Below are 51,597 nucleotides of genomic sequence, written 5' to 3' on the forward strand. Positions count from 1 at the left end.
GGTGTTTTCCCCACCTTTTTTTGGGGCAGTTTCCCTGGTCGCCCCCCCGAGGTACCTTCCCCCGCGGTGGTTTATCACTTGCCGGCAGTCTTGCGCCGGCGCGGGGTTGTGGCCTTGGCCACCCCTGGCTCCGTCTTGCGCTTGCCGCCACCCCCACGTTTCTTCTTCCACGGTGCACCCTTGCCACCCGGCGCCAGGGGCGGGCCGCTGATGTTCAGGCGCATTCCCGCGCAGCGCTGCACCAGCTTGCCCATCCAGGCCGACTGCCGGGCGACGAACTCCTCAAGGCTCATCTCACCGCTTTGCACCATGTCCAGCGCCTGCTCCCAGATGGCCGTGGTGCCGGGGTCGGCGATGGCGCGGGGCACGGCATCGATCAGGCTGAACGCCGCGGGTGTCGCCGACAGCGCCTTGCCATGCTTGACCAGATAACCCCGATCGAGCAGGCCCTGGATGATGCTGGCGCGGGTGGCCTCGGTGCCGATGCCGGTGGTTTCCTTGAGCTTCTGCTTGAGCAGCGGGTCATCCACCAGTTTGGCGACGTTCTTCATCGCCTTGATCAGGTCGCCCTCGGTGAAGGGCTTGGGCGGTTGGGTCCACAGGTCTTTCAGTTGCAGATCATGCAGCGCGCAGTCCTGCCCTTCGCGCAGCGCGGGCAGCACCTGGGCCGGTGGTGCTTCGCGGCCTTTGGCCGGGGTGAGTGCCTCGGGCAGGGCGCGGCGCCAGCCCGGCTCGACGATCTGCTTGCCCACCGCGCGCAGCGTTTGCCCGGCGCAGTCGAACTCGGCCTGGGTGCGGTCGTATTCGTGGTTGGGCAGGAACTGCGCCAGGTAGCGGGCGCGGATCAGCGTGTAGACCGCCTTGTACTTGGGCGGCAGGCGCGCCGGGTCGCTGGCGGCGGCGGTGGGGATGATGCCGTGGTGGGCGCTGACCTTCTGGTCGTTCCACGCCCGTGAGCGGCGCTGGGGCTCAAGATGCGCCTGCAGCGTTGCGAGGCTGGCGTCGGCACGCTGCAGCGCGGCGAGGATTGCCGGCGCCTCGCCGTGCTGGCTGAGCGGCAGGTAGCTGCTGTCGCTGCGCGGATAGGTGATCAGCTTGTGGGTTTCGTACAGGGCCTGGGCGATGTCCAGCGTCTCCTGGGCGCCCAGGCCGAACTTTTTCGAGCACAGCTCCTGCAGCGTGCCCAGGTCGAAGGGCAGCGGCGCCGCTTCGCGCACGCGCTCGGTGGCAACCTTGAGCACCCGCGCCGTGCCCGCGGCCTGCATGGTGGCGGCGGCCTGCTGCGCCAACGCCTGTTGCAGGCAGCGGCCCTGGTCGTCGCAGGCGTCTTGCGGCGCGCGCCACTGGGCATTGAACACCTGGCCTGCGCTTTCCAGCTGCACGTCGATGGCCCAGAACGGCACAGGCACGAAATCGGCGATGCTGCGGTCGCGGTCCACCACCAGGCGCAATGTCGGGGTTTGCACCCGGCCCACCGGCAGCACGCCCTGATAGCCGGACTGGCGGCCGAGCAGGGTGAACAGGCGGCTCATGTTCATGCCGATCAGCCAGTCGGCACGCGAGCGGCCCAGGGCCGAGTGGTACAGGCTGAAGGTTTCCTGGCCGGGCAGCAGGCGCCCCAGGGCCTTGCGGATCGAGGCATCGTCCAGTGCCGACAACCACAGGCGCTGGATGGGGCCACGGTAGCGGCAGTGCTCGACCAGTTCGCGGGCGATCATCTCGCCCTCGCGGTCGGCGTCGGTGGCGATCACCAGCTCGCGGGCCTCGCCCAGCAGGCGCTTGACCGCCTTGAACTGGCTGGCGGTCTTGGGCTTGACCGTCATCTTCCACTTGTCGGGGATGATCGGCAGGTCATCGAGGGACCAGCGTTTGTAGCGTTCGTCGTAGCTGTCTGGTGGCGCGGTTTCCAGCAGGTGGCCAATGCACCAGGTGACGCACACGTCGGTGCCTTGCCAGCAGCCATCGCCCCGGCGTTGGGCGCCGAGCACCTTGGCGATGTCTTTTGCCTGGGAGGGTTTTTCGCAGAGAAAGAGGCGCATGGCCGGCAACGCTTCATCGTTGGAGATGGGGCACTAGGATGCGCAAGGCAGGGCGGGCAGGCAAGTTTTATCTGTATGCATGTACAGGTTTTATGCCCGCACCTTTGGCAGGGTAGCCCCAGGCACGGTGTTGGACCTGAGGTCGAGCCCCGTGCGAACTTGGCCCTTCGCCCGTCAGTCGTGTCAGTGGACGATGTCGCTGGGGCGCTTTTCCTACCTGCAACAAGGACGTCAAACAATGCCCGTATTCGATTACAAGCAGCTCGACAGCGCCGCCTCCGGCGCGCTTTACCAGGACGCCATGGCCCTGGCCATGTACGCCTACCATGGCATCGACGACGGCTTTGCCGCCGGCTACCAGCAACATGGCTTCGGCCTGGGCCTGCCGGCCACGCTGGTCAAGGCGTTGATCGGCGGCAGCGACAGCCAGGGGGTGATCCCCGGCATCCCGTGGAACCCCGATTCCGAAGCCAAGGCGCTGGCCCAGGTGAAGGCCGCCGGCTGGACGCCGATCAGCGCCGCGCAGTTGGGCTACAACGGCCACACCGATGCCCGCGGCACCTTTCACGGGGAAACGCCGGGCTACACCAGTGCCCAGGTGGAAATCCTCGGGCGCTACGATGCCAATGGCCAGCTGAGCGGGATCGGCATCGCCTTCCGTGGCACCAGTGGGCCCCGCGAGAACCTGCTGGGGGACACCCTGGGCGATGCGGTGAACGACCTGTTGGCGGCGCTGGGGCCGGCCGGCTATGCCCGCGACTACGCGGCCAAGGCCTTCGATGGCCTGCTCGGTGACGTCGCGGCCTTCGCCAAGGCCAACGGTCTGAGCGGCGCCGACATTACCGTCAGCGGCCACAGCCTGGGCGGCCTGGCGGTTAACAGCCTGGCCGACCTGAGCGGTGCGCGCTGGGGTGGCTTCTTTGAGGACGCGCGCTATGTTGCCTTCGCCTCGCCCACCCAGGCGGCAAACCCCGACAAGGTGCTCAACATTGGCTACGAAAACGACCCGGTGTTCCGTGCGCTCGACGGCACGTCGGTCACCTGGGGCACCCTGGGCGTGCATGACGGTGCCAAGGCTTCGGCCACCGACAACATCGTCAACTTCAACGATCACTACGCCTCGGACGCCTGGAACTTGCTGCCGTACTCTATCGGCAACATCGCCACCTGGCTGTCGCACCTGCCGGCGGCCTATACCGACGGCCTGGGCCGGGTGCTGGACTCCGGCTTTTATCAGTGGACCAGCCGCGACTCGACCATCGTGGTCAGCAACCTGTCCGACGTCACCCGGGGCTCGACCTGGGTGCAGGACCTCAACCGCAACGCCGAGGCGCACAAGGGCAGCACCTTCATCATCGGCAGCGAGCAGGCCGACCTTATCCAGGGCGGGCGTGGCAACGACTACCTGGAAGGGCGCGGCGGCAATGACACGTTCCGTGACCAAGGCGGTTTCAACCTGATCGACGGTGGCAGCGGCCACGACACCTTGAAGCTCGGCGATGCGCTGGCCAACCTGAGCATTGCCCGTGACGGGCAAGGGACGCTTTACGTGCGCGACGCCGAGGGCGGTATCAGCCTGGTTCGCAACGTCGAGAGCCTGGTGAGCCAGGAGACGAGCCTGGTGTTCTTCAGCAAGGAGGTCAGCCACACGGTTGGCGCCGATGGCTTGCTCTCCAGCGGCAAGCTCAACCTCTACGCCGCCTCGCAAAGCGGCAGCCAGGCGGGCGACACGCTGGTGGCCGGCAAGCAGGGCCAGTGGTTGTTCGGCCTGGACGGCGACGACCGCCTGGTGGGCGGTGCGGGCAATGATGTGCTGGTGGGCGGGGCCGGCAACGACCTGCTCAGCGGCGGGGCAGGGCGCGACACCTTCCTGTTCGACGGCCATTTCGGCCAGGACCGGGTGCTGGACTTCAGCAGCCAGGACCGCCTGGTGTTCATGGGGGTGGACGGTGGCACGGCGTCGCGGGACTTCCGTGATCACCTGAGCCAGGTGGGTGATGACCTGGTGCTGACCTTCGGCAAGGACAGCGTGACACTGGTGGGCATTGCCGGGCAGGGCCTGGCGGACGGCCAGATCGTCATCGCTTGATGGTGCGAACCCGTCGCGGCCGGGCGCCGCGGCGGGTTCAGGCCGGGATCAGTATTCCCAGAAGATGCGTTGCAGTTCCTTGCTGTCCCGGGTCTTGGTCATGGCGACCATGGCCAGGATGCGGGCTTTCTGCGGGTTCAGGTCGTGGGCCACGACCCAGTCGTTCTTGTCGTCAGGCTGTTCGGCGTTGCGCAGAACGAAACCACCCTGGTTGACGTGGGACGAACGAATGATCTGTACGCCGTTCTTGCGCAGTTCCTGCAGGGCAGGGACGACGCGCGACGATACCGAGCCGTTGCCGGTACCGGCGTGGATGATCGCCTTCGCGCCACCCTGGGCCAGGGCCTTGTAGGCGGTGTCGGTGACGTTGCCGTAGCCGTAGGCGATGTCCACGGCAGGCAGGCTGCTGATGGTCTTGATGTCGAACTCGGAGTTGACCGTGTGGCGCTTGGCCGGCAGGCGGAACCAGTAGGACTTGCCTTCCACGACCATGCCCATCGGGCCCCAGGCGCTCTTGAAGGCTTCGGTCTTGATGTTGACCGACTTGCTCACATCGCGGCCGGACTGGATTTCGTCGTTCATGGTCACCAGCACGCCCTTGCCACGGTTCTGCTTGTCGCTGGCCACGGCCACGGCGTTGTACAGGTTGAGCATGCCGTCGGCGGACATGGCGGTGCCCGGGCGCATGGAACCAACCACCACGATCGGCTTGTCGGTCTTCTCCACCAGGTTGAGGAAGTAGGCGGTCTCTTCCAGGGTGTCGGTGCCGTGGGTGATGACGATGCCGTCGACGTCCTTGCTGTCGGCCAGCTCGGCGACACGCTTGCCCAGCTTGAGCAGGTCGTCGTTGCTGATGCTTTCGGAGGCGATCTGCATCACCTGCTCGCCGCGTACGTTGGCGATATCAGCCAGTTCCGGCACGCCGGCGATCAGCTTGTCGATGCCGAGCTTGGCGGCCTGGTAGGTAGCGCTGTTGGCGGCGCTGGCACCGGCACCGGCGATGGTGCCGCCAGTGGCGAGGATCACCACGTTGGCGAGCTTCTGTTGTTGCTCGGCTTCCTTGGCCGAAACGGTGGTTGGCAGGGCCAGCAGCAGGGCCAGGGTGGCCGGGGTGAAGGCCTTGAGTGCGATGTTGATCATAGTTCTTCTTCTCTCTTCCTAATGAGATGTTCGCTGTGTCGCACCACAGTCAGGCAGATTTCGTACCAGACCTTACCGTTCGTCGTTTTTCATCTGTAAGCCGTTGATATTCATCATGTGTAACCTGAATGCGTGAGACTGCGCGGGTTGCCGTCGTTCGGCATCCCGAACAAGCGTAGGAAAAGTGTTCGGTTTTTCGGATAAATTGCGGATAATCTGGCGCACGTGCTGGCGCTTTGCCTACGTACTGGATTTGACAAACGCGGGACCTGTTTCCATAGTGAGTCACCGCAAACGTTTGCATCCGATAAAAAACACAAAATTCGGAGTCATTTCCATGAAACTGCCGTTCTCCGGTCGTCCGCTGGCCGTCGCTGTGCTCTCTTCGCTGATGTTCGCCCTGCCACTGTCTGCAGCCCATGCCGAGGACGCGCCCAAGGTCGCCCTGGTGATGAAGTCTTTGGCCAACGAGTTCTTCCGCACCATGGAAGACGGCGCCAAGGACTACCAGAAGGCCCATCCCCAGGATTTCGAGCTGATCGCCAACGGCATCAAGAATGAAACCGATACCGGCGAGCAGATCCGCATTGTCGAGCAGATGGTCAACTCAGGCGCCAAGGCCCTGGTGATCGCGCCGGCCGACTCCAAGGCGCTGGTCGCGGCGGTGAAGAAGGCCATGGACAAAGGCGTGATCGTGATCAACATCGACAACCGCCTTGACCCCGAACTGCTCAAGAGCAAGGGTATCAGCGTGCCCTTCGTCGGCCCCGACAACCGCAAGGGCGCGCGCCTCGTCGGCGATTACCTGGCTAAAGAGAAGCTCAAGGCCGGCGATCAGGTCGGCATCATCGAAGGCGTGCCGACCACCACCAACGCCCAGCAGCGCACCGCCGGCTTCAAGGACGCCATGGAAGCCGCGCAGATGAAGATCGTCTCGGTGCAGTCCGGCAATTGGGAGATCGACAAAGGCAACGCCGTGGCCGCCTCGATGCTCAACGAATACCCCGACCTCAAGGCGCTGCTGGCCGGCAACGACAGCATGGCGCTGGGTGCGGTTTCGGCCGTGCGCGCTGCGGGCAAGGCCGGCCAGGTGCAGGTGGTCGGCTACGACAACATCAAGGCCATCAAGCCGATGCTCAAGGATGGCCGCGTGCTTGCGACCCTCGACCAGGCCGCCAGCCAGCAGGCGGTGTTTGGCATCCAGGCGGCGTTGACCATGCTCAAGGGCGAGAAGCCTGCCGTGGATGCCGACAATGTGATCCAGACGCCGGTGGAACTGATTACCCAGTGATTGACTTGTGGGAGCTGGCTTGCCAGCGATCACCGGCGAAGCCGGTGCCATGCACCGAGTTGCCGTCATCGCTGGCAAGCCAGCTCCCACAGGGGGGTGTGCTATTTGAACATGTTGGGAGAGGTGGCCATGTCAGTAACGGCCAATGAAACCATGCTGGCCGTCAGCGGCCTGGGCAAGACCTACGCCCAGCCGGTGCTCGGCGACGTCACCCTCGAGCTGCGCGGCGGCGAGGTGTTGGCGCTGACCGGCGAAAACGGTGCGGGCAAGTCGACCTTGTCCAAGCTGATCAGCGGCCTGGAAACCCCCACCGCCGGGCAGATGCACTACCGCGGCCAGCCCTACAACCCCGGCAGCCGCGCCGAGGCCGAGCGCCTTGGGGTGCGCATGGTGATGCAGGAGCTCAACCTGCTGCCGACCCTGACCGTGGCCGAGAACCTGTTCCTCGACAACCTGCCCAGCCGCTTCGGCTGGATCAGCCAGAAGCGCCTGCGCCAGCTGGCCACGGCGGCCATGGCCCAGGTGGGCCTCGAGGCCATTGACCCGGACACCCCGGTCGGCGAGCTGGGGATCGGCCATCAGCAGATGGTCGAGATCGCCCGCAACCTGATTGGCGATTGCCATGTACTGATCTTCGATGAGCCCACGGCCATGCTCACCAGCCGTGAGGTGGAACTGCTGTTCACCCAGATCGAGCGCCTGCGCCAGCGTGGCGTGGCCATCGTCTATATCTCGCACCGCCTCGAAGAGCTGCAGCGCGTAGCCCAGCGCATCGCCGTGCTGCGCGACGGCAAGCTGGTATGCGCCGAGCCGATCCAGCGCTACAGCAGCAACGAGCTGGTCAACCTGATGGTCGGCCGCGAGCTGGGTGAACACATCGACCTTGGCCGCCGCCAGATCGGCGCGCCGTTGCTCAAGGTCGACAAGCTCAGCCGTGGCGACAAGGTGCGCGAGGTGTCGTTCGAGGTGAGAGCAGGGGAGATCTTCGGCATCTCTGGGCTGATCGGTGCCGGGCGCACCGAACTGCTGCGCCTGATCTACGGCGCCGACCGCGCCGACAGCGGGCAGATTGCCCTTGGCCTGCCGCCGCAGCCGGTGAGCATCGACTCGCCCAAGGCCGCCGTGGCCGCCGGCATCGCCCTGATCACCGAGGACCGCAAGGGCGAAGGCCTGCTGCTGACCCAGTCGATCAGCGCCAACATCGCCCTGGGCAACCTGGGCGCCGTATCCCGTGCCGGTGTGCTCGATCGCGACGCCGAACGCAGCCTGGCCGAACGGCAGATCAGCGCCATGCGCATTCGCAGCGCCGGCCCGGCGCAGGCGGTGGGCGAACTGTCCGGCGGCAATCAGCAGAAGGTGGTGATCGGCCGTTGGCTCGAGCGCGACTGCCAGGTGCTGCTGTTCGACGAGCCCACCCGCGGGATCGACGTGGGTGCCAAGTTCGACATCTATGGCCTGCTCGCCGAGCTCGCTCGCCAGGGCAAGGCCCTGGTGGTGGTGTCCAGCGACTTGCGCGAGCTGATGCTGATTTGCGACCGCATCGCCGTGCTGTCCGCCGGGCGGCTGATCGACACCTTCGACCGTGACCGCTGGAGCCAGGACCAGTTGCTTGCCGCCGCCTTTGCCGGCTACCAGAAACGTGATGCCCTGCTGCACGACGCAGCTCCCAGGATGGACGCATGAAAACCACCCCTCTCGACACCTCGGGCGCCGTGCCCGCCCGCCGCAGCGGCAACTATTATGGCCTGGGCACCTACCTGGGCCTGGCTGGCGCCTTGCTGGCGATGATCGTGCTGTTCTCGTTGCTCAGCAGCCACTTTCTCTCCTATGCCACCTTCAGCACCCTGGCCAACCAGATCCCCGACCTGATGGTGTTGGCGGTGGGCATGACCTTCGTGCTGATCATCGGCGGCATCGACCTGTCGGTGGGCTCGGTGCTGGCGCTGGCCGCCTCCACGGTCAGCGTGGCGATCCTCGGCTGGGGCTGGGGCGTGCTGCCCGCCGCCTTGCTCGGCATGGCCGTGGCGGCGCTGGCCGGCAGCATCACCGGCAGCATTACCGTGGCCTGGCGCATCCCGTCGTTCATCGTCTCGCTGGGCGTGCTGGAAATGGCCCGGGGCCTGGCCTACCAGTTCACCGACTCGCGCACCGCCTACATCGGCGATGCCTTCGCCTGGTTCTCCAACCCCATCGCCTTCGGTATTTCGCCGGCCTTCATCATTGGCCTGCTGGTGATCGTGCTGGCCCAGCTGGTGCTGACCCGCACGGTGTTCGGCCGCTACCTGATCGGCATCGGCACCAACGAAGAGGCCGTGCGCCTGGCCGGTATCGACCCGCGCCCGTACAAGATCCTGGTGTTCGCCCTGATGGGCGTGCTCGCAGGCCTGGCCGCGCTGTTCCAGATTTCCCGCCTGGAGGCCGCCGACCCCAACGCCGGGGCCGGCCTGGAGCTGCAGGTGATCGCCGCCGTGGTGATCGGCGGCACCAGCCTGATGGGTGGGCGCGGCTCGGTCATCAGTACGTTCTTCGGGGTGCTGATCATCTCGGTGCTGGCCGCAGGCCTTGCGCAGATTGGTGCTTCAGAGCCCACCAAACGCATCATCACCGGGGCGGTCATCGTCATCGCCGTGGTGCTCGACACTTACCGTAGCCGGCGTGCAAACCGGCGGAACTGATAAAACATGGCCACCATCAAAGATGTCGCGGCACTGGCGGGTATTTCCTACACCACCGTGTCCCATGTACTGAACAAGACCCGTCCGGTCAGCGAACACGTGCGCCTGAAGGTCGAGGCGGCGATCGCCGAGCTCGACTACGTGCCCAGCGCTGTGGCCCGCTCGCTGAAGGCCCGCAGCACTGCCACCATCGGCTTGCTGGTGCCCAACAGCGTCAACCCGTACTTCGCCGAGCTGGCCCGGGGCATCGAGGATGCCTGCGAGCGCAACGGCTACTGCGTGATCCTGTGCAACTCCGACGACGATCCGCAGAAGCAGCGCAGCTACCTGCGCGTGCTGCTGGAAAAACGCATCGACGGCCTGGTTGTCGCCTCGGTGGGCGAGGAGCGTGACCTGCTCGACAGCCTGGCCTGCGTGCGCACGCCCATGGTCATCGTCGACCGCGCGCTGGACGGCGTCGAGGCAGACCTTGTGCGGATCGATCACGAGCACGGCGCTTACCTGGCCACCCGCCACTTGCTGGAGCTGGGCCATCGCGACATTGCCACCATCGCAGGCCCCGTGGACACCGGCGTCAGCCAACTGCGCCTGGCCGGTTTCCGTCGGGCCATGGCCGAGGCCGGGCTGCGCATTGCCGCCGGCCATGTGTTGCACAGCGACTTCACCAGCCCTGGGGGCCATGCCGCCGCGGCGCGGCTGCTCGATGGCCAGCGGCCGACGGCGATTTTCGCCGGCAACGACATGATCGGCTTTGGCGTGCTGCGCGCCGCCGCCGAACGCAATATCAACGTGCCGGGCGAGCTGTCGGTGATCGGTTTCGACGACATCGAGCTGAGCCGCTATGTGTACCCGGCGCTGACCACCGTCGGCCAGTCGATCCGCGAGCTGGGCGAGAGCGCGGCGGCGTTGCTGTTGTCGCGCATTGGCGCACCGAGCTGTGGGGCGGTGGAGCAGCGCATCGTCGCGCCGCGCATCGTCCTGCGCGAATCCACCGGGCCGCGCCCGGACCTGTTCAACGATTACCGTTAAGGAATGCCCATGGATGCCAAGGTGGTAGTGGTCGGCAGCCTCAACATGGACCTGGTGGCCCGCGCCCAGCGCCTGCCGCGGGGCGGTGAGACCCTGGCCGGTGACAGCTTCTTCACCGTGCCCGGCGGCAAGGGTGCCAACCAGGCCGTGGCCGTGGCCCGGCTGGGCGCCAGCGTGGCGATGGTCGGCAATGTGGGTGACGATGCCTACGGCCAGCAGCTGCGCAAGGCGCTGGAAGTGGAAGGTGTCGACTGCCAGGGTGTCGGCGTCTGCCCGGGGGTTTCCAGTGGCGTGGCGCTGATCGTGGTGGATGCCGCCAGCCAGAACGCCATCGTCATCATTGCGGGTGGCAATGGCTTGCTCAGCCCTGAGTCGGTGCAGCGCTTCGACGCGTTGCTGCAGCAGGCCGAGGTGATCATCTGCCAGCTTGAAGTGCCTGCCCAGACTGTGGCCTGGACCCTGGCGCGCGGGCGCGAGCTGGGCAAGACCGTGATCCTCAACCCGGCGCCGGCCACCGGCCCGCTGCCGGCGGGCTGGTACGCCCAGGTCGACTACCTGATCCCTAACGAGAGCGAGGCCGAGGCGCTGACCGGGGTGGCGGTGACCGACCTCGACAGTGCTCGCCGTGCCGGCGAGCAGTTGATAAAGCTGGGGGCAGGGAAGGTGATCGTCACCCTGGGTGCCCAGGGTGCATTGTTTGTCGACGGGCAGGGCGACAGGCATTTCCCCGTCGCGCCGGTCAACGCGGTGGACACCACGGCGGCCGGTGACACCTTTGTCGGTGGCTTTGCCGCCGGCTTGGCCCGTGGCCTTTCGCTCGATGACGCAATCGTTTTCGGGCAGCGTGCTGCGGCCATTTCCGTCACTCGCGCCGGCGCCCAGCCGTCGATTCCGTACCTGAAGGAACTGGTGCCATGAAAAAGACCCCGTTGCTGAACGTTGCCCTGTCGCGGACCATCGCCGGGCTGGGCCATGGCGACATCCTGGTGATCGGCGATGCCGGCCTGCCGGTGCCGCCGGGGGTGGAGCTAATCGACCTGGCACTCACCCCGGGCATTCCGGATTTCGCCAGCGTGCTGCGGGTGGTGCTGAGCGAGATGCAAGTGGAGCGGCATGTGCTGGGCGAAGAAATGTTCCGCGCCTTGCCGCCGTGCCTGGCCGAGGTGGACCGATTGCAGGGGCTGGGCGAGCTGGGCCGGCGCGAGTTGTTGAGCCATGAAGCGTTCAAGGCGCTGACCCGCAAGGCCCGGGCCGTGGTGCGCACCGGTGAGTGCCAGCCCTACAGCAATATTGCCCTGGTGGCGGGCGTTACTTTCTGACGCCTTGGTGGTAATGCCGCTGTCGAGCTATCCACGACCCCTGTGGGAGCGGGTTTACCCGCGAATCAGGCGCCGCCGATGCATGGCACCGGCTTCGCCGGTGTTCGCGGGTAAACCCGCTCCCACAAGGCGCGATAAGGTCAACCAATTGGAGAAAGGAAAACCCAATGTTCAAACGCCTGCTGCAAGGAGCCGTACTCATGTCCGCGCTAGCCACCACCACCGTCATCGCTGCCCCACGCGACCTGATCATCGACACCGACCCCGGCGCCGACGACGTGGTCGCGCTGCTGCTGGCCATGGCTTCGCCTGATGAGCTGAAAATCCGCGCCATCACCACGGTCGCCGGCAACGTGCGCCTGGACAAGACCTCGCGCAACGCCCGCCTGGCCCGTGAATGGGGTGGTCGTGAAGATATCCCAGTCTATGCCGGGGCAGGGCGGCCGTTGGTACGCGCGCCGATCTACGCTGCCAATGTGCACGGTGAAGAAGGGCTGACCGGCATCCAGGTGCATGAACCGAAACAGCCCTTGGCCAAAGGCAATGCCGTGCAATACCTGGTCGATACCCTGGGCGCCGCCGAGCCCCACAGCATCACCGTCGCCATGCTCGGCCCGCAGACCAACCTGGCCCTGGCGCTGATCCAGCAGCCGGACATCGCCAAGGGCATCAAGGAAGTGGTGGTCATGGGCGGCGCTCATTTCAACGGCGGCAATATCACCCCGGCGGCCGAGTTCAACCTGTATGCCGATCCGCACGCCGCCGAGGTGGTGCTGGCCAGTGGCGTCAAACTCACTTACCTGCCGCTGGACGTCACCCACAAGCTGCTCACCAGCGACGCACGCCTCAAGCAACTGGCGGCGGTGAACAACAAGGCCAGCAAACTGGTGGTGGATATCCTCAACGCCTACATCAAGTTCGACATGGACACCTACGGCATGCCTGGCGGCCCGGTGCACGATGCCAGCGTGATCGCCTATCTGCTCAAGCCCGAGCTGTTCAAGGGGCGGGACATCCACATGGTGGTCGACAGCCGTGAGGGCCCGACCTTTGGCCAGACCGTCGCCGACTGGTACGGCGTGCTCAAGCAGCCCGCCAATGTCACCTGGGTGGAGGAGGGCGACGCACAAGGCTTCTTCGATCTGCTCAGCGCGCGTCTGGCTCGATTGCAATAGCAGCCTGAGGTGCGTGGCGTTCGAGTATCTGCTCGATGAAGCTGCGCGCCGCTTCACCACCGCGGTCGCGCACCAGCAGATCGATGGCGATCAGTACCAGCTCTTCGGGCGAACCCGGGCTATAGGCGCTTTGGCCTTCGTCCCATTTGACCTTGATGTCGGCATCGATGCTGTGGTTGCTCATGAAGCGCTCTCGCTGGGGCCTGGGCTGAGGAGTCGAATACCGGGTCCTGGCGTTCGAGGTGGAGGCGTTGCGCACTCCACTGTTTGCAGTAAATCATGCCTTGGTCACCTTGGCCCTGCGACTTAGGCATAAGGGCGGCGCCTGGGTGAACCAGTGGTTCGGTGCAAAATCCCGTCACGATTGCCCTTCGCGTCTACGGCCGGGTTCAGGCAGAATCTTGCAGTTTTGCAACAATCAGTTTTAGGGGCTGTCGTATTGGACAGCTCTCACGATCGATTAGGAGGATTCATGTTCCGTACCCGCGCTTCCCTGGCAACCCTGTTGCTGGCTACCGTTCTCGCAGGCTGCAGCACCGGCGGCACCTCGGGTGGCTCCGCCGCCCCTGCCGCCCCGGCCGGCAACGATGGCCGCTGCGAAGCCAGTGGCGCCGATTTCACCGTCGGCAAGCCGGCTACCGCGGAGTTGCTCGAGCAAGCGCGCAAGGCCACTGGCTCGCAGATGGCGCGCATCCTCAAGCCCCACGACATGATCACCCTGGAGTATCGCTCCGAGCGCCTGAACCTGAATGTCGATGACAAAGGTGTGGTTACCCGCGTCAACTGCGGCTGATGCAATCGCGGGGCAAGCACCCTCCCGTGTTAGCGTGGGAGCGGGCTTGCCCCGCGATGAGGGCCTGCAAGGGCCATGGCGCCTTTTCTCGCGCCCAATAAAAAACCCGCCACAAGTGGCGGGTTTTTTACAGCTATCCGAATTACTCCGGACGAACCTGTGCAGCCTGCATGCCCTTCTGGCCGCGCTCGGCGACGAAGGAAACAGTCTGACCTTCTTTCAGGCTCTTGAAACCGTCGGTTTCGATGGCCTTGAAGTGTACGAACAGGTCGTCGCCGCCGCCTTGTGGGGTGATGAAGCCGAAGCCTTTCTCATCATTGAACCATTTGACGGTGCCGGTTTGGCGATTGGACATGGGATGAATCTCCAGAAACATGATTTTTTTTCGAGGTGCGATGCGGCCAAGGCTACAGGGGCACGGGCTACATCATAGTCTAATTCTGCGGATCAGGCGCCTATTACCTTCGCACTATGTCGATAAAGCGCAAATTAAGGGGGTAGGGTCGCATAAAACGCGGCTATTTCGGCTTGCAGGCGGCCTGCACGGCGGCCTGAGCACGGTGCATCAGCTTGGCGTCGACACCGTCCGAGCTGTCGAGGTCCTTGATCTCCTCGTCGGTAAAGTTCTTTTTGATGGCCTGGGCGCCGCAGGTGCAGTGCTTGGTCGCCGTCGCGGCGTCGACGCCTTGCGCCTTGGCCGTTTCCTGGCACTGGGCCATGTAGTTTTTCTCCTTGCCCGCCGGGAAGTCGCCCGCAGTGGCAGCCAAGGGCAGCAGCAGGGCGCTAACGGCGCAGGCGGCCAGAAGGGAGGGAAGTCGCATAACCGGATACTCCTTGGGTTAAGGTCTCATCAAGAGTAGGTTGCTTCAGAAGGTCTGATAGGAAATTTTCCGTACAAGTTCACCTGGCAGGCACACTTGCCAAAATTTTCTGCCGACCCCTCTAGCCCCGTGCTAGCATGCCTCCCTTGCGGTATGCCTGTGGCAGCCGCATTTCTTTTTATACCTCCAGTCACTCTGGTTCGCCCCTGACCGGCCGAAAGGTCTCTGCCACTGTGAGGCAGGCTTTCCCGCGGGAAAGGCAGGGCGGATCTTGTACTGGCTCATCCCAACCCACGTGACCTTTGGTAGGGGTCACCACTAGGAGAGGAGGCGCCATGCCCGTTATTACTCTTCCCGATGGCAGTCAACGCACGTTCGACCAGCCGGTATCCGTAGCCGAAGTCGCCGCCTCGATCGGCGCCGGCCTGGCCAAGGCCACCCTGGCCGGCAAGGTCGACGGCAAGCTCGTCGATGCCTGCGACAAGATCGCTCACGACGCCACCCTGCAGATCATCACCCCCAAAGATGCAGAGGGACTGGAGATCATCCGTCACTCGTGCGCCCACCTGATCGGCCACGCAGTGAAGCAGCTGTACCCGACCGCCAAGATGGTGATCGGCCCGGTGATCGACGAAGGCTTCTATTACGACATCGCCTACGAGCGTCCCTTCACCCCGGACGACCTCGCTGCGATCGAAAAGCGCATGCAGCAGCTGATCGACACCGACTACGACGTGGTCAAGAAGATGACCCCGCGTGCCGAAGTCATCGACGTGTTCACCAGCCGTGGCGAAGACTACAAGCTGCGCCTGGTCGAAGACATGCCGGATGAACAGGCCATGGGCCTGTACTACCACGAAGAATACGTCGACATGTGCCGCGGCCCGCACGTGCCGAACACCCGCTTCCTCAAAGCCTTCAAGCTGACCAAGCTGAGCGGCGCCTACTGGCGCGGCGATGCCAAGAACGAGCAGCTGCAGCGCGTGTACGGCACCGCCTGGGCTGACAAGAAGCAGCTGGCGGCCTACATCCAGCGCATCGAAGAAGCCGAAAAACGCGACCACCGCAAGATCGGCAAGCAGCTCGACCTGTTCCACCTCCAGGAAGAAGCGCCGGGCATGGTGTTCTGGCACGCCAACGGTTGGACCATCTACCAGGTACTCGAGCAGTACATGCGTAAAGTCCAGCGCGAAAACGGCTACTCGGAAATCAAGACCCCGCAGGTCGTCGATCGCATCCTCTGGGAGCGTTCCGGCCACTGGACCAACTACGCCGAGAACATGTTCACCACTTCGTCGGAAAGCCGCGACTACGCGGTAAAACCGATGAACTGCCCGTGCCACGTGCAGGTGTTCAACCAGGGCCTGAAGTCCTACCGCGACCTGCCGCTGCGCCTGGCTGAGTTCGGTGCCTGCCACCGCAACGAGCCGTCCGGCGCGCTGCACGGCATCATGCGCGTGCGTGGCTTCGTGCAGGACGACGCGCACATCTTCTGCACCGAAGAACAGGTGAAGAAAGAAGCCGCCGACTTCATCAAGCTGACCCTCGATGTGTACAAGGACTTCGGTTTCACCGACGTCGCCATGAAGCTCTCGACTCGCCCGGCCAAGCGCGTGGGTTCCGAAGAGCTGTGGGACCGCGCTGAAGGCGCGCTGGCCGAAGCGCTGAACGACTCCGGCCTTGAGTGGGAATACCAGCCGGGCGAGGGCGCGTTCTACGGCCCGAAGATCGAGTTCACCCTGCGCGACTGCCTGGGCCGTAACTGGCAGTGCGGCACCCTGCAGTACGACCCGAACCTGCCTGAGCGCCTCGACGCCAGCTACATTGCCGAAGACAACAGCCGCGTGCGCCCGGTGATGCTGCACCGCGCCATCCTCGGTTCGTTCGAGCGCTTCATCGGTATGCTCATCGAGCACTATGCCGGCGTGTTCCCAGCATGGCTGGCGCCGACGCAGGCAGTGGTCATGAATATCACCGACAAGCAGGCCGATTTCGCCCTCGAGGTCGAGAAATCTCTGAACGGTAGCGGTTTCCGTGCCAAGTCGGACTTGAGAAATGAGAAGATCGGCTTTAAAATCCGCGAGCATACTTTGCTCAAGGTCCCGTACCTTTTGGTTATAGGGGATCGTGAAGTCGAAACGCAAACCGTCGCAGTGCGTACTCGCGAAGGCGCTGACCTGGGCTCCATGCCCGTCGCCCAGTTCGCTGAGCTGCTGCAACAGGCGGTTTCCCGGCGTGGTCGCCAAGAATCGGAGTAATGACTATTAAGCGTGAAATGAGAAACGATAAGCGTGCTGTACCGAAAGCCCCGATCAACGAGAATATCTCGGCCCGCGAGGTTCGGTTAATTGGCGCTGATGGCGAGCAGGTTGGCATCGTCTCGATTGATGAAGCGCTTCGTATCGCTGATGAAGCGAAGCTGGATCTGGTAGAAATCTCTGCAGACGCGGTACCGCCTGTCTGCAAAGTCATGGACTACGGCAAGCACCTCTTCGAGAAGAAGAAGCAGGCCAACGAAGCCAAGAAAAACCAGAAGCAGATTCAGATTAAAGAAATCAAGTTTCGTCCAGGGACGGAGGATGGGGATTACCAGGTAAAACTACGCAACCTGGTACGTTTCCTTACCGATGGGGACAAGGCCAAGATCTCTCTGAGATTCCGTGGCCGTGAGATGGCCCACCAGGAGCTGGGCATGGAGCTGTTGAAGCGGGTTGAAGCTGACCTCGCCGAATACGGCACCGTTGAGCAGCATCCGAAGATGGAAGGACGCCAGCTTATGATGGTCATCGCCCCCAAGAAAAAGAAGTAATCTCCCGGGCACGGCAGGCCTGATGATTATGTGTAATTTTATCGAATGCGGAGTTCCAACATGCCAAAAATGAAAACCAAGAGCGGTGCTGCGAAGCGTTTCCTGAAAACCGCTTCCGGCTTCAAGCACAAGCACGCTTTCAAGAGCCACATCCTGACCAAAATGTCGACCAAGCGTAAGCGTCAACTGCGCGGTGCCAGCTTGCTGCACCCGTCTGACGTTGCAAAAGTCGAGCGCATGCTGCGCGTACGTTAATTTCGGTCAAAGATAGAGGAAGTTACTCATGGCTCGTGTAAAGCGTGGCGTCATCGCTCGTAAGCGTCACAAGAAAATTCTGAAACTGGCTAAAGGCTACTACGGTGCACGTTCGCGCGTATTCCGTGTTGCCAAGCAGGCTGTCATCAAGGCAGGCCAATACGCCTACCGCGACCGTCGCCAGAAGAAGCGTCAGTTCCGCGCTCTGTGGATCGCTCGTATCAACGCCGGTGCACGCACCAACGGCCTGTCTTACAGCCGTCTGATTGCTGGCCTGAAAAAAGCGTCGATCGAAATCGACCGCAAGGTTCTGGCTGACCTGGCAGTGAACGAAAAAGCGGCGTTTGCTGCAATTGTCGAGAAAGCTAAAGCCGTTCTGGCCTAAGTACCCACGACAATCATCCGCCGGCGCCCTGCGCCGTCGGGTGTAAAACGTCATCGATAGGGGAAGAGCCTTCAAAAGCTCTTCCCCTATTTTCGTATCTGGAGTCTGTACATGGAAAACCTGGACGCGCTGGTTGCCCAAGCCCTTGAGGCCGTGGAACGCGCTGAAGACATCACAACCCTGGAACAGATCCGGGTCCAATTCCTCGGCAAGAAAGGCGAGCTGACCCAGGTGATGAAGACCCTGGGCAATCTGCCAGCCGAAGAGCGCCCCAAGGTTGGCGCGCTGATCAACGACGCCAAGGAACGCGTCACCGACGTGCTCAACGCACGCAAGGCCGCCTTTGAAGAGGCCGAGCTCAACGCTCGCCTGGCCGCCGAATGCATCGACGTCACCCTGCCAGGCCGTGGCCAGACCACCGGCGGGCTGCACCCGATCACCCGTACTCTCGAGCGCATCGAGCAGTTCTTCACCCACATCGGCTACGGCATCGCCGAAGGCCCTGAGGTCGAAGACGACTACCACAACTTCGAAGCGCTCAACATCCCCGGCCACCACCCGGCCCGGGCGATGCACGACACCTTCTATTTCAATGCCAACATGCTGCTGCGTACCCACACCTCGCCGGTGCAGGTGCGTACCATGGAATCGAGCCAGCCGCCGATCCGCATTGTCTGCCCGGGCCGCGTCTACCGCTGCGACTCGGATATCACCCATTCGCCGATGTTCCACCAGGTCGAAGGCCTGCTGATCGACCGCGATATCAACTTTGCCGACCTCAAGGGCACCATCGAAGAATTCCTGCGGGTGTTCTTCGAGAAAGAACTGGCCGTGCGCTTCCGCCCGTCGTTCTTCCCCTTCACCGAACCGAGCGCCGAAGTGGATATCCAGTGCGTGATGTGCTCCGGCAAAGGCTGCCGCGTGTGCAAGCAGACCGGCTGGCTGGAAGTGATGGGCTGCGGCATGGTCCACCCGAGCGTGCTGCGCATGTCCGGCATCGACCCGGAAGAATTCCAGGGCTTCGCCTTCGGCATGGGCGCCGAGCGCCTGGCCATGCTGCGCTATGGCGTCAACGATTTGCGTCTGTTCTTCGACAACGACCTGCGGTTCCTGGCGCAATTCCGCTAGGCCCAATCGACGCAAATTCTAGGAGAACAGCATGAAATTCAGTGAACAGTGGCTGCGCGGTTGGGTAAACCCGCAAGTCTCCCGTGACGAACTGGTCGCCCGCCTGTCCATGGCCGGCCTCGAAGTCGACAGCGTGACCCCCGCTGCCGGCCAGTTCAGCGGCATCGTGGTGGGCGAGATCCTCGCCACCGAACAACACCCAGACGCCGACAAACTGCGCGTGTGCCAGGTAAGCAACGGCGCAGAAACCTTCCAGGTGGTCTGCGGCGCCCCCAACGCTCGCCCAGGCATCAAGATCCCGTTCGCCATGATCGGCGCCGAGCTGCCGGGCGACTTCAAGATCAAGAAAGCCAAGCTGCGCGGCGTCGAGTCCTTCGGCATGCTGTGCTCGGCTGCCGAACTGCAGATCAGCGAAGAGAACGACGGCCTGCTGGAACTGGCTGCTGACGCCCCGATTGGCCAGGACATTCGCCAGTACCTGAACCTCGACGACGCCAGCATCGAGATCGGCCTGACCCCGAACCGCGGCGACTGCCTGTCCCTGGCCGGCCTGGCCCGCGACGTCAGCGCCCTGTACGACGTCCCGGTCACTCGCCCGGTAGTGCCGGCTGTCCCCGCTGCCCACGACGAAGTGCGCTCGGTGGAAGTCAGTGCCCCGGCGGCCTGCCCGCGTTACCTGGGCCGTGTCATCCGTAACGTCGACCTGAGCAAGCCGACCCCGCTGTGGATGGTCGAACGCCTGCGCCGCAGCGACGTGCGCAGCATCGACGCCGCCGTCGACATCACCAACTACGTGATGCTCGAACTCGGCCAGCCGATGCACGCCTTCGACCTCGCCGAAATCAACGGCGGTATCCGCGTGCGCATGGCCGAAGAGGGCGAGAAACTGGTCCTGCTGGACGGCCAGGAAGTTGCCCTGCGCGCCGACACCCTGGTGATCGCCGACCACACCCGCGCCCTGGCCATTGCCGGCGTGATGGGGGGCGAGCACAGCGGCGTCAACACCGAGAAGACCCGCGACCTGTTCCTGGAAAGCGCCTTCTTCGAGCCGATCTCCGTCGCCGGCAAGGCCCGTTCCTACGGCCTGCACACCGACGCCTCGCACCGCTACGAGCGCGGTGTCGATTCGCAACTGGCCCGCGAAGCCATGGAGCGCGCCACCGCGCTGCTGCTGGAGATCGTCGGCGGTGAAGCCGGCCCGATCGTCGAAGCCGTCAGCGAACAGCACCTGCCGAACATCGCGCCGATCACCCTGCGCGACGAACGCATCACCCAGATGCTCGGCCTGCAGATGGACGCCGCCCAGGTCGAGCAGCTGCTCAATGCCCTGGAGCTGACCACCAGCGCCAACGGCGGCTCTGATAAAGAGGCGCAGTGGACTGTTACCGTCCCAAGCCACCGCTTCGACATCAGCCTGGAAGTCGACCTGATCGAAGAGCTGGCCCGCCTGTACGGCTACAACAACCTGCCGGTCCGCTACCCGCAGGCGCGCCTGGCGCCCCAGGGCAAGCCAGAGACCCGCGGCGAGCTGCCGAACCTGCGTCGCCTGCTGGTCGCCCGCGGCTACCAGGAAGCCATCACCTACAGCTTCATCGACCCGAAGCTGTTCGAGCTGTTCACCCCAGGCGTCGAGCCACTGGTGCTGGCCAACCCGATCTCCAACGACATGGCCGCCATGCGCGCCTCGTTGTGGCCGGGCCTGGTCAAGGCGATGCAGCACAACCTCAACCGCCAGCAAGACCGCGTGCGCCTGTTCGAAAGCGGCCTGCGCTTCGTCGGCCAGCTGGGTGACCTCAAGCAGCAGCCGATGATCGCCGGCGTCGTTACCGGCAGCCGCCTGCCCGAAGGCTGGGCCAACGGCCGTGATAGCATCGACTTCTTCGACGTGAAAGCCGACGTGGAAGCCCTGCTGGGCTACTCGGGCGCCCTGAGCGACTTCAGCTTCGTCGCCGGCAAGCACCCAGCCCTGCACCCAGGCCAAACCGCCCGCATCGAGCGCGACGGCAAGGAAGTCGGCTACCTCGGCGCCATCCACCCGGAACTGGCCAAGACCCTCGGCCTCGACCGCCCGGTGTACGTCTTCGAGCTGGTGCTCGGCGATGTAGTGGAAGGCCGCCTGCCGAAGTTCAGCGAACTGTCCAAGTTCCCGGAAACCCGCCGTGACCTGGCTCTGATCGCAGGCCGCGATGTGGCTTCCAGTTCGGTGCTTGAAGTAATTCGTGACAATGCCGGCGAATGGCTCACAGACCTCAGGCTGTTTGACGTCTACCAGGGTAAAGGCATTGATCCTGATAGAAAAAGCCTGGCCGTCGGCTTGACCTGGCAACATCCATCGCGCACTCTTAACGACGATGAGGTGAACGAAACCCTGCAAAATATCCTCACCTCGCTCGAACAAAGGTTGAACACCACGTTAAGGAAATAACGGCATGGGTGCTCTGACGAAAGCTGAGATGGCCGAAAGGCTGTACGAGGAGCTGGGGCTCAACAAGCGAGAGGCCAAGGAGCTGGTCGAGCTGTTTTTCGAAGAAATTCGGCATGCGCTTGAAGATAACGAGCAGGTCAAGTTGTCCGGTTTCGGCAACTTCGACCTTCGCGACAAACGCCAGCGGCCGGGTCGCAACCCCAAAACCGGGGAAGAGATCCCGATCACCGCTCGCCGCGTCGTCACCTTTCGTCCAGGGCAGAAGCTGAAAGCCCGGGTAGAGGCCTATGCTGGAACCAAGCCATAACGACGAGCTGCCCCCCATCCCGGGCAAACGCTACTTCACCATTGGTGAAGTCAGCGAGCTCTGTGCGGTAAAACCGCACGTGCTGCGCTACTGGGAGCAGGAGTTTCCGCAGCTCAACCCAGTGAAGCGCCGTGGGAACCGGCGGTATTATCAGCGCCAAGACGTGCTGATGATCCGCCAGATCCGCGCTTTGCTGTATGACCAGGGCTTTACCATTGGGGGGGCGCGGTTGCGGCTCTCCAGTGATGAGGTCAAGGATGAATCCAGCCAGTACAAGCAGCTGATTCGGCAGATGATTGCCGAGTTGGAGGATGTGTTGGTGGTGTTGAAGAAGTGATCTGGTTGGCGACAAACGGAAAGTTTTTTGAAAAAAAGCTTCCATTATTCAAAAGCTTAGGTTAAATTCTTCAACGTTCTCAGCGGTATCGAGAATGATGTCGGGGCGTAGCGCAGCCCGGTAGCGCACTTGCATGGGGTGCAAGGGGTCGAGTGTTCGAATCACTCCGTCCCGACCAATAATCCCAATGACTTAGCCACCTTCTGGTGGCTTTTTCATTTCTAGGCATAGTGACTTTTCGAGTGACTTCGCCTTTTTCCTCATCCGATTCTCCTCTTCAAGATCGTCAGTACCGGACCGCGCGAGTCTGTGGCCGATACCTTGTTTGCCGCATCAATCATCTGACCAATCTCCGCTCCGGAGTAATGACTGGTCACGCTTCCGCTCTTGTGGCCAAGTAGCGACTTCCGGTCTTCCAGGCTCACAGCTGCTGCCTTCAGTCTTCGTCCGAATGTATGCTTCAGGTCGTGAACCCTGATGGAAGCGAACCCTGGGTGCGCCGGCCGCAAGTGTTGCTCCTGCCAGAGCTTTGCCGCGCGCATCCGCGCTTTCTTCCAGGCCGAGTCGTTCATCCGATGCATCGCGGTGCCGTTGTATGGGAAAACCCACTCACGGCTGATGCCACGCTGCGCTTCGATGATCGACTTGGCCACGCTGTTCAGCACGACCAGGCGCTCCTCCCGATTTTTGACCCCGGAGTTCTCATGCCTTCCGCCAAACTCGGCGGGTATCAGAAACACGCTGGCATCCAGTTCCGGGACAAAGATCTCCCAGTCCCACCTCAGCTTGCAGACCTCTTGCTCGCGGCAGCCGGTGTTCACCTTGAACAGGGCCATTCGCTGCAGATGGTCGGGCAACTCCCCAAATAGAATCGACTGCTCTTCCCAGGACATGGGGTAGGGCTGTCGACTCGACTTCTTCTCGTCCAGCTTGGTGAGCAGCGGCACGCTGTCGAGCCAGGGTCGGCGCTCTTCATCCCGCCACTTCCGGCAAGCCAGCTGGAGGACGCGAATCACTCGCTCGATCGCGATGTTGACCGTCCTATTGCTGACGCCCTTCTTCACCTTTCCATCCGGCAGCACCGAATCAGCCTTCCGATCCCGCACGTAGGCGGCCAGGGCCTCGTCATCAATGTGCGTCAATGGAAGGTGACCGATGTACTCGACCACCTGCTCCAAATAAAGCGCCGTGAGCCTAATGGATGGCTGCTCCTTGTTCTCGACCAGGTACTTCGCCGCGGCTGTGGCGAATGTCTTGATTTCGCGAACGCCGTACACCTTGCGCTGCCGAATCTTCTCCAGCAGATGGATCAGGTACTGCTCTGCCTCCTGCCGGTCACAAGTTCCAGTGCTTTCTTGAATTCTTTCTCCCCTGTAGACCTTGTCGATTTTCCAGATGCCGCTGGGCATTTTCTGGAGTCCTGTGATTGCCTTTTTGGCCATGGAGTCTCCTTGGATTCCCCGGCCTTGCTTACGCTGCGGGGTCGATTGTTGTCCTGATTGCTCGCCTTTTCAACGGCCATGGCCTCGATGTAGGCGTCGACCCAAGCATCAAGCTCGAGTCGGTCGAAGCCCACGCCCTGTTTCCCGATCGGGAATTCACGGACATGCGGCCTGACGGTGTTCTTGAATTCGTCCTTGCACATGCCGAGATACCCGGGCGCTTCGCCAGCCCGGATGATTCTCGGCAGCAGGGCCGGCTGCACTGCAGCGGTGGCGTTTGCCATGTTGTTCTCCACGCCGCCGGTGGCGGCAGGCTGTGTCAGGCCGTGGCCTGGGCGATGGTCTGCTCGAAGCGAAAGGCCAGATCGGCGTTTACCTCGGCCTTGGCCAGGCTGTCTTCGGTGCCCTTGGCCCGGTGAGAGCTGGCGCTCGTTACCTGCATTGAGCTGGCTGTCAGGGATGCAGCTGATGCCGACGCCATTCAGCAGGTAGCAGGTGACGCCGCGCTGGCTGTCGTGCTGCACGTCGATGACGTTCTCGGTTGCCCGTGAGTCCTGAAGCCGACGGCGAACTCTATGAGCTCGCGCGGCGCGCTGACCATCTCGGTATTGCTGGATCGGTTTTCTGTGGGCATGGGTATGTCTCGTAAGTATGATGACGTTTTGGTATCAGTCGACGTCAGGAGGGCTTTGTGAAGTACGAAACGTCTGTGGTTTATTTGGAGCAAGTGCCAAAAGTGGTTGTTGATACTGGGTTTGATTGGACAAACTTGTGGACCTTTATTGCGACTATCGCAATTTTTGTTTTGGGCACCTACTTGACTATCCGAAATTTCAAAACGACTGTGGATAGTCAAGAGCGTGTCGCCGCTGAAAATGCGGATATACAGCGGAGTGGAATTTCAAGTCAGGAATTGATTGCCAGGCAAAATTCACTGAAATCTAGTCGGCAGAGCTGGATTAACGATCTCAGAGATACAACGGCGCAATTCATTGCAAGCGCGCTGAATGTTCAGCGATTAAATGTGTATCTCGAGGCTGCCGAGAATAGATGGGCTTACCTGATTATTGATAATCGCGAGGCGGCGGAGAAAGCAAGGGCTGACTGGTCAAATTCTCACATACAGGCACTTAGAGAGCTGGTAGGGTTGAAGTTGAAAATAGAATTGCTGCTAAATCCAGATGAAAATAAATCAGTGAGATTCATGGAGGAGATAAATAAGCTACATAAAGAGTGCGATCAGGCTGGCGGTCCTGCAAAGGCAATCGCGGCGGACGTAGTGTCTTCCTGTCAATTAATTTTGAAGGAGGAGTGGGAGAAGGCAAAGTTAGGAAAGTAGCTATTCATACCTTTGCAATCAGGTCTGCTTCTGCAATTTCGCAAAAGAATGAGCAAGCTGGGATCTTTTCGTTACGCCGCACCGGGCCATCGCCCAGTTGGCGAAGAGAAAAGCGTATGTTGGTGGCGCGGTTGCGGAATAGGTAGGAGCCTTCGCCCAAGTCATCCTGAATGGCGCACAGCGCCTCAAACTGTTCAGGGAAGTCCTGCCTGATCGCGCGGAAGTAGCCTTCGCCGCCCTTCACGCAGCCGATGCAGTTGGCGTTGTCGTAGCCCATCCGGTACATCAGGGGTAGCTCGATGCCGGCGCGCAGCAGGATGGCCTTGCAGTCCTCCTTGCCCAGGCCACGCTCAATCAGCGGGGCTATGATAGGTCGGTCAGGGTTGCGCTCGCGGAAGTCGTCGAGCCGATCAACTTCCTCGGCCGTGTAGCCGAACACCATCACGTCGCCAGGCTGCTTCCAGTTATCGAGTTGTCGGCGCTTGAGGATCTTGGTGCATGAAGCGCCTGTGCGGCCTTTGATGTAGCGCTCGCGGCGAAAGACCTCCAGCACGTTGGCGCCGTACTTTTCATCACGCAGGACCGTGATAGGTCGGCCGAACCAGGCTTCGCAGTCCTGGGCGAACCGGCGGTTGTCTTCGTGCTCGTTGACGAGGAAGGCATTCACGATCTGGACGTCATGGGTGGCGCTGTATTCGGCCAGGGCCAGCTTGGTGGCCACCGCCGAGGCAGCGCCGCAGCTGAACTGGCAGACGATTCGATTGGGCATGGTGGCTCCTGGCCGGTATAATGCGCATGAAAATAACTCAACGCTGAGTCAAGGAAGTCAAATGCCAGCAGATTTAATGACTATCACTGATAGTGAAGCCAGAAAGCTTTATGTTGATGTTTTAAACAGCAAGGGCTTTAGATATGAAATGGACGGGGATGGCGATATCATATTTCAGATCCCTGACATTAACTTAAAGTTTTTGATTTTGCTTGATAGTAAGCAGTTGGAGTTTGTTAGAGTCTGCTGTCCTAATTTCTATAGATTCAGCGCCGCGGAGGAAGGTAGGGTCTATAAGGCATGTAACTTTGCTAACTTAACGACTAAGGTTGGGAAGGTTTATCTAAACTCGGAAAAGAAAACGGTTTGGAGTGCCTATGAAAGTTATGTCTCGGATCTTTCTGTAGCACGACTGGATGAAGAGCTAAAGAATGCCTTGATATCAATACATCTGGGTGTCAAGAATTTCATCTCATCAATCGAATCAAGTGAGTGAAGGATGGCTATGGAGGGCGATTCTGAGAAAAAAAATGGAACCTTCGGAGGTAAGACTGTCGGTACCGCTGGCGGAGGAATTTTTCTTATATTATGCAATGGATATATATCAACTCCTCAAATTAAGGAGATCGCTATATATGCGTCACCATTTGTAGCTGTTTGGTGCAAGGAATGGGGCGGATTATTTGCTTATAGTATTAGGCTGTGGGTGGTTCAGGAGATACAAGACTATAAGCTGAAACGGCTGAAGAAGAGAATCGACGGCATGCCTAATGAACCAGCCGCTGATGCATTTAAAAAAGAAGTGAATGACAAGTACTATAGGGTAAGCACAGATATAATTCATGCGGGGCTTGCTGATGTTGAGAGGCTGGGTAAGTTTGCTTTCCCAAAAGATAGAAAAGACGACGGCTAGTTGTTTTGATATTAGTGTGCAAGCCTTGATTAAGGCGTCCTCAGATACTAGATGCCCCCCGCGAGGCGTAAAACTGAGCTCGGTGATTACTTCCGCCCTCGCCGGGGTGGCGTGATTCGTTGAAGTGGGGAAGGCGCTGGCTGTCAGCGTCGGAGGGTCAGGCGGCGCGCACCTTGAAGGTCAGCATGGCGGTGGCGTCGTCGAAGCATTCATCCAGCTCTTGATAGGCCCGGTACTTGGCCTGGCTGCGAGTGGCTGCCCATACGCGCAGAACGTAGTGGCGCGCATCGCCCAGCATGTACCGCACGTCATCCCAGTCGTACATGCCGTTGGTGAGAACTTCCCACTGCTTGAGCGGCAGCGTCTCGGCCATCTCGCCGTACTGCATCTCCCAGGTTGGGTGGTAGTTGCGGATGCGCTTCTTCGGGTCGCTATCAAGAATGACGCCGATGTACTGACCCCGGTCGGCCATGATGACGCCCGGCTCACCGTTGGCGATGACGCGGCGCCCGACCTCTGCCGGCACGCCGTAGGTGCGGCGAACGTAGTCGCAGTTGTAGTTGCTCATGGATCGCTCCTTGGTCAGGCGGATACGGCACTGTCAGCGGGTGGCTTCGGCTGGTAGACCAGAGTGCCGTCGAGGATGGCCGCCTTGATCGCTTCGAACTCCCAGGCGTAGTACTGCGACTCGACGTAAACCCGCAGTTCGGGGTAGTCGTGCTGCTTCCGGCGGATGAAGGCCTCGGCCGCTTCCTTGGTGAAGTGGCTGTTTACGATTTCCCAGTGCTTGTTCCAGCCGGTGACTGTGTGGTCGTCGAGTTCGGCCAGGAACCCCCACTGATCATCCGTATCCAGTTCAAGGAAATCGCATTCGTGGTTGACCTGGACCGCCTGGTTGATCTCCTGCTGCTCTTCCTCGTCGAGATCTGCCCAGTATTCTTCAGGGCTGAACCATCTGCTGTCTTCCAGGCAGACCACCAGGCCCTCGGCGTAGTCAGCCTCATAGCCGTAGTCGATTCGCTTCTGTTGCACGGTGAAGAGCGCGCAGGCCGTGTGGTGCCACTTCACGCCTTGGCCGTTGCAGTGGTGGCGAAGGCGGGTAACGAAGTCCGCCCAGGTGTCGGCGTTCATCGGGTGGCCGGTTGCCAGGCTTGGGCTGGCTTCGGTATCGCTCATGGCTTTCTCCATGCATGCGCCGCCCTCCGTGGCCGGATGCGGCAGAAGTGTTGGTTTATCGTTTTGGGTAGGTCTGGGTCAGGTGGCTGTTGACCACATGCCCGCGACGTAGCACGAGATTGGCTAGCGCGGCTCGGTCTTTCTGGCTATGGCTGGCCTGGCCAAGCAGGCCGAAATAGCTGTTTGCCGTCTCGCGTAGGTTCTCTGCGGGCGCAGCAGCGGTGCTCTTCATGGCCTGGGCGACCGACTTCTTGCGAGTGGTGCGCCTCCAAGGCTTGATCACATGCCCGACGAAGTCCACGCCGCGGTCAATTGGCTGCAGGATGGTCTTCGACGGGTTGAGCCTGACGCCCAGGCTGGGCAGGAAGTCTTCGATCTGCCGGAGCCAGTCATTCAGCTGCTGCGGTGACTCATGCAGCAGCACGAAGTCGTCGACGTAGCGGATGTAGTGTCTGGCCTTGAGCGTGTGCTTGCAGAACTTGTCCAGGGCGTCGAGGTAGACGTTGGCGAAGAACTGCGACGACAGGTTACCGATGGGCAGGCCAAGGTACGCCGGCTGCGCGGTGAGGCGCTTGTGCTGCGGTACCCGGGTGAACAGGTGCGCTGGGCTGCGCTCGACATAGCTCTCCCGCGGGTCATGCATCAGCACCTGCAGGGCCAGTTGCCTGAACCAAGGCTCATCGATGCGGCTGGCCAGCTGCCGGCCCAGCACGCGCTTGTCGATCGACACGAAGAAGTTGGCCAGGTCGCACTTGAGGTAGAAGCCAGGCCGCGACCAGTTCTGCGTCTGGCTGCGGATCTTCGCTTCGAGCCGCTTACCGGCGTACAGCGTGCCGCGTCCTGGGATACAGGCGCAGCTGTCCGCTATGAAGCTGCTCTCGATGCTGGGGCCGATGCGGTTGTACAGCAGGTGGTGCACGATGCGGTCGCGGAAGTCGGCGGCCCATACCTCGCGAGCCTTTGGCCGAGTGACCACAAAGCATATGGAACGGCCTGGCCGGTATTGGCCGGTGACCAGGTCGCGGTGTAGCGCCGTCAGGTTCTGCTCCAGGTTCATTTCGAAAGCCAGCGCGCTGTTGCTGTTGCGCTTCGAGCGCCGGCAATCGTAGTAAGCCTGAACCAGTTCGCTGAACCGGTAGGGGATCGAATCTGCGGACGGGGCGGACACGGAGCTCGTTGTTCTTGTCGTTGTTGTTCTGATTGCCATCATCGAAGTTCATGTTGAATGCGTTGTTGGCTGAGCGCTGCGACCGGTCGTGCTATCTACGTCGCCCCGGTGATCACTCATCGGGGAAACTGCGCTGGACCTACGCGGACGCTTTAGACCGGCGGTATCCATGGATGTTCGTGAAGCTGCCTGCGCCCTCAATCTTGACGCCGTACTCGCCCCAGGCGCCCACCAGTTCATGCTCGGCTCCGGCAGTGATGTGCAGGCAGCGCACACCGGTGTCAGGGTCGCGGGTGATGCCGGTGACAAAGCCGCCACCGTAGGCCTGGCCGATTGCTGGGATTTCTGCTTTTTCAACTGCGCTCATGTGCTGCTCCTTGGCGTGCAGGCAACAAAAAAGGCGCTGCTGCGCCCCTGTGTTCGAATGAATGAAGGATTAAATGAAGAATCTGCGGACGGGGCGGACACGGAGCTCGCTGAGCTTGCCGTCGTAGGACTGAAAGCCAACATCGAAGGTCATGGTGAATGCGCTGGTGGCTGAGCGCTGCGAGCTGCTCCAGTAGGCGCCTTCCGTGATCAAGCCATGCACCCAGGCCTGATAGAGCTGCGAGGCCGCTGGCAGATCGAAGTCGGAATGACCATCAGCTTGGTATGCCCGAGCTGCCTCTGCAGCTGGGTGGCTGCCTTCAGCAATCAACGCATCAGTGTTTGCCTTGCCGTCGTGGCGACTGGTTGCCTTCGACTCCTGATTGCGGCCATGCAGGCGATGGATCATCAGCGTCATCGCCTCGCCCTGTTCCTCGATCCCGGCCCACTCCATCAGTTCCAGCAGGGCCTGTTTAGTCCCTGGTCTAACCTTCAAGCGCAGGTCTTCTTCCTGCAGGCGCTCAGCCTTCTCGCGCCTGCGCTCGTCACGCTGCTGCTGCGTCAGAGCCATCATCGCCTCCATTGCGCACAAAGCGGGTGCCCGGCGCATACTCCAGCAGGTCGCACACCCGGTTGATGATCTTGAGCGCGGCGTCGAACACCTTGGCGTCGTCCGGATCGCGGGCCAGGCGTTTCATGTTCGGCTGGCGCTCCAGGCAGACCTTGTCGACCAGGCGCCGGGCCAGCCTGCGCAGGTGGTCGGCGCTGTCGTGCACGCGCAGGCTCAACGCAAATGCCAGGGCCACATCATCAGGCTGGTACTGTCCGCCGCTGCGGGTGTTGTACAGCTTCTTGACCGGCCGATTCATCCAGGCCGGCAGGGTTACCACTCCAGAGGGCGCTTTCTGCATGTCTGTGCTCCGTGAGGCCGCTGGGCGGCAGGTGGAACTGTTCTTGCCGCCGGCGCTGGCGGACCAGGTTGTTGATCCGCCTCATGCGGCGCGCGCCGTTTCGATCTGCTCGGTGACCTCGACCAGTTGCTGGGTCAGGTTCTCGATGGTGGCGGCGCCGCGCACGCGCTCAGCGCGGCCCCATTGGCAGCTTCGGTTGAACAGGAGCTGCAGGCTCTGCTCCAGTTCCTTCCGGCGCTGGAGCATGTAGAGGATCGTTGCGAGCGGCATCGCTAGGCACCTGCCAGGTGGTGGAGCGGGGCGAACGGGATGTCGTCGTCGAAGCTTTCGTAGTCCGGGCCGTTCGCGCCCTGCTGGTTCTGCTGCTGAGCGGCTGGCCGCTGTTGGGAGCGCTGTTGCTGCCGGGGCTGCTGTGCTGACTGGTTGCCCTGCGACTGCTGCGGCGGGCTGCCGGCAAACTTGATGATGATCACCCGGCCGGTGAGCTTCACGCCTTGGGAGCGGTCGGACTTGGTGTAAGTCTCGACATGCGCATCGTCGATGGTGAAGTGGACCTGCTGGCCCTTGAGCAGGTATGGCGCCATGGCCTCGGCCTGCTTGCCCCAGAGCGTGGCGTCGAGCCGAAGCAGGTGATTATCGGGGTGGAAGATGCAAGCAACCCTGAAGCTGAATAAGCCCCAGTTCGAATTCATCAGCCACCCGAAGAAGTTCTCTGCGTTCGTGGGCGGCTACCGTAGCGGCAAGACTTTCGTCGGCTGCGTGCGCATGTGCATCAACGCACTGGAGCACCCAAGGATCCCTCAGGGCTACTTTGCGCCAACGTACCCGCACATCGCGGACATCTTCTACGACACCATTCCGGTCGTTGCTGAGGCGTTCGGCCTGGTCGCGGACATTGTGCCGAGCAACAAGCGGGTGCACCTGCGCGACCGCCGAGGGCGGCTGCTATCCACGATCATCTGCAAGAGCATGGAGCACCCGCACAAGATTGTGGGCTTCAACATTGCCCATGCCCTGGTGGATGAGATCGACTGCATGCCGATCAAGAAGGCCGACAGCGCGTGGAAGAAGATCATTGCTCGGATGTCGACCGTCTGGCCGAGCCGCAGCGAGAACACGGTGGATGTGACCACCACGCCGGAGGGATTCAACTGGGTCTATCGCAAGTTCGTGTGCGAGATCGCCGAAGACCCTGAGCAGTCCGGCCTGTACGGCATCGTCCACGCCTCAACGCGGGACAACGCCAAGAACCTACCGCTCGACTACATACCATCGCTGCGCAAGTCCTACCCAGCCAACCTGGTGGATGCGTACATCGACGGGAAGTTCGTCAACCTGACCTCTGGTTGCGTTTACCCGAACTTCTGCCGGCGGCTGAATCACACGGATGAGGTGATTCGCCCGGGCGAGCCGCTGCACATCGGCATGGACTTCAACATCAACCGCATGGCTGCCTGCGTATTCGTGATGCGCGAGGGCAGGGCGCTGATGCTGGACGAGTTCACCAAGCTGTTCGATACGCCCGCAATGGTCGCGGCGATCAAGGCGCGGTACCCAGATCGCAACATCACGATCTACCCGGATGCCAGCGGCAAGAACCGCAAGAGCGTCAACGGCAGCGAATCAGACCATGCACTGCTGCGCCAGGCCGGGTTCGGAGTTCAGGTAAACCCTTCGAACCCGCTGGTTCGCGACCGGGTGCTGGCAGTCAACGCCCAGCTCCTGAATGGCCATGGAGAGCGCTCACTGCTCATCAACACCGACCGTTGCCCGCAGACAACGCAAGTTCTTGAGCAGCAGGCATACAACGAACACGGCGAGCCGGCGAAGGACGGCACCGAAGATCCTGCCGACGCATTCGGCTACTTCGTCGTCCAGCGATTCCCGATCAACGTGGCGCTGGTAATGACCCAATCCCTGAGAATGTAAGCATGAGCGATAACCCGAGTTTCACCCTGCCAGCTGTCGACGAGATGCGCCGATACTGGGCGGTGATTTCGCCGCTCATGGGCGGGACGCTGTCGATGCGTGCTGCTGGTCCGGCGCTGCTGCCGAAGTACCCGGCCGAGGATGACGATGTTTACAAGTCGCGCCTGGCGCAGTCCACGCTACTTCCGGCTTACTCCGAGACGGTCAGCAACATGACCTCCCGTGTCTTTGCTGAGCCTCTACAGCTTGGTGACGACGTGCCGGCAGAGATTGCCGAGATGGCGCAGGACATCGACCTGGCCGGCGACGACCTGAACAACTGGGCTGTTGAGTTCTTCCGTAACGGCCTGAGTCACGGTCTGTGCCACGCCTTTGTTGATCACCCCGCCACTGAGGCAGGGCGCACCAAGGCAGAAGAGCGCGCCGCTGGCGTTCGCCCGTAGCCAGCGCCACAAATAACACATGCGCCGTTTCGTGGCGCCGAATTCAAGAGCCTCGCCAAGTTCGGGGCTTTTTAATGCCTGCGGTTCGGATGGACGGGGCGCAACTGGGTCGGATGACCCGACAACGGCCGGATGGCCCAGAGAGACGACATGAAACTCAAGACTGTTGAAGTGGATGGCAAGCAGTATGCGGTGATCGAGGACGGGAAGCCGGTCTACGTGGAGGACGATGGCAAAGAAGTCGCCTTCGACGCAGCAGGCACCCGAAGCACCATCACCCGCCTTAACGCCGAGGCCAAGTCGCATCGAGAGCGTGCCGATGGATTCGAGAAGACCGCCAAGGCCTTCGAGGGCATCGAAGACGCTGCAGCCGCGCGCAAGGCCTTGGAAATCGTCGCCAACCTCGACGCCAAGAAGCTGGTGGATGCCGGCGAGATCGAGAAGGTGAAGGGCGAGATCAGCAAGGCCTTCCAGACTCAGTTGGACGAAGCCAACGGCAAGGCGCAGACCTTCGAGCAGCAACTGTATGCCGAGAAAATCGGCGGCAGCTTCGCCCGCTCGCAGTACATCGCCGAGAAGATGGCAGTACCGGCTGACATGGTGCAGGCCACCTTCGGCAACAGCTTCAAGATCGAGGAAGGCAAGGTCGTCGCCTACGACGCCCAGGGCCAGAAGATCTTCAGCCGCTCCCGCCCTGGTGAGCTGGCCGACTTCAACGAAGCGCTTGAAACCCTCGTCTCGCAGTACCCGCACCGCGATCACATCCTCAAGGGCACCGGTGCTCAAGGCACAGGCGCCCACACGACCAATGGTCAAAAGCCCCAAACCAAGGGAAGCCTCGGCGGTGACAAGGCAGCGCGCCTGGAAGCCATCAAGGCCATGACCGCAGACGCTTAAGGAGCCAACATGGCACTTTCGAACATGAAGGTATTCAACGAATACCTCAAGAAAACCACCATCGAGACCCTGCAGCAGGACGTTGAGAAGTTCAACGCCGCGTCGGCCGGCTCGATCCGTCTTACCACTCAAGGTATCGACGGTGACTTCCTGCAGGAATCGTTCTGGGCTGGCCTGCACAGCGCTCAGCGCCGTGTTGACCGCTATGCCGCGAACGGCGCCCAGTCGTCGACCCCGCTCGCTCAGAAGCAGTATGACGCGGTGAAGATCGCCGGCGGCTTCGGCCCGATCATCTGGGAGCCCGCGCAGCTGTCCTGGGTGCAGAAGAACCCGGAGGAGGCGCTGGAGGTCATCAGCCGAAACCTGTCCGAGTCGATCATGTCGGACCAGCTGAACACCGCCATCGCGGCCCTAGTCGCGGCCATCGGTAACCAGTCGGCAGCGGTGAACGACGTATCTGCCACCGCCGGCATCACCTACGTTGGCATCAACAACGCCCACGCTCTGTTCGGTGACGCATCCCAGCGCCTGGTGGCTCAGGTAATGACCGGTGCCATGTATCACAAGCTGATGGGGCAGAACCTGGCCAACGCTGAGCGCCTGTTCACCTTCTCGGGCGTCCAGGTGGTCGACATCCTTGGCAAGGCGGTCATCGTCACTGACGCTGCCGCGCTGTACGAGGCTGGCACCCCGAACAAGGAGAAGGTGCTGAGCCTGGCCGATGGCGCAGCGGTGGTGATGGACGGCTCCGACCTGATCACCAACATCGAAACCTCCAACGGCAAGGAGCGTATCGAGACCACCATGCAGGCCGACTACACCTTCGGCCTGGGCCTGAAAGGCTACACCTGGGACACCGCCAACGGCGGCAAGTCGCCGACCAACGCCGAGCTGTCCACTGGCACCAACTGGGACCTGGTGGCGAACAGCATCAAGGCCTCGGCCGGCGTGCTGACCATCGGCGACGCCACCAAGTAACCGGTACCGCGCCCTCCGGGGCGCCTTCCCCAGGAGATCGCCATGAGCGAGAAAGTGATTTACGAGAAACACCCGGTCAGCCCTGAGCGAAAGGCCGAGCTGCGGCAGAAGGGGTACAAGATCATAGATGCGCGCTTCGCGCCCGATGGCTACGAGCATCCGGAGCCGCTGAAGGAGGCCAAAGGCTCGAAGGCTGGCAAGTCGGCTGCCGAAAAGAAGGCAGCCGAAGAAGCCGAACTGAAAGCAAAGCTGCAGGCCGCCCTGAGCGAGAAGGGCGTGCAGTTCGCGCCTGAAGCCACCCTGGAAGACCTGCAGAAGCTGCTGGACGAGGCCAAGTAATGACCATCTACATCACCGTCGAGCAGGTAGACGCCCTGCTTGGGCCGACCTGGGCGCCCGACGACCAGAAGGCCCGGGCGGTGCTGATGGCCAACACCTGGCTCACCAACCAGCGCCTGCCTGAGTTCGACACAGTTCCCGCTGATGTCGTGCAGGCGGGCGCGGAGGTGGCGGTAGAGGCGGCTGCGGGCAACCTGTACCAGGCGAAGGAAACCGGTGTGCTGAGCAAGTCTGTGGATGCTGACGGTGTGTCGAGCAGCAAGACCTACTCGGCAACGTCCAAGGCCATAAGCGCGGGCGAGTCGTTCGCCTTGGCCCTGCTGGCGCGGTATCTGGGCAGCGGCCAGGTCAAGATCGTCAGGGGGTGACATGGGGCTTCGACGCGAGTTACAGGCCGAGCTGGCCAAGGCCTTCGATACGGATCTGGCCGACGCAGTGGCGGTGGTCGATGGCAGCCGGTCTGTGCCTGGCACCTACGACCCTGAGAAGGGCGGCAGTACGCCGGCGACAACGCTGTACTACGCCGGTCGCGGCGTCTTCGGCCAATACAAGGCTCGAGAGATCGACGGTACCAGAATCCTTGCCTCCGATGTGCGGCTGAAAGCCCTGCAGAATGAGCTGCTGATGACGGAGGCCGGGGCTATTACCGGCACGCCTGCAGCTCCAGCTATCGGCGACCTCATCAGCGGGTATCGCGTGGTGAACGTTGGCCAGGATGCAGCCAAGGTCACCTGGACTATCCAACTGAGGAAGTGATCATGCCGCGCGGCCAGCACATGAAAGATCGCTACGGCGGGCTGAATGGAAGCTTCTCTGCCCAGCTGCAGCAGTTCGCAGAAGCTGCCGCGGAGGCCGTAGAGCTCACATTCCGTGAAGTGGTCATAGCCATCGGGCGCAACCTTATTGTGATGTCGCCGGTTGGGAACCCTGACCTCTGGAAGGTGAATGTCGAGTCTCAGGACAGGGCCGGGGGGCAGGTTGCTGCCTATAACGCGAAAGCAGCCAGTATCAACGCCGCGATCACTGCGGACTCATCGAACTTCACCAAGAACGGCAACCTGAAGCGCGGTATCAAGTATCGAAAGCCGCTGACGAAGCGTGAGCAGCTGGAGAACTACGGCTACGGCGCCGGGGTGCGCCGTGTGGGCCAGGGCTATGTCGGCGGTCGATTCCGTAGCAACTGGCAGCTTACTGCTGGCGCTCCAGCTTCAGGCGAGATCGACGACATCGAGAGTGCTGGCACCACTATTGCCAAATTGGTTGCTGCAGCTGGCGACCTGACCCTGGGAGAGGTCGCCTACATCGTCAATAACCTACCTTATGCAGTCCCTCTGGAGTACGGGCACAGCACCCAGGCACCGGCAGGCATGGTCAGGGTGACCATTGCTGACTTCCAAAACATCGTGAATAGAGTGATCGAGGCGAGAAAGGTATGAGCCATGCACGCGCCCGCCAAGCGATCGAGATTAAGTTGGCTGCCTGGGCCGCAGCTCGGCCAATCCGCGTGGCGAACTTCGAGCAGGCTTTCGAGCCAGGGCCTGACGAAACCTACCTGCGCGCCTTCCTAATCCCGGCCAGCACGACCTGCCGCTACCTGGGCAGTGAGGCCTACGAGTACACCGGGGTCTACCAGGTGAGCATCGTCTGCCCGGCGGGCCAGCCTCTGGCAACCGCTGAGATCCTGATCGACGAGCTTTCGAGCCTCTTCCGTGTTGACTCGGCGCTCAGCCGCAACGGCTTCGAGGGCATGGTCGTCGAGCCAGTAGAGCAGGGCCCAACCATCACCGAGTCGGCGACCTACACGGTCCCGGCCAGCTTCACCTGCCGCGGTGTCGCGGACCAACCGCCCGCTGGGGCATAACAACCGCCGCCCGGCGGACTATCAAGAGGAAACACACCATGGCCGCACGCTTCCCGCTGCCGAACGGTTCTGTGCTGGAAATTGCCAGCGTACTTGGCGCTGCCGTTGACTTCACCGCCCTGACCAACGCTGCGCCTCCTGTGGCTACCTCTGTTGGTCACAGCATCGAAAACGGCGACGTTCTTCTGCTGAGTTCTGGATGGGCGCGGATCACTGATCGCGCTGTGTTGGCGGCCAGCGTGGTTGCTGACACCTTCGCCCTGAAGGGCCTGGATACCACCGACACCGACGTCTATACCCCTGGCGCTGGCCTCGGCTCGGTCATGCCCGTAACTGCTTGGGCGCAGATCTCGAAGGTCACGGCATTCGCTGTGTCAGGCGGCGAGCAGCAGTACCTCACCGTTGGCTACCTGGAAGACGATGATGATCGCCAGATGCCGACCAACCGCAACCCGTTGTCGATCTCCATCACCGTGGAGGACCAGCCGGCCGCTGGCTATGTCAGCGTGATCGAAAAGCTGGGTGACACCAAATCCCTGGGCGTGGCCACCGGCCTCGACTACGCCGCTATTCCAGCCGCTGCCGCAATGCTCGGCATCAAAAGACGCGATCTTATGGGTGTCTTCCCCGACCTGCGCATCATGGAGCACGAGGCGCTGGGCGTGATGGCTGAGGCGATGGAATAGAACTGACGCGGCCAGGCCGCAGGAGAAGAGCATGCAGCAGAGCTATGTGCTGACGATCTGGAACCTGTTCACGATGAGCGGGAGCGACGTATGCGGCGCCCAAGCAGTTATCGCAATCATGGACGGTGACGCAGAGGTCGATCGCCTGATCATCGCAGGCAAGGTCAAAAACCCAGGCGACTATCGCCGGGCATACACCGGCAAGTCCGGCTTGACGGCACAAGTTGTGTCCGGACCTGGTGAGCTTGGGTTTGTCTGGGAGGCATCAGTGGGGGGCCGGGGTCAGCCAGTCATTGCCTGGCGCAGTCACTTGAGCAGCCCGCCAAGTCGGGCGCCAGTAGAGGTCGATGTGCAGGATGGGCACGCCGAATATGTATTCGGCGGCCCAGTTCGGCTAGTTGAAGGGGAGCGGATAGAGGTCTGTGAAGGGAAAGTTTTCTATTCGATACGCCCAGCAGGTGGTTGATTGAGGTGCTTTAGGGTGCCAGCCAGCGCAGCATCACTTGTGTGATATCCGGCTACGTTTACCTGGATCAATGCAAACTGCTTGCTCACTTCGTCGATGTCGGCGTATAGCTCCTTAAAGCCCTTGGTCGATAGGAATGCCTGCATGCCCTTGTGGTCATGCACGGCCTTACCTTCAAATGCTGCGTTTGTAGCGACCATCACCGCCTTGTCGTCTTCGGACAGAAGAAGATAGCGGAACAGGGTTGGCTCCATTTGACCTCCTAGGTCTTCATGCCCCGGTCCATGGGCTTTCCGGCAACGGGCTGGGGCGATTCATTGGGAGGCACAACGCTACTACGCCGCCATCCAGGCTGGATACTGGCTTTCCGTCCAGGGTGGATGGGTGGACAGACGAGCTGCGCGTAATACCATGCCACCCTGCCTTGTTGTATACTCCTTAGCCAATGAACACTGCCGGTGACGCCATGACCATCACTACCACGCAAAGTAAGGCCTCATGGTCGGGGCCATCCCTTGCCATTGCCGTTGCGGCGGCATGCGCGCTAATGGCTGGCAACGCTGCTTGGAAAGACGCGCCTGCGAAGCAGAAATCCGCTTCTGTATCCAAGTCCGCTAGCACTGATATGGAAACCTTGGTAGAAAGGGCCGTATCTGAGCTGAGCGACCTTGAGACAAGCATGTCCAAGTACACAAAGATTCTTTGCCAAGATCACGTTCCTGATAAGTACCTGCAAGATCATCCATTTGGGTTGATTGCAGATAACCTGCGCTTTGCAGAGAATCGCTTCAGAGAGTTTGGCGCGCCTAAGGGCGGAGAAGCTGATTACAATAAGCTGATTCGAGCCTTGGCGAAGGCTCGCTCAGTTGCAGCCATGAATGATTCCCTAATCAAGCAGCGTACTGTCGTTCCAGAGGTCTTTCACAGCGACGTAGATCTTGAGGGGCTGAGCAAGCTTACTGCGCACACCACGCAGCGTCTGATCAAGCAAATCAGCTAGTGCCAGTCCAGGTCGAAATCCATCCTGATCTCCGGGCGGACATTAAGTCTGCGCTCGCCAATTACCCGTTTACCATTGATCAGCTCAAGGCCGACTTTGCTGCTTGCATGGAGAGTGGCGGACTGAAAATCCCGAGCTACATGGGGTGCGATCAGCCATATCACGAGCCAGCCGCTGCAAGATCTGGACAGCTTCGCCATATTCACATCGCACTGCCTCCGCAGAAGTTCAAAGAGAAGGTTTGCCAGGCATACAGAAAGTGCGACAAAAATCTCCCGCATTTAGACGCGGCATTGGTCTATGTGCAGGGAGAGCTATACGAAGATCGCTACATGATCCTGGCATTTTTTGCTCCATATGCACATGAAAAGGCGAAGGTGGAAGAGGTTATGACTCGGCTAGGGATATTGGCCAAAGCATATCGAGATGCAAACTGACAGAAGCCCAGCCCAGCCCCGCGCTGGGCTTTTTGCATCTGGCGCCAGGCTCATTCCACCGGAGCTTTGGCGCTTCCTGCTGATGGTGGTAGATTGCCCTGCATGCAGACAGGGATGCTCTCGATGTGAATCCGTTAGAACTCCTTCAGCCGTATCTCTACGGGGCCGACGACACCATAAGCCACGAGTATGACCCGGCTACATATAGGCTCACTTTCGAGGATAAGAGGCAGATCGAGGAAGCCATACGGAAGCATGGGGCAGGCGCCCTGCAAAATGTCACCAAGGGCGGGGCGATGCTCTACCTTCGTTCCGCGATGCGATTCTCTGGCGAAGACGAAGCATATCTTCGATCTTTATTTGATCCAGATACTGTCAGATGGCGCGGCCTAGGTAATAACGCCTCCCGATACCCGCCGATTGTGAACCTCCCTGCTCCTGAAGGCGGGTGGCCGATCAAAGAAGAAAAGGTAGCCCTTCCCTACAGCCAGGCTCCGGAAGGGGTAGCCCTATCGCTGCTGACTAAAGATGGGTGGTCAGGAGTGCATACTGAGGGCAACACGCTCAGGTGTCTTTTCAGGGCAATCCTGCTCCCGTACTTAATCGAAAAAAACCCCTACCATCGAGTTGACCCAGTCAACACGCCGCTATGCCATGCAATTCATTACTTGATTCCTATGACTGCAATCGGCTTGGATGGAATCCTCGCCAACACGCGAGACGTACCTAGGAGGCCGATTGATGAAATGCACAAGTTCATCGAGTGGCGCCTCCATCAGCCGATATACGGTGTGCAAGACGATTTCATGAGGATAAGTTCCGCGCACGGTAGTGTGTGGCCCAAGACACCAGAGGCAGGTTTGGACGCACTAAAATACCTGTCTGCAGTGCCGTCTCGCTTCTGGCATGATCTTCTGGAAATCTATGCTCGCTTCGACGGAACCTTAAGTCATGGCTGGCCTGATCTTGAGCTTACAAATGGGCGTGAGATAGAAATGGTTGAGGTCAAGGTCAAGGATCGGCTCACCGCCAGCCAAAAGCTGACGATGCCGATTCTTATGGCGCTTGGCATCAAGTGTCGGGTTATCCGGTTAATGAACACCAAGAAGTGAGGGGCGGGGTAGGGATGCGATTTCTTTGGGGTGTGATTGCGATGATTGTGCTTTCCGGCTGCGGGAAGAGCGACATCGACAGGGCGCGAGAGGCGGTTGCCGAGCAACTGAAGGACCCAGCATCTGCGCAGTTTCGTAATGAAAGAGTGGTTGGAAACGATCGGACCGTTTGTGGAGAGGTGAACGGCAGAAACTCCGCTGGTGGTTATGCAGGTTTCACGTCCTATGCGGCTCTGCGCAAGGATGATGGGAGCTACATGGCCTTGCTGGAGAGCGAAGGTCAGAAAGTCATCGTGAGCTCCACGTGCGAGTGATCAGAGAGAAATTCCATTAACCCGCTTCGGCGGGTTTTTTATTGCCCGGAGGAAACATGAGCCAAGGCGATATTGCTGTACTCGGCATCAAAGTCGAATCAGGTGAGGCAGTCTCTGCTGCGGACGATCTCGATAAGCTGGCCAAGGCAGGAGAGCGTGCCGAGGTCGCAACTGGCAGCGTTGGCGTCCAGGCGAAAAGCTCCGGTGTATCCATCAAGGATCTGGCTGTCAGTACTCAATCGGCTGAGCAGGCCATGGACAGGTACGCACGCCAAGCCCAGGCGGCCGGCATGTCGACCAAGGCCTATACCTCGGCGCTCCGCGGCGTGCCCGCGCAGTTCACCGACATTGCCGTCTCGCTGCAAGGCGGCATGAACCCCTTCACCGTGCTGCTCCAACAGGGTGGCCAGCTCAAAGACATGTTCGGCGGAGTCGGCCCAGCTGCTCGGGCGCTTGGTGGGTACATCATCGGACTGGTAAACCCTTACACAGTGTTGGCCGCCGCAGTGGCTGGTGTTGGTGTTGCGTACTACAAGGGTTCGCAAGAAACGGAAGAGTTCAGGAAGGCGCTTGTTCTCACTGGCAATGCCGCTGGGACGAACGTCGGCGCCATATCGGACCTGGCGAAGCAGATCAGCACTACTATCGGCACCACCGGTGCGGCCGCTGAGGTTCTTGCCCAGGTTGCAAGTGGTGGAAAGATTGCGGGCGACAGTTTCGGCACGGTGGCGGCAGCTGCCATGCAGATGCGCGACGCAACGGGGCGAGCGGTAGAGGAGACCGTTGCAGAGTTCGTGAAGATCGGCAAAGACCCAGTGGCCGCCGCTCGCGAGCTGAACGACCAGTACAACTTCTTAACCGCCAGCACGTATGCCCAAATTGCAGCGCTGAAGGAGCACCCCTGGATCGTCTGGCTGTCAATACCGATGATTCTCTATCACCTTTGGATCATCCCTGGGCTAACCCCTTCCCCCATCCGCTTACGCCGCAAATGGGACCCCACCTTCAAGCGCCACGGTGACCCCTGACCCTATCGCCCCACCACCCCCTGAACCCGCGTCGTCTCCTCCTCCAGGTACGCCAGCAACGCCGTCACCTCCGTCTCCCCCAACCGCATATTGGGCATCGCCAACTGGTTGTACTGCTGGTACAGCAGCATGGCCAGCGGGTCTTTTTCGGCCAGCATCTGGTCCGGCACCATCAGCCAGCGTTTCAGCCAGGCTTCGTCGCGCTGGCGGGTCACCCCCAGCAGGTCCGGCCCGATCCCACCGGTGGCACCGCGTTCGGCCTCGCCAACGGTGTGGCACGACGAACAGCGGGTGCGGAACAGCTGCTCGCCGGCACTGGGCGGGCGAATGGCCGGCGCCTGGGTGTAGTCGAGGTTCTGCGCGCTGGCGGTCTTCCAGTTGTGCAGGCTGTTGGCCAGGCGGTCGGCGAGGATGTACGGGCTTTCGAAGGGCGAGGCTTTCATCCAGCGGCCGGTGCTCTGGTTGCCGATGATCAGGCTCAGGTTGTGGTCTTTGCTGCGGCCGTTTTCCAGGCCTTCGATATACAGGCCGAGGCTGCGGCGCAGTTGTTCGATGTCGGCGGCCTCGCCGGTGAGCAGGGTCCAGCCAGGGCCAATGGCGAACTTTTCGGCGTAGCGCTTGAGGGTGGTGGGGGTGTCGTTGTAGGGGTCGATGCTGATCGAGTAGAAGAAGATGTCCTGGCCGACGCGTTCGCCCAGCAGCTTCTGCACCTGGCGCAGGCGCGCGGTTTCCACCGGGCAGGAGTCGCCGCAGCCGGTGAAGATGAAGTTGATGGCCACCACCTTGTCCTTGATCAGGTCGTCGAAGAAACGTACCTGTTTGCCGTCCTGGGTAAGCAGGGGGATGTTGGGGAAGTAGTTGGCCCCCCAGGGGGTGTCGGGGTCAGCGCTGGCGCGGGTCGGGGGCAGGGCGCAGGGCAGGCTGAGGATGATCAGCAGGGGCAGCAGCAGGCGCCAGGTGCGGGGCATGGTCATTACCCTCTGTGGGGATGTGGTTGGGCCTGCGCTGCAGGCGATCGCTGGCAAGCCAGCTCCCACATGTACAGCGCCGCTCACAAGGCATATGCAGTCACTGTGGGAGCCGGCTTGCCGGCGAAAGGGGCGCAGCGCGCCCCCAGCCTTCTTTCACTTGATGCTCAACGGTGCGGTCACGGTCTGCCCCAGCGCCGACTTCACGGTCACCGCCGGTGGCGAGGCCGGGCCGCTGCTGGTGGTGGTCACCGACAGCTTCCAGCGTGCCCCGGTACCACTGACGGTCAGCGTCGCCAGCCCGAGGTCGAGCGGCCCGCTGGTGGTATTGGTGCTGACGCGGATGCTGTTGCCACTGGCCACGCTGGTGGTGCCGGATATTTCCCAGGTCCAGCGGTTGTTGCTGCGCAGTTGCACGCTGGCGCTGCTGACCACCACAGTGTCGGCCTGCACGGCGGGCGATACGGCGATGCTCACCGTGGCCGGGGCCAGCGACTCCAGGCCTTTGGCATCACGCGCCAGGTAGGTGAAGCTGGCGGTGAACGGCGTGGCCACCGTGGCCGGCGGGGTGTAGGTCACCTGGGTGCCGTTGCTGCTCACCGCGCCCATGCCCGAGTCGGGCTGGGCCAGGCCGCTGACCGTCAGCGGCAGGTTGCCGTCGGGGTCGGTGTCGTTGGCCAACACGTTGAGCACGATCGGTTTGCCGGCACTGGTGGCGGCGCTGTCGTTCACCGCCACTGGCGGTTTGTTGCCGGGGTCTTCATTGCCACCACCGTCGCCGTCGGCCTTGCGGAAGGTCGGCAGGGCGGCGGAGTTGACGTACTGCACGCCATCCCAGCCGGGCAGCGGCGTTGGCATCAGCTGGAACTGGCCAGGGTGCTCGATGTCCCAGCGCAGCAGCATCGAGGAGTCTTCATGCTGGGTGTTGTGGCAGTGCTCCATGTAGGTGCCGGCGAACTCGCGGAAGCGAATGGCCATTTCCACTTCCTCGGATGAGTCTTTGTCCGGGCCGATGCGGTACACGTCCTTGCGCGCCCACTTCTCCCATTCCGGCGGCGCCTTGCCGTCGCGGCTGAGGATCACGCCTTCCTCGAAGTGCACGTGCACCGGGTGGCTCCAGCCGTTGCCGCCGTTCTTGATCTTCCACACCTCGAGCGTGCCGTCGCCGCTGAAGCCGGCGGCAGTCGCCTCGTTGGCCAGTTGCGGGGCAGCACTGATACGCCGTGGGTCCATGCTGAAGCCGAAGCCACCGTCGGTCTTGATGGTCCAGGGCGCGCTGTCGGTGCCGTCCGAGCGGCCGAAGATGAATTCGCGGTGGCGCGCGGCCGCAAGTTTGGTCTGGTCGGCGGCGTTGCCGGGGTTGATGGTCAGCGGGATCATCACCAGGCCTTCGGCCTTGCCGGGTTTGGCTGGTTCATACAAGGTCGGGTCCATGCTCACGTCCTGGCCGCTGTAGGGCTGCACCAGCAGTTGCAGGAACTTGCCGACTGCCGGGTCGCCCTTGTCCCATTCCGGGCCGTTGCTGGCCTGCTTGATCACCGCCTTGTACTTCTCCGACAGGATGTCGGCCAGGGCGATGGGCTGTTTCGGGCCCTTGCCGGTCTCGTGCTCCATCAGGTTGACGAAGTACAGCTTGTCGCCGGCCTTGATCCCGTTCTTGGCGAAGTTGACGATGATGTCGTAGCGCTCGGCGATGCCCTGCAGCGGCAGGATGCCGTTGTTGTCCTGGCGGTCGCCGTCGCCGTTGAGGTCCATGCTGCCGTCGAACGGCACCGCGTGTTCCATGATGTTGCCGTCGTTGCCGATCATGTGGAACGGCACGCGGTTGTACGACACATTGGAGCCGCTCGGGCCCTTGAACTCGCCGCTGCTGCCGGCCACCTCACGGACGATGGCGAATTTGAAGTAGCGCGACACCGAGCCGTTGAGGATGCGGAAGCGGTAGCTGCGTGCACGCACTTTCAGCTTTGGCTGGTACTGCCAGTTGACCAGGATCTGGTCACCGAGGAAGCCATCGGTGTTGAACGGGTTGAACCACAGTTGGCCGTTGGCATCCCAGGCCTTGTCGGCGACCACCAGGTTGACGTCGTAGTCGCGGTTGCCCCAGGGCATTGCGCTGCCGCTGGGGAAGCGCAGGTTGACGCCGTCCTGCAGGGCTTCGTTGCCGCGGTCGATGGCCGAGTAGTAGTTCATCATCACCGCGTTGCCCTTGTAGACGTTCTGCGCGGTGAAATCGAGCATGTGGTCGTGGAACCAGTGGGTGCTCATGGTTTCGCGCCAGTCGCCGCGGATCTTGATGCTGCCGTTCTCGCAGGTCTTCAGGCCCGGTGAGCTGTCATTGACGTACAGGGTTTCGCCTGGCGAGCAGGGGAAGGCGGCGCGTGGGTCCTGGGCGCGGGTGTTGATGGTGTCGTAGCCGGCCAGCTGGATTGGCCAGCGGTAGTCGTAGTACTGGCCGGGGAAGAAGTAGGCGTTGGCGAAGCCGTCGCTTTCCGCCGGCGAGTGGCCGTTGTGTTCGTGGGTGGAGATGGTGTGCAGGCCAAAGCCGTTGTTGGCCGACGGGTCGATCGGCAGCGCGTTGTAGTGGCGCATCAGCACCGGCTGGCCGTAGCGCACCATCAGCAGCTTGATCGGGAAGGTGCCGTCGAAGGTCCACAGCGCCTTGTGGTTCTGCAGCGGCATCTTCGGGTGGAAGCGCGTGTCGATGCCCTTGGTGGTACCCAGGGTGGTGGGGATATCCGAGGTCTGGTAGTACAGGCCGCCGGGGCCGAACTCGCCTTTGCTGTAGCCGTGCAGCTGCTTGCGGTCACGCAGGCCCTGGTTGATGCGCGCACCGGCCTGCGCGGTCTTGAACGCGGCCTGCGGGTAGAACTCGTTCCAGCGCTGGTGCGACCAGCCCTTTCCTGGTGGGCGACCTTCGGCGGGCGAGCCTACCGAATTGCGGTTGAGGAACATCTCGATCTGCGCCTTCCACGGGTTGCGGTCGAGCACGTTGGCATACTGCGACGGGAACGGCGTCAGCCCAGGTTGGGTGAGGAAGGCTTCCAGGGCGTTGCCGTTGGGGCTGCTGCGGGCAACGATGTCAGGGTCCTGGGCGGGGGCCGGGCCGAGGATGGGTGGCGGGAACGTCAGTTGGTAGGGCGGGGTGGCCGGGTCGAGTTTTTCCGGGCCGAACTCTTCGAGCAGCAGCAGTTGCTGGGTGAACGGCTCGGCGCCGAACAACGGGCTGGGCTTGCCGTTGGTGGGGTACTTGCGCGAGGTCTGCTGCGCTGGCTGCAGCACGTTGTCGGTGGTTACCGTGGAGCGGTCGCCGAAAACCCCATTGGTCAGTTCCAGCGAGCCTTCGTTGGCTTCTGGCATGCTTTTCAGCGCTTCGAGCGCCGCCGCCGCGGCCACTGGGGTGGCGGGTGGGTCGCTGTAGGCGGAAGGGTCGCCGGGCGGTGGCTGGCTGACGTCGTCCAGGGATCCGGCTACCGCGCCCACCAGCCCGAAGCTGAGCAGTAGCGCCGTGACTGAGGACAACCTGAACACCTGTAGGGATGTTGCAGCTGGTTTCTTCATTGCGGTATGCCCCGTGTTGTGCAACGGGCATCTGTTGCCCACCCTTGGGGTGGCGCCGTGCCCTGTAGGTGGGATGAGCAACGGCTGTGCCAAAGGCAATGTGGCCAAGGGCCAGATATTTCAAGATGTTACAAAAGATGCGAACGCGATACGCTCAGCCTTCGCCGCAAACCTGGGGATAGTCACCCACTGATGGGTGGGGAATGCTGCCCCACTGGTCATCTGTATGGAGTATTCATGGACCCGCTGTTACTGATCGCCCTCGGCGCTGTCGTTGCCGGTTTCGTCCAAGGCCTGTCGGGCTTTGCCTTCGGCATGGTGGCCATGTCGTTCTGGGCCTGGGGCCTGGAGCCCCAGGCGGCGGCGGTGCTGACCGTGTTCGGCAGCCTCAGCGGCCAGTTGATCGCCGTGTTCAGTGTGCGCCGGGGCTTCAGCTGGGCCCTGCTGTGGCCCTTCGTGCTCGGTGGCCTGGCTGGCATCCCGCTGGGGGTGTGGGTGCTGCCCTACCTGGACATGCTGTGGTTCAAGGCGGTGTTCGGCAGCCTGCTGGTGCTGTGGTGCCCGCTGATGCTGCTGGCGCCGCGCCTGCCCAGGTTGCGCGGCGGGCGCCTGGCCGATGGCGCGGTGGGCATGGTCGGGGGTGTGCTGGGTGGTATCGGCGGTTTCACCGGCACCGTGCCGACACTGTGGTGCACCTTGCGCGGCTTCGAGCGCGACACCCAGCGCGCGGTGATCCAGAACTTCAACCTGTCGATGCTGGCGGTGACCCTGCTCACCTACATCGGCAGCGGGCTGGTGACGGCGGCGCTGCTGCCGTCGTTTGCCGTGGTGGCGCTGGCGATGCTGCTGCCAACCCTGTTCGGCACACGGTTGTACCTGGGCATCAGCGAATTGGCGTTTCGCCGGATCGTGCTGGGGCTGCTGACCCTGTCGGGCGTGGCGATGCTGGTGGTGGCGGTGCCGGGGTTGCTGAGCCGAGGATGAGCCGGCCTTGCGACCAAGGGGCCAGCCAAGGCAAAGATGCCTTGCCGCGGCCCCCGCTTCTTGGCACCCTTGCCCGCCATTGCCTGTCGCCAACCCTGCAGTACAAGGAACCCCAAGGTGAGCTGGGAAAAAGTCGGTAAAGCCCTCGCGGGCCTGCTGGTCATCGCGGTCACCGCCACCGCGCTCTTCGCCCTGCTGCGTGACGACAACCGCCTCGAAGCGCGCCTGACCTACGCCCACCTTACCTACCCGGGCCAGTTCAGCGAACGTATCAGCACGGCCAACGCGTTGCTCAAGTACGAGCGCCTGCATGGGCTTGTCCGCGAGATCGGCAACGGCGCGCTCGCCGACCCGCAGGTCGACAAGCTGGTGGAGCTGGCCCAGGGGCCGTACCTGCAGCTGTTCGCCAAGCCATTCGAGGCGGGGCTGGTGGACCACCGCACCGGGCTGCTGATCGAACTGTTCAACCACCGGCAGCGCCCGCTGCAGGCCGTGCAGATCCGCCTGCCGGCCAAGGGCCTGGTGCAGATTCGCGACAGCGCTGGCAACGATACCTTGCTGGAGGCGCCCACCAACCTTGTCGAAATCCCCAGTATCGAAGCGGCGGGCGAGAGCTGGATATGGGTGTATTTCGACACTGACTACTCGCAGATCCGCCAGGGCGGCATCAGCATCCGGCATGCCGACGGCAGCGCCGATATCCAGGTGTACCGCGAAGTGCTCGGCTTCGCGGCGCTGGTGGCACGCTACAGCGTCGAGTTGATGGTGCTGCTGGGCGTGTTGCTGTTGGGCGTGCTGTGGCTGGGCTATCGCAACCTGGTACAACGCGGGCGCGTCAGCGCCTGACGCCAGCCAGTCATTTGTTGTTGATGCACTGCGACTGCATCACGTAGCGCACGGTGCGCAGGGTGCCCTGGCTGTCCTCGTAAGTCATCAAGCGGGGCACGACGTTGCAGTTGCGCGGGTCGGCTGACTGGCGCACCAGGCGGGCAACGTCCAGGCGCATGCCGTAGCGGTAGTCGACGATCTCCGGCATGGGCTTGGCGCGCTCCGCCGCGTAGGCGGCCACGGCTTGCTGGTGGTCCTCCAGCAGTTGCTCGTTTGCCCGGCTGGTAAAACCTGTGGCCTGGGCCGAGAGGGACAGCGCCAGCAACGCGGCGCTCAGGGTCAGTCGTAGCATGGTGGGCCTCCGAAAGGGGTGCGGTTTCGAAGCCCAGGCTAGCCAGCACCAGCCAACAGGGGCATGACGCCAGGGTTACAGATGCGCAAGGTATGGCCAGGCCCATGCCCGGCAAGGGCGTCACCCCGGCTCGACGGCACCCTGCAAGACCCCGCCCGGCGGCATGGGGATGACCTTGTAGCAGGCCTTGGCGGTCGCCAGCAGCGTACCGTCCTCGGCGTGCAGCTCACCGCTGGTGTAGTGCAGTTTGCCGATGCGGCGGGTGACCCTGGCCACGCCGGCCAGGTGGCCCGGCAGGGCCGGGGCCAACAAGCGGGTTTCCAGCCTTGCACTCAGCGCCACCTCTTCAGGGCCGAGGGCGGCCAGTACCGCCGCGCCCATGCAGTCATCCAGCATGGCCCCGAGCATGCCGCCGTGGATGCACTGCAGCGGCGTGGTCAACGAAGCCGAGGCATGAAAGCGCACCCGGACCTGGCGTTTGTCCGGCTCATAGAAGATAAACTCCCAGCCCAGCAGCGAAGACGCATGGGGGCAGGGGTGGTCGCCATTGGCAACCTTCCAGAACAACGTGGCGCTTTGCATGGCGGGCACTCCCTTTGGGCCGGCAGCTGGCATGTTTCGGGAGGGGCTGGCGCGTGTCTACTGGTAGAAATGCCAGGTGACTGAGGGGAGGGACTGCGTCATTGTGGCGGGCCCGAAGTGTCGTTTGCTTATATTGGAAAGCGACCTGTACGACTTGAATGAGCCCTAAATAAAGACCAAAATCTAGCCCTTCATTGAGGGCTTGATCATGCAGAACATCTTCGCCGACATCACCGTCAGCGTCTCGGAATTGAAGAAGAATCCCACGGCTGTAATGGCGGGTGCACAGGGGCAGCCAGTGGCAGTGCTCAATCATAATCGCGTCATGGGCTACATGGTGCCCGCTGAACTCTATGAGGCGATGATGGAGCAACTGGAAGACATCGAACTGGCGCAACTGGTCAAGGCTCGTGCGCACGAGAAGGGCGTGCCGGTGAAGCTGGATGACCTATAAGCTCGAGCTTCTGCCCTCTGCCCTGAAGCGTTGAAGCAACCCCTCCTGTCCCGCAAGCCTCACCCACCTCAAGTACCAATTAACCCAGCATCCCCAATGCCGGACGCAAGCGCGCGCATGACGCAATTGTAATCCGCCCATCACCTTGCCGTTATCCGCCAGCAGCGAGCATCAGCCTCGGCCGAAGGGGCTGGGTGCACGCGCATCTGGCCAGACCAGGGACGCTCCAGCGCCGAGGCCGTACAACTACAACAGCCGCAGCGAAGGAGCATCGCATGAGAAACGGTCCGACACTTTCCCTGGCCGCCTTGGTGGCAATGGCCGGCCCCGCCGCCTGGGCCGGCGACACGCAGCAAGAGGGGTTCATCGAAGGCAGCCGCCTGAATGTGCTCAACCGCAACTTCTACTTCAACCGTGACCACCGCGACGGCCCGGCGCCGACCTACAACAGCGGCAAGGACAGCGCCAACGGCTACTCCGAGGCCTGGGCCCACGCCATCATCACCCGCTTCGAGTCCGGCTTCACCGAGGGCACCGTGGGCGTGGGGCTGGATGCCTTCGCGATGCTCGGGCTCAAACTCGACACCGGCGGTGGGCGCAATGGCGGGCGCAGCTCGTTCGATGTGTTGCCAGTGGACCGCGACGGTCAGGCCCGGGACGAGTACAGCAAGGTCGGCGGCGCCGCCAAGTTGCGCCTGTACGACACCGTGCTGCGGGTGGGTGATGTGTTCCCGGCCAACCCGGTGGTGGCCGCCGGCGACTCGCGCCTGCTGCCGGAGAGCTTCCGTGGCGTGACCGTGGAGAACACCAGCCTCAAGGGCCTGACCCTGCAGGGCGGGCGCTTGCATGCCATGAGCCAGCCGGTGTCCAGCGATCTGCGCGACAACTTCGTGACCTTCTACGGCGGCCCGGTGGATTCGCCATGGATTGCTTACGGCGGTGGCGACTACGCGATCAACGACTACGTCAGCGTCAGCCTGTTCGGCAGCCGCCTGAAGGATGTGTGGAACCAGTACTACGCCGGCACCAGCGTCACCTGGCCACTCAGCGACGAGCTGGCGCTGATCGGCGGGTTCAATTTCTACAACGCCAAGGACGAAGGCCGTCAGCGCCTCGGCCAGTTCGACAACGATATCTGGAGCGCCAAGCTCGGCGTGCGCTACGGCGCTCACACCCTGGCGCTGTCCCATCAGCGCAACAACGGCGACGATGATTTCGACTACCTGCGCCAGTCCGATTCGATCTTCCTCGACAACTCCATCCAGTACAGCGACTTCAACTCGCCGAAGGAGCGTTCCTGGATGCTGCGCTACGACCTGAACATGGCCACCTACGGCGTGCCGGGGCTGACCTTCATGACCCGTTACGGGCGTGGCAGCGACGCCGACTACAGCAACGCCAACGCCTTCTACATGCGCCGCGACGGCAACGGCGACCCGCTCACCGACCAGAAACGCTGGGAGCGCGATATCGAGGTCAAGTACGTGGTGCAGACCGGCGCGGCCAAGGACCTGTCACTGCGGGTGCGCCAGGCCACCACCCGGGCCACGGCGTTCGAGTCTGACCTGGACGAGGTGCGGCTGATCGTCGAATACCCGCTGTCGATTCTGTGACTACCCGAATTCACCTTTAGAAGCCCACGCGCTCCTTTGGTTACAGGTGAATGTTTTGGCGCCTCCGTGAGGCGCCTTTTTTTTGCCTGTTCAGTGCCGGCGCGTCATAGCAACCAGCGAAATGCTGCGAATGCTGGCGCATTCGCGCAGGGCAGTGCAGGCAGCCTCCAGCGAGGCACCGGTGTCGACCAGGTCGTCCAGCAGCAACACATCGGCGCCATGGCGCAGGGTGTCGTTGACGATGAAACAGCCGGCCAGCGCCTTGGCCCGCTGCTCATAGTTGGCGAGGTCGGACATCATGGCGGTGTTCCAGGTTTTCAGCAAAAGCTGGTCGCTGTAGGTGCTGCCCAACAATACCGCCACCTGCCTGGCCACTTCGTGGACCGGCTGGCAGGGGCGCTGCCTGCTGGCAGGCATGGGGATGACCAGGTCGAAGCGTTGCCCGGCCAAGGCGGCGGCCACCGAGCGAGCGAGGAAGGCGACCTGCTGGAAGTCGTCGCGGTACTTGAGCTGGAACAGCGCCTCGCCGATGTCGGTGCGCAGGATTTCAAACTGCATGTGGCCCTGTGCGTTCAGGCCGATGGGGGTACTGAGCACGGTGTGCCAGTCGAGGCTGATGGCTCGGTCCCAGGGGCCGTGGTAAGGGAGGGGCTGGATCAGCATT

Annotated in this window: 63 protein-coding genes, 1 tRNA gene and 1 pseudogene; 41 read left to right on the forward strand and 24 right to left on the reverse strand. The window is 62.1% G+C overall.

Features of this window, described 5'->3' with window-relative positions:
* Positions 1-74: 74 nt before the first annotated feature.
* Positions 75-2,039 carry a DNA topoisomerase III gene (locus tag ACQ4N9_RS08920; protein ID WP_390969008.1) on the reverse strand — a complete coding sequence of 655 codons (1,965 nt, stop codon included), beginning with the start codon at positions 2,037-2,039 and terminating at the stop codon, positions 75-77.
* A gap of 238 nt (positions 2,040-2,277) precedes the next feature.
* Between ACQ4N9_RS08920 and ACQ4N9_RS08925 the strand changes: the two genes are divergently transcribed.
* On the forward strand, positions 2,278-4,128 hold the full coding sequence (locus ACQ4N9_RS08925; RefSeq protein ID WP_390969007.1) for a polyurethane esterase: 1,851 nt from the start codon (positions 2,278-2,280) through the stop codon (positions 4,126-4,128).
* Positions 4,129-4,176: 48 nt separating this feature from the next.
* Here the strand turns inward: ACQ4N9_RS08925 and ACQ4N9_RS08930 are convergent, their stop codons facing one another.
* Entirely contained in the window at positions 4,177-5,268 is a 1,092-nt protein-coding gene (locus ACQ4N9_RS08930) for an asparaginase (protein WP_390969005.1), read from the reverse strand.
* 337 nt (positions 5,269-5,605) lie between these two features.
* On the opposite strand from ACQ4N9_RS08930, the gene ACQ4N9_RS08935 reads away from it, so the two are divergent.
* From ACQ4N9_RS08935 to ACQ4N9_RS08965, 7 genes are all read left to right on the forward strand, one after another.
* Entirely contained in the window at positions 5,606-6,559 is a 954-nt protein-coding gene (locus tag ACQ4N9_RS08935) for a sugar ABC transporter substrate-binding protein (protein ID WP_390969003.1), read from the forward strand.
* Positions 6,560-6,688: 129 nt separating this feature from the next.
* A complete protein-coding gene (locus tag ACQ4N9_RS08940) occupies positions 6,689-8,242 on the forward strand; it encodes a sugar ABC transporter ATP-binding protein (protein WP_390969002.1) in 1,554 nt (517 codons plus the stop codon).
* Positions 8,239-9,234 (forward strand): ABC transporter permease, encoded by a 996-nt coding sequence (locus tag ACQ4N9_RS08945; RefSeq protein WP_347149724.1) that lies wholly within the window; start codon positions 8,239-8,241, stop codon positions 9,232-9,234. Before ACQ4N9_RS08940 ends, ACQ4N9_RS08945 begins: the two co-directional genes overlap by 4 nt.
* Positions 9,235-9,240: 6 nt before the next feature.
* The gene (locus ACQ4N9_RS08950; protein WP_125464743.1) at positions 9,241-10,263 is read left to right on the forward strand and encodes a LacI family DNA-binding transcriptional regulator; all 1,023 of its coding nucleotides are present in this window, start codon (positions 9,241-9,243) and stop codon (positions 10,261-10,263) included.
* A 9-nt stretch (positions 10,264-10,272) separates the two neighbouring features.
* Positions 10,273-11,181 carry a ribokinase gene (gene rbsK / locus ACQ4N9_RS08955; protein WP_390969000.1) on the forward strand — a complete coding sequence of 303 codons (909 nt, stop codon included), beginning with the start codon at positions 10,273-10,275 and terminating at the stop codon, positions 11,179-11,181.
* Positions 11,178-11,582, forward strand: coding sequence for a D-ribose pyranase (gene rbsD / locus ACQ4N9_RS08960; protein WP_390968998.1), 405 nt, complete (start codon positions 11,178-11,180; stop codon positions 11,580-11,582). Before rbsK ends, rbsD begins: the two co-directional genes overlap by 4 nt.
* 167 nt (positions 11,583-11,749) lie before the next feature.
* The gene (locus tag ACQ4N9_RS08965) at positions 11,750-12,757 is read left to right on the forward strand and encodes a nucleoside hydrolase (RefSeq protein WP_390968996.1); all 1,008 of its coding nucleotides are present in this window, start codon (positions 11,750-11,752) and stop codon (positions 12,755-12,757) included.
* Here ACQ4N9_RS08965 and ACQ4N9_RS08970 read toward each other — a convergent pair.
* Entirely contained in the window at positions 12,729-12,941 is a 213-nt protein-coding gene (locus ACQ4N9_RS08970; RefSeq protein ID WP_390968994.1) for a hypothetical protein, read from the reverse strand. The genes ACQ4N9_RS08965 and ACQ4N9_RS08970 overlap by 29 nt on opposite strands.
* 288 nt (positions 12,942-13,229) lie before the next feature.
* Here ACQ4N9_RS08970 and ACQ4N9_RS08975 point away from each other — a divergent pair, with 288 nt between their 5' ends.
* Positions 13,230-13,550: an I78 family peptidase inhibitor gene (locus tag ACQ4N9_RS08975; RefSeq protein WP_390968992.1), complete on the forward strand. Its 321-nt coding sequence runs from the start codon at positions 13,230-13,232 to the stop codon at positions 13,548-13,550.
* A 142-nt stretch (positions 13,551-13,692) separates the two neighbouring features.
* On the opposite strand, the gene ACQ4N9_RS08980 is transcribed toward ACQ4N9_RS08975, so the two are convergent.
* Both ACQ4N9_RS08980 and ACQ4N9_RS08985 read right to left on the reverse strand, forming a co-directional pair.
* The gene (locus tag ACQ4N9_RS08980) at positions 13,693-13,905 is read right to left on the reverse strand and encodes a cold-shock protein (protein ID WP_110993890.1); all 213 of its coding nucleotides are present in this window, start codon (positions 13,903-13,905) and stop codon (positions 13,693-13,695) included.
* A gap of 163 nt (positions 13,906-14,068) precedes the next feature.
* Positions 14,069-14,371: a hypothetical protein gene (locus tag ACQ4N9_RS08985; protein WP_390968990.1), complete on the reverse strand. Its 303-nt coding sequence runs from the start codon at positions 14,369-14,371 to the stop codon at positions 14,069-14,071.
* Between the two features lie 335 nt (positions 14,372-14,706).
* Here ACQ4N9_RS08985 and thrS point away from each other — a divergent pair, with 335 nt between their 5' ends.
* From thrS to ACQ4N9_RS09030, 9 genes are all read left to right on the forward strand, one after another.
* Positions 14,707-16,629, forward strand: coding sequence for a threonine--tRNA ligase (thrS, locus tag ACQ4N9_RS08990; protein ID WP_390968988.1), 1,923 nt, complete (start codon positions 14,707-14,709; stop codon positions 16,627-16,629).
* Positions 16,629-17,180: a translation initiation factor IF-3 gene (gene infC / locus ACQ4N9_RS08995; protein ID WP_012052879.1), complete on the forward strand. Its 552-nt coding sequence runs from the start codon at positions 16,629-16,631 to the stop codon at positions 17,178-17,180. The genes thrS and infC overlap by 1 nt, the downstream gene beginning before the upstream one ends.
* 60 nt (positions 17,181-17,240) lie before the next feature.
* A complete protein-coding gene (gene rpmI / locus ACQ4N9_RS09000) occupies positions 17,241-17,435 on the forward strand; it encodes a 50S ribosomal protein L35 (RefSeq protein ID WP_003250667.1) in 195 nt (64 codons plus the stop codon).
* Positions 17,436-17,463: 28 nt separating this feature from the next.
* Complete coding sequence (rplT, locus tag ACQ4N9_RS09005; protein ID WP_003250671.1) at positions 17,464-17,820, forward strand: 50S ribosomal protein L20; 357 nt, start codon at positions 17,464-17,466, stop codon at positions 17,818-17,820.
* A 111-nt stretch (positions 17,821-17,931) separates the two neighbouring features.
* Positions 17,932-18,948 carry a phenylalanine--tRNA ligase subunit alpha gene (gene pheS / locus ACQ4N9_RS09010; RefSeq protein ID WP_110993887.1) on the forward strand — a complete coding sequence of 339 codons (1,017 nt, stop codon included), beginning with the start codon at positions 17,932-17,934 and terminating at the stop codon, positions 18,946-18,948.
* Positions 18,949-18,979: 31 nt separating this feature from the next.
* On the forward strand, positions 18,980-21,373 hold the full coding sequence (gene pheT / locus ACQ4N9_RS09015) for a phenylalanine--tRNA ligase subunit beta (RefSeq protein WP_390968984.1): 2,394 nt from the start codon (positions 18,980-18,982) through the stop codon (positions 21,371-21,373).
* A 4-nt stretch (positions 21,374-21,377) separates the two neighbouring features.
* On the forward strand, positions 21,378-21,680 hold the full coding sequence (ihfA, locus tag ACQ4N9_RS09020; RefSeq protein WP_009394049.1) for an integration host factor subunit alpha: 303 nt from the start codon (positions 21,378-21,380) through the stop codon (positions 21,678-21,680).
* Positions 21,661-22,017 carry a MerR family transcriptional regulator gene (locus ACQ4N9_RS09025; RefSeq protein WP_011533210.1) on the forward strand — a complete coding sequence of 119 codons (357 nt, stop codon included), beginning with the start codon at positions 21,661-21,663 and terminating at the stop codon, positions 22,015-22,017. Before ihfA ends, ACQ4N9_RS09025 begins: the two co-directional genes overlap by 20 nt.
* A gap of 101 nt (positions 22,018-22,118) precedes the next feature.
* Positions 22,119-22,195, forward strand: a tRNA-Pro gene (locus ACQ4N9_RS09030).
* Positions 22,196-22,277: 82 nt separating this feature from the next.
* Here the strand turns inward: ACQ4N9_RS09030 and ACQ4N9_RS09035 are convergent.
* The 4 genes and pseudogenes from ACQ4N9_RS09035 to ACQ4N9_RS09050 form a co-directional block, all read right to left on the reverse strand.
* Positions 22,278-23,426: a tyrosine-type recombinase/integrase gene (locus ACQ4N9_RS09035; protein ID WP_390968982.1), complete on the reverse strand. Its 1,149-nt coding sequence runs from the start codon at positions 23,424-23,426 to the stop codon at positions 22,278-22,280.
* Positions 23,327-23,743, reverse strand: a complete 417-nt coding sequence (locus ACQ4N9_RS09040; protein ID WP_390968980.1) for a hypothetical protein — start codon at positions 23,741-23,743, stop codon at positions 23,327-23,329. Before ACQ4N9_RS09040 ends, ACQ4N9_RS09035 begins: the two co-directional genes overlap by 100 nt.
* A 35-nt stretch (positions 23,744-23,778) precedes the next feature.
* The gene (locus ACQ4N9_RS09045) at positions 23,779-23,901 is read right to left on the reverse strand and encodes a hypothetical protein (RefSeq protein ID WP_390968978.1); all 123 of its coding nucleotides are present in this window, start codon (positions 23,899-23,901) and stop codon (positions 23,779-23,781) included.
* Positions 23,849-24,076, reverse strand: a pseudogene (locus tag ACQ4N9_RS09050) (hypothetical protein); the annotation flags it as partial. The pseudogene ACQ4N9_RS09050 and the gene ACQ4N9_RS09045, both read right to left, overlap by 53 nt.
* Before the next feature lie 74 nt (positions 24,077-24,150).
* Between ACQ4N9_RS09050 and ACQ4N9_RS09055 the strand changes: the two are divergent.
* Positions 24,151-24,798, forward strand: a complete 648-nt coding sequence (locus tag ACQ4N9_RS09055) for a hypothetical protein (RefSeq protein WP_390968976.1) — start codon at positions 24,151-24,153, stop codon at positions 24,796-24,798.
* Positions 24,799-24,802: 4 nt separating this feature from the next.
* Here the strand turns inward: ACQ4N9_RS09055 and ACQ4N9_RS09060 are convergent, their stop codons facing one another.
* Positions 24,803-25,567 (reverse strand): hypothetical protein, encoded by a 765-nt coding sequence (locus ACQ4N9_RS09060; protein WP_390968974.1) that lies wholly within the window; start codon positions 25,565-25,567, stop codon positions 24,803-24,805.
* Between the two features lie 61 nt (positions 25,568-25,628).
* Between ACQ4N9_RS09060 and ACQ4N9_RS09065 the strand changes: the two genes are divergently transcribed.
* Together ACQ4N9_RS09065 and ACQ4N9_RS09070 are read left to right on the forward strand one after the other, a co-directional pair.
* A complete protein-coding gene (locus tag ACQ4N9_RS09065) occupies positions 25,629-26,063 on the forward strand; it encodes a YbjN domain-containing protein (RefSeq protein ID WP_390968972.1) in 435 nt (144 codons plus the stop codon).
* A gap of 3 nt (positions 26,064-26,066) precedes the next feature.
* The gene (locus ACQ4N9_RS09070; RefSeq protein WP_390968970.1) at positions 26,067-26,480 is read left to right on the forward strand and encodes a hypothetical protein; all 414 of its coding nucleotides are present in this window, start codon (positions 26,067-26,069) and stop codon (positions 26,478-26,480) included.
* A 157-nt stretch (positions 26,481-26,637) separates the two neighbouring features.
* On the opposite strand, the gene ACQ4N9_RS09075 is transcribed toward ACQ4N9_RS09070, so the two are convergent.
* From ACQ4N9_RS09075 to ACQ4N9_RS09110, 8 genes are all read right to left on the reverse strand, one after another.
* Positions 26,638-27,048 (reverse strand): hypothetical protein, encoded by a 411-nt coding sequence (locus tag ACQ4N9_RS09075; protein WP_390968968.1) that lies wholly within the window; start codon positions 27,046-27,048, stop codon positions 26,638-26,640.
* Between the two features lie 14 nt (positions 27,049-27,062).
* Positions 27,063-27,656 carry a hypothetical protein gene (locus tag ACQ4N9_RS09080; protein ID WP_390968966.1) on the reverse strand — a complete coding sequence of 198 codons (594 nt, stop codon included), beginning with the start codon at positions 27,654-27,656 and terminating at the stop codon, positions 27,063-27,065.
* Positions 27,657-27,711: 55 nt separating this feature from the next.
* The gene (locus ACQ4N9_RS09085; protein ID WP_390969143.1) at positions 27,712-28,713 is read right to left on the reverse strand and encodes an RNA-directed DNA polymerase; all 1,002 of its coding nucleotides are present in this window, start codon (positions 28,711-28,713) and stop codon (positions 27,712-27,714) included.
* A gap of 250 nt (positions 28,714-28,963) precedes the next feature.
* Positions 28,964-29,191, reverse strand: a complete 228-nt coding sequence (locus ACQ4N9_RS09090; protein ID WP_390968964.1) for a hypothetical protein — start codon at positions 29,189-29,191, stop codon at positions 28,964-28,966.
* A gap of 69 nt (positions 29,192-29,260) precedes the next feature.
* Positions 29,261-29,761, reverse strand: a complete 501-nt coding sequence (locus ACQ4N9_RS09095) for a hypothetical protein (RefSeq protein WP_390968962.1) — start codon at positions 29,759-29,761, stop codon at positions 29,261-29,263.
* Positions 29,736-30,101 (reverse strand): hypothetical protein, encoded by a 366-nt coding sequence (locus ACQ4N9_RS09100; protein WP_390968960.1) that lies wholly within the window; start codon positions 30,099-30,101, stop codon positions 29,736-29,738. Before ACQ4N9_RS09100 ends, ACQ4N9_RS09095 begins: the two co-directional genes overlap by 26 nt.
* An 81-nt stretch (positions 30,102-30,182) precedes the next feature.
* Positions 30,183-30,371, reverse strand: a complete 189-nt coding sequence (locus ACQ4N9_RS09105) for a hypothetical protein (protein WP_390968958.1) — start codon at positions 30,369-30,371, stop codon at positions 30,183-30,185.
* Positions 30,372-30,373: 2 nt separating this feature from the next.
* A complete protein-coding gene (locus ACQ4N9_RS09110) occupies positions 30,374-30,685 on the reverse strand; it encodes a single-stranded DNA-binding protein (protein ID WP_390968956.1) in 312 nt (103 codons plus the stop codon).
* A gap of 64 nt (positions 30,686-30,749) precedes the next feature.
* Between ACQ4N9_RS09110 and ACQ4N9_RS09115 the strand changes: the two genes are divergently transcribed.
* The 11 genes from ACQ4N9_RS09115 to ACQ4N9_RS09165 all read left to right on the forward strand — a co-directional run bounded on the left by ACQ4N9_RS09115 (position 30,750) and on the right by ACQ4N9_RS09165 (position 37,700).
* Positions 30,750-32,030, forward strand: a complete 1,281-nt coding sequence (locus tag ACQ4N9_RS09115) for a terminase large subunit domain-containing protein (RefSeq protein WP_390968954.1) — start codon at positions 30,750-30,752, stop codon at positions 32,028-32,030.
* A 2-nt stretch (positions 32,031-32,032) separates the two neighbouring features.
* Entirely contained in the window at positions 32,033-32,473 is a 441-nt protein-coding gene (locus ACQ4N9_RS09120) for a hypothetical protein (protein WP_390968952.1), read from the forward strand.
* Positions 32,474-32,623: 150 nt separating this feature from the next.
* The gene (locus ACQ4N9_RS09125) at positions 32,624-33,370 is read left to right on the forward strand and encodes a DUF6651 domain-containing protein (RefSeq protein WP_390968950.1); all 747 of its coding nucleotides are present in this window, start codon (positions 32,624-32,626) and stop codon (positions 33,368-33,370) included.
* Positions 33,371-33,379: 9 nt separating this feature from the next.
* On the forward strand, positions 33,380-34,348 hold the full coding sequence (locus ACQ4N9_RS09130) for a major capsid protein (protein WP_390968948.1): 969 nt from the start codon (positions 33,380-33,382) through the stop codon (positions 34,346-34,348).
* Between the two features lie 42 nt (positions 34,349-34,390).
* Entirely contained in the window at positions 34,391-34,687 is a 297-nt protein-coding gene (locus tag ACQ4N9_RS09135) for a hypothetical protein (RefSeq protein ID WP_390968946.1), read from the forward strand.
* Positions 34,687-35,055, forward strand: coding sequence for a hypothetical protein (locus ACQ4N9_RS09140; protein WP_390968944.1), 369 nt, complete (start codon positions 34,687-34,689; stop codon positions 35,053-35,055). The genes ACQ4N9_RS09135 and ACQ4N9_RS09140 overlap by 1 nt, the downstream gene beginning before the upstream one ends.
* 1 nt (position 35,056) lies before the next feature.
* Positions 35,057-35,443: a hypothetical protein gene (locus ACQ4N9_RS09145; RefSeq protein WP_390968942.1), complete on the forward strand. Its 387-nt coding sequence runs from the start codon at positions 35,057-35,059 to the stop codon at positions 35,441-35,443.
* A 2-nt stretch (positions 35,444-35,445) separates the two neighbouring features.
* Entirely contained in the window at positions 35,446-36,123 is a 678-nt protein-coding gene (locus ACQ4N9_RS09150; RefSeq protein WP_390968940.1) for a hypothetical protein, read from the forward strand.
* Positions 36,120-36,548, forward strand: a complete 429-nt coding sequence (locus ACQ4N9_RS09155; RefSeq protein WP_390968938.1) for a phage tail terminator-like protein — start codon at positions 36,120-36,122, stop codon at positions 36,546-36,548. The genes ACQ4N9_RS09150 and ACQ4N9_RS09155 overlap by 4 nt, the downstream gene beginning before the upstream one ends.
* Positions 36,549-36,586: 38 nt before the next feature.
* Positions 36,587-37,234 carry a phage tail tube protein gene (locus ACQ4N9_RS09160; RefSeq protein ID WP_390968936.1) on the forward strand — a complete coding sequence of 216 codons (648 nt, stop codon included), beginning with the start codon at positions 36,587-36,589 and terminating at the stop codon, positions 37,232-37,234.
* 31 nt (positions 37,235-37,265) lie between these two features.
* Positions 37,266-37,700, forward strand: a complete 435-nt coding sequence (locus ACQ4N9_RS09165; RefSeq protein ID WP_390968934.1) for a hypothetical protein — start codon at positions 37,266-37,268, stop codon at positions 37,698-37,700.
* Here ACQ4N9_RS09165 and ACQ4N9_RS09170 read toward each other — a convergent pair.
* On the reverse strand, positions 37,673-37,954 hold the full coding sequence (locus ACQ4N9_RS09170) for a hypothetical protein (protein WP_390968932.1): 282 nt from the start codon (positions 37,952-37,954) through the stop codon (positions 37,673-37,675). The two genes, ACQ4N9_RS09165 and ACQ4N9_RS09170, sit on opposite strands and share 28 nt — an antisense overlap.
* Before the next feature lie 212 nt (positions 37,955-38,166).
* Here ACQ4N9_RS09170 and ACQ4N9_RS09175 point away from each other — a divergent pair, with 212 nt between their 5' ends.
* The 5 genes from ACQ4N9_RS09175 to ACQ4N9_RS09195 all read left to right on the forward strand — a co-directional run bounded on the left by ACQ4N9_RS09175 (position 38,167) and on the right by ACQ4N9_RS09195 (position 41,591).
* A complete protein-coding gene (locus tag ACQ4N9_RS09175) occupies positions 38,167-38,700 on the forward strand; it encodes a hypothetical protein (protein ID WP_390968931.1) in 534 nt (177 codons plus the stop codon).
* Positions 38,700-39,137: a type II toxin-antitoxin system YafO family toxin gene (locus ACQ4N9_RS09180; protein ID WP_390968929.1), complete on the forward strand. Its 438-nt coding sequence runs from the start codon at positions 38,700-38,702 to the stop codon at positions 39,135-39,137. Before ACQ4N9_RS09175 ends, ACQ4N9_RS09180 begins: the two co-directional genes overlap by 1 nt.
* Before the next feature lie 125 nt (positions 39,138-39,262).
* Positions 39,263-40,249, forward strand: a complete 987-nt coding sequence (locus tag ACQ4N9_RS09185) for a hypothetical protein (RefSeq protein ID WP_390968927.1) — start codon at positions 39,263-39,265, stop codon at positions 40,247-40,249.
* Between the two features lie 41 nt (positions 40,250-40,290).
* Positions 40,291-40,563, forward strand: a complete 273-nt coding sequence (locus ACQ4N9_RS09190) for a hypothetical protein (protein ID WP_390968925.1) — start codon at positions 40,291-40,293, stop codon at positions 40,561-40,563.
* A 56-nt stretch (positions 40,564-40,619) separates the two neighbouring features.
* A complete protein-coding gene (locus ACQ4N9_RS09195; RefSeq protein ID WP_430932690.1) occupies positions 40,620-41,591 on the forward strand; it encodes a phage tail length tape measure family protein in 972 nt (323 codons plus the stop codon).
* 2 nt (positions 41,592-41,593) lie between these two features.
* Here the strand turns inward: ACQ4N9_RS09195 and ACQ4N9_RS09200 are convergent, their stop codons facing one another.
* A complete protein-coding gene (locus ACQ4N9_RS09200) occupies positions 41,594-42,559 on the reverse strand; it encodes an SCO family protein (RefSeq protein WP_125859327.1) in 966 nt (321 codons plus the stop codon).
* Positions 42,560-42,715: 156 nt separating this feature from the next.
* Positions 42,716-46,120 (reverse strand): Ig-like domain-containing protein, encoded by a 3,405-nt coding sequence (locus ACQ4N9_RS09205; RefSeq protein WP_390967784.1) that lies wholly within the window; start codon positions 46,118-46,120, stop codon positions 42,716-42,718.
* A 237-nt stretch (positions 46,121-46,357) separates the two neighbouring features.
* Here ACQ4N9_RS09205 and ACQ4N9_RS09210 point away from each other — a divergent pair, with 237 nt between their 5' ends.
* Together ACQ4N9_RS09210 and ACQ4N9_RS09215 are read left to right on the forward strand one after the other, a co-directional pair.
* Complete coding sequence (locus tag ACQ4N9_RS09210) at positions 46,358-47,104, forward strand: sulfite exporter TauE/SafE family protein (RefSeq protein ID WP_125859325.1); 747 nt, start codon at positions 46,358-46,360, stop codon at positions 47,102-47,104.
* Positions 47,105-47,221: 117 nt separating this feature from the next.
* Complete coding sequence (locus ACQ4N9_RS09215) at positions 47,222-47,950, forward strand: hypothetical protein (RefSeq protein WP_390967785.1); 729 nt, start codon at positions 47,222-47,224, stop codon at positions 47,948-47,950.
* Positions 47,951-47,960: 10 nt separating this feature from the next.
* Here the strand turns inward: ACQ4N9_RS09215 and ACQ4N9_RS09220 are convergent, their stop codons facing one another.
* Positions 47,961-48,284, reverse strand: a complete 324-nt coding sequence (locus tag ACQ4N9_RS09220; protein WP_390967786.1) for a DUF2790 domain-containing protein — start codon at positions 48,282-48,284, stop codon at positions 47,961-47,963.
* 120 nt (positions 48,285-48,404) lie between these two features.
* Positions 48,405-48,866 (reverse strand): PaaI family thioesterase, encoded by a 462-nt coding sequence (locus tag ACQ4N9_RS09225; protein ID WP_190306001.1) that lies wholly within the window; start codon positions 48,864-48,866, stop codon positions 48,405-48,407.
* A 208-nt stretch (positions 48,867-49,074) separates the two neighbouring features.
* Between ACQ4N9_RS09225 and ACQ4N9_RS09230 the strand changes: the two genes are divergently transcribed.
* Together ACQ4N9_RS09230 and ACQ4N9_RS09235 are read left to right on the forward strand one after the other, a co-directional pair.
* Complete coding sequence (locus tag ACQ4N9_RS09230; protein WP_125464712.1) at positions 49,075-49,320, forward strand: type II toxin-antitoxin system prevent-host-death family antitoxin; 246 nt, start codon at positions 49,075-49,077, stop codon at positions 49,318-49,320.
* Between the two features lie 275 nt (positions 49,321-49,595).
* Complete coding sequence (locus ACQ4N9_RS09235) at positions 49,596-50,933, forward strand: OprD family porin (protein WP_390967787.1); 1,338 nt, start codon at positions 49,596-49,598, stop codon at positions 50,931-50,933.
* A gap of 90 nt (positions 50,934-51,023) precedes the next feature.
* On the opposite strand, the gene ACQ4N9_RS09240 is transcribed toward ACQ4N9_RS09235, so the two are convergent.
* On the reverse strand, positions 51,024-51,596 hold the full coding sequence (locus tag ACQ4N9_RS09240; protein ID WP_390967788.1) for a ComF family protein: 573 nt from the start codon (positions 51,594-51,596) through the stop codon (positions 51,024-51,026).
* Between the last annotated feature and the right edge of the window lies 1 nt (position 51,597).

The sequence above is a fragment of the Pseudomonas sp. ES1 genome, from assembly GCF_050586605.1.
GTDB lineage: Bacteria > Pseudomonadota > Gammaproteobacteria > Pseudomonadales > Pseudomonadaceae > Aquipseudomonas > Aquipseudomonas sichuanensis.

What these genes read in the sequence shown, in the direction of transcription:
- ACQ4N9_RS08920 (WP_390969008.1), bottom strand. Translation starts at nt 2,039, where the DNA reads ATGCGCCTCTTTCTCTGCGAAAAACCCTCCCAGGCAAAAGACATCGCC.
- ACQ4N9_RS08925 (WP_390969007.1), top strand. Translation starts at nt 2,278, where the DNA reads ATGCCCGTATTCGATTACAAGCAGCTCGACAGCGCCGCCTCCGGCGCG.
- ACQ4N9_RS08930 (WP_390969005.1), bottom strand. Translation starts at nt 5,268, where the DNA reads ATGATCAACATCGCACTCAAGGCCTTCACCCCGGCCACCCTGGCCCTG.
- ACQ4N9_RS08935 (WP_390969003.1), top strand. Translation starts at nt 5,606, where the DNA reads ATGAAACTGCCGTTCTCCGGTCGTCCGCTGGCCGTCGCTGTGCTCTCT.
- ACQ4N9_RS08940 (WP_390969002.1), top strand. Translation starts at nt 6,689, where the DNA reads ATGTCAGTAACGGCCAATGAAACCATGCTGGCCGTCAGCGGCCTGGGC.
- ACQ4N9_RS08945 (WP_347149724.1), top strand. Translation starts at nt 8,239, where the DNA reads ATGAAAACCACCCCTCTCGACACCTCGGGCGCCGTGCCCGCCCGCCGC.
- ACQ4N9_RS08950 (WP_125464743.1), top strand. Translation starts at nt 9,241, where the DNA reads ATGGCCACCATCAAAGATGTCGCGGCACTGGCGGGTATTTCCTACACC.
- rbsK (WP_390969000.1), top strand. Translation starts at nt 10,273, where the DNA reads ATGGATGCCAAGGTGGTAGTGGTCGGCAGCCTCAACATGGACCTGGTG.
- rbsD (WP_390968998.1), top strand. Translation starts at nt 11,178, where the DNA reads ATGAAAAAGACCCCGTTGCTGAACGTTGCCCTGTCGCGGACCATCGCC.
- ACQ4N9_RS08965 (WP_390968996.1), top strand. Translation starts at nt 11,750, where the DNA reads ATGTTCAAACGCCTGCTGCAAGGAGCCGTACTCATGTCCGCGCTAGCC.
- ACQ4N9_RS08970 (WP_390968994.1), bottom strand. Translation starts at nt 12,941, where the DNA reads ATGAGCAACCACAGCATCGATGCCGACATCAAGGTCAAATGGGACGAA.
- ACQ4N9_RS08975 (WP_390968992.1), top strand. Translation starts at nt 13,230, where the DNA reads ATGTTCCGTACCCGCGCTTCCCTGGCAACCCTGTTGCTGGCTACCGTT.
- ACQ4N9_RS08980 (WP_110993890.1), bottom strand. Translation starts at nt 13,905, where the DNA reads ATGTCCAATCGCCAAACCGGCACCGTCAAATGGTTCAATGATGAGAAA.
- ACQ4N9_RS08985 (WP_390968990.1), bottom strand. Translation starts at nt 14,371, where the DNA reads ATGCGACTTCCCTCCCTTCTGGCCGCCTGCGCCGTTAGCGCCCTGCTG.
- thrS (WP_390968988.1), top strand. Translation starts at nt 14,707, where the DNA reads ATGCCCGTTATTACTCTTCCCGATGGCAGTCAACGCACGTTCGACCAG.
- infC (WP_012052879.1), top strand. Translation starts at nt 16,629, where the DNA reads ATGACTATTAAGCGTGAAATGAGAAACGATAAGCGTGCTGTACCGAAA.
- rpmI (WP_003250667.1), top strand. Translation starts at nt 17,241, where the DNA reads ATGCCAAAAATGAAAACCAAGAGCGGTGCTGCGAAGCGTTTCCTGAAA.
- rplT (WP_003250671.1), top strand. Translation starts at nt 17,464, where the DNA reads ATGGCTCGTGTAAAGCGTGGCGTCATCGCTCGTAAGCGTCACAAGAAA.
- pheS (WP_110993887.1), top strand. Translation starts at nt 17,932, where the DNA reads ATGGAAAACCTGGACGCGCTGGTTGCCCAAGCCCTTGAGGCCGTGGAA.
- pheT (WP_390968984.1), top strand. Translation starts at nt 18,980, where the DNA reads ATGAAATTCAGTGAACAGTGGCTGCGCGGTTGGGTAAACCCGCAAGTC.
- ihfA (WP_009394049.1), top strand. Translation starts at nt 21,378, where the DNA reads ATGGGTGCTCTGACGAAAGCTGAGATGGCCGAAAGGCTGTACGAGGAG.
- ACQ4N9_RS09025 (WP_011533210.1), top strand. Translation starts at nt 21,661, where the DNA reads ATGCTGGAACCAAGCCATAACGACGAGCTGCCCCCCATCCCGGGCAAA.
- ACQ4N9_RS09035 (WP_390968982.1), bottom strand. Translation starts at nt 23,426, where the DNA reads ATGCCCAGCGGCATCTGGAAAATCGACAAGGTCTACAGGGGAGAAAGA.
- ACQ4N9_RS09040 (WP_390968980.1), bottom strand. Translation starts at nt 23,743, where the DNA reads ATGGCAAACGCCACCGCTGCAGTGCAGCCGGCCCTGCTGCCGAGAATC.
- ACQ4N9_RS09045 (WP_390968978.1), bottom strand. Translation starts at nt 23,901, where the DNA reads ATGCAGGTAACGAGCGCCAGCTCTCACCGGGCCAAGGGCACCGAAGAC.
- ACQ4N9_RS09060 (WP_390968974.1), bottom strand. Translation starts at nt 25,567, where the DNA reads ATGCCCAATCGAATCGTCTGCCAGTTCAGCTGCGGCGCTGCCTCGGCG.
- ACQ4N9_RS09065 (WP_390968972.1), top strand. Translation starts at nt 25,629, where the DNA reads ATGCCAGCAGATTTAATGACTATCACTGATAGTGAAGCCAGAAAGCTT.
- ACQ4N9_RS09070 (WP_390968970.1), top strand. Translation starts at nt 26,067, where the DNA reads ATGGCTATGGAGGGCGATTCTGAGAAAAAAAATGGAACCTTCGGAGGT.
- ACQ4N9_RS09075 (WP_390968968.1), bottom strand. Translation starts at nt 27,048, where the DNA reads ATGAGCAACTACAACTGCGACTACGTTCGCCGCACCTACGGCGTGCCG.
- ACQ4N9_RS09080 (WP_390968966.1), bottom strand. Translation starts at nt 27,656, where the DNA reads ATGAGCGATACCGAAGCCAGCCCAAGCCTGGCAACCGGCCACCCGATG.
- ACQ4N9_RS09085 (WP_390969143.1), bottom strand. Translation starts at nt 28,713, where the DNA reads ATGAACCTGGAGCAGAACCTGACGGCGCTACACCGCGACCTGGTCACC.
- ACQ4N9_RS09090 (WP_390968964.1), bottom strand. Translation starts at nt 29,191, where the DNA reads ATGAGCGCAGTTGAAAAAGCAGAAATCCCAGCAATCGGCCAGGCCTAC.
- ACQ4N9_RS09095 (WP_390968962.1), bottom strand. Translation starts at nt 29,761, where the DNA reads ATGGCTCTGACGCAGCAGCAGCGTGACGAGCGCAGGCGCGAGAAGGCT.
- ACQ4N9_RS09100 (WP_390968960.1), bottom strand. Translation starts at nt 30,101, where the DNA reads ATGCAGAAAGCGCCCTCTGGAGTGGTAACCCTGCCGGCCTGGATGAAT.
- ACQ4N9_RS09105 (WP_390968958.1), bottom strand. Translation starts at nt 30,371, where the DNA reads ATGCCGCTCGCAACGATCCTCTACATGCTCCAGCGCCGGAAGGAACTG.
- ACQ4N9_RS09110 (WP_390968956.1), bottom strand. Translation starts at nt 30,685, where the DNA reads ATGGCGCCATACCTGCTCAAGGGCCAGCAGGTCCACTTCACCATCGAC.
- ACQ4N9_RS09115 (WP_390968954.1), top strand. Translation starts at nt 30,750, where the DNA reads ATGCAAGCAACCCTGAAGCTGAATAAGCCCCAGTTCGAATTCATCAGC.
- ACQ4N9_RS09120 (WP_390968952.1), top strand. Translation starts at nt 32,033, where the DNA reads ATGAGCGATAACCCGAGTTTCACCCTGCCAGCTGTCGACGAGATGCGC.
- ACQ4N9_RS09125 (WP_390968950.1), top strand. Translation starts at nt 32,624, where the DNA reads ATGAAACTCAAGACTGTTGAAGTGGATGGCAAGCAGTATGCGGTGATC.
- ACQ4N9_RS09130 (WP_390968948.1), top strand. Translation starts at nt 33,380, where the DNA reads ATGGCACTTTCGAACATGAAGGTATTCAACGAATACCTCAAGAAAACC.
- ACQ4N9_RS09135 (WP_390968946.1), top strand. Translation starts at nt 34,391, where the DNA reads ATGAGCGAGAAAGTGATTTACGAGAAACACCCGGTCAGCCCTGAGCGA.
- ACQ4N9_RS09140 (WP_390968944.1), top strand. Translation starts at nt 34,687, where the DNA reads ATGACCATCTACATCACCGTCGAGCAGGTAGACGCCCTGCTTGGGCCG.
- ACQ4N9_RS09145 (WP_390968942.1), top strand. Translation starts at nt 35,057, where the DNA reads ATGGGGCTTCGACGCGAGTTACAGGCCGAGCTGGCCAAGGCCTTCGAT.
- ACQ4N9_RS09150 (WP_390968940.1), top strand. Translation starts at nt 35,446, where the DNA reads ATGCCGCGCGGCCAGCACATGAAAGATCGCTACGGCGGGCTGAATGGA.
- ACQ4N9_RS09155 (WP_390968938.1), top strand. Translation starts at nt 36,120, where the DNA reads ATGAGCCATGCACGCGCCCGCCAAGCGATCGAGATTAAGTTGGCTGCC.
- ACQ4N9_RS09160 (WP_390968936.1), top strand. Translation starts at nt 36,587, where the DNA reads ATGGCCGCACGCTTCCCGCTGCCGAACGGTTCTGTGCTGGAAATTGCC.
- ACQ4N9_RS09165 (WP_390968934.1), top strand. Translation starts at nt 37,266, where the DNA reads ATGCAGCAGAGCTATGTGCTGACGATCTGGAACCTGTTCACGATGAGC.
- ACQ4N9_RS09170 (WP_390968932.1), bottom strand. Translation starts at nt 37,954, where the DNA reads ATGGAGCCAACCCTGTTCCGCTATCTTCTTCTGTCCGAAGACGACAAG.
- ACQ4N9_RS09175 (WP_390968931.1), top strand. Translation starts at nt 38,167, where the DNA reads ATGACCATCACTACCACGCAAAGTAAGGCCTCATGGTCGGGGCCATCC.
- ACQ4N9_RS09190 (WP_390968925.1), top strand. Translation starts at nt 40,291, where the DNA reads ATGATTGTGCTTTCCGGCTGCGGGAAGAGCGACATCGACAGGGCGCGA.
- ACQ4N9_RS09195 (WP_430932690.1), top strand. Translation starts at nt 40,620, where the DNA reads ATGAGCCAAGGCGATATTGCTGTACTCGGCATCAAAGTCGAATCAGGT.
- ACQ4N9_RS09200 (WP_125859327.1), bottom strand. Translation starts at nt 42,559, where the DNA reads ATGCCCCGCACCTGGCGCCTGCTGCTGCCCCTGCTGATCATCCTCAGC.
- ACQ4N9_RS09205 (WP_390967784.1), bottom strand. Translation starts at nt 46,120, where the DNA reads ATGAAGAAACCAGCTGCAACATCCCTACAGGTGTTCAGGTTGTCCTCA.
- ACQ4N9_RS09210 (WP_125859325.1), top strand. Translation starts at nt 46,358, where the DNA reads ATGGACCCGCTGTTACTGATCGCCCTCGGCGCTGTCGTTGCCGGTTTC.
- ACQ4N9_RS09220 (WP_390967786.1), bottom strand. Translation starts at nt 48,284, where the DNA reads ATGCTACGACTGACCCTGAGCGCCGCGTTGCTGGCGCTGTCCCTCTCG.
- ACQ4N9_RS09225 (WP_190306001.1), bottom strand. Translation starts at nt 48,866, where the DNA reads ATGCAAAGCGCCACGTTGTTCTGGAAGGTTGCCAATGGCGACCACCCC.
- ACQ4N9_RS09230 (WP_125464712.1), top strand. Translation starts at nt 49,075, where the DNA reads ATGCAGAACATCTTCGCCGACATCACCGTCAGCGTCTCGGAATTGAAG.
- ACQ4N9_RS09235 (WP_390967787.1), top strand. Translation starts at nt 49,596, where the DNA reads ATGAGAAACGGTCCGACACTTTCCCTGGCCGCCTTGGTGGCAATGGCC.
- ACQ4N9_RS09240 (WP_390967788.1), bottom strand. Translation starts at nt 51,596, where the DNA reads ATGCTGATCCAGCCCCTCCCTTACCACGGCCCCTGGGACCGAGCCATC.